At 74.4% G+C, this 57154-nt stretch carries 56 protein-coding genes (1 of these 56 cut by a window edge); 19 read left to right on the top strand and 37 right to left on the bottom strand.

The window, feature by feature from the left end:
• Together ACL02T_RS19120 and ACL02T_RS19115 are read left to right on the top strand one after the other, a co-directional pair.
• Nucleotides 1-1467, top strand: partial view of an ATP-dependent helicase gene (locus tag ACL02T_RS19120; protein ID WP_503129096.1) — the 3' portion only. It extends 3447 nt beyond the left edge of the window; 1467 of the gene's 4914 nt are visible here — the last part of the coding sequence; its start codon lies beyond the left edge, outside the window; the stop codon is at nt 1465-1467.
• A 224-nt stretch (nt 1468-1691) separates the two neighbouring features.
• Nucleotides 1692-2651: an alpha/beta hydrolase gene (locus ACL02T_RS19115; RefSeq protein WP_412832078.1), complete on the top strand. Its 960-nt coding sequence runs from the start codon at nt 1692-1694 to the stop codon at nt 2649-2651.
• A gap of 270 nt (nt 2652-2921) precedes the next feature.
• Here ACL02T_RS19115 and ACL02T_RS19110 read toward each other — a convergent pair whose 3' ends face one another.
• Complete coding sequence (locus ACL02T_RS19110) at nt 2922-3560, bottom strand: nitroreductase family protein (RefSeq protein WP_412832077.1); 639 nt, start codon at nt 3558-3560, stop codon at nt 2922-2924.
• A 25-nt stretch (nt 3561-3585) separates the two neighbouring features.
• Here ACL02T_RS19110 and ACL02T_RS19105 point away from each other — a divergent pair, with 25 nt between their 5' ends.
• The 3 genes from ACL02T_RS19105 to ACL02T_RS19095 are packed head-to-tail and all read left to right on the top strand — an operon-like array spanning nt 3586 to nt 4552.
• On the top strand, nt 3586-4017 hold the full coding sequence (locus ACL02T_RS19105; RefSeq protein WP_412832076.1) for an NAD(P)-binding protein: 432 nt from the start codon (nt 3586-3588) through the stop codon (nt 4015-4017).
• Nucleotides 4018-4025: 8 nt separating this feature from the next.
• Complete coding sequence (locus ACL02T_RS19100; protein WP_412832075.1) at nt 4026-4343, top strand: hypothetical protein; 318 nt, start codon at nt 4026-4028, stop codon at nt 4341-4343.
• Nucleotides 4340-4552 (top strand): hypothetical protein, encoded by a 213-nt coding sequence (locus ACL02T_RS19095; protein ID WP_412832074.1) that lies wholly within the window; start codon nt 4340-4342, stop codon nt 4550-4552. The genes ACL02T_RS19100 and ACL02T_RS19095 overlap by 4 nt, the downstream gene beginning before the upstream one ends.
• On the opposite strand, the gene ACL02T_RS19090 is transcribed toward ACL02T_RS19095, so the two are convergent.
• Nucleotides 4498-5721: a L,D-transpeptidase gene (locus ACL02T_RS19090; RefSeq protein ID WP_412832073.1), complete on the bottom strand. Its 1224-nt coding sequence runs from the start codon at nt 5719-5721 to the stop codon at nt 4498-4500. The two genes, ACL02T_RS19095 and ACL02T_RS19090, sit on opposite strands and share 55 nt — an antisense overlap.
• A 139-nt stretch (nt 5722-5860) precedes the next feature.
• Nucleotides 5861-6310: a hypothetical protein gene (locus tag ACL02T_RS19085; protein WP_412832072.1), complete on the bottom strand. Its 450-nt coding sequence runs from the start codon at nt 6308-6310 to the stop codon at nt 5861-5863.
• Nucleotides 6311-6373: 63 nt separating this feature from the next.
• Here ACL02T_RS19085 and ACL02T_RS19080 point away from each other — a divergent pair, with 63 nt between their 5' ends.
• Nucleotides 6374-7204 (top strand): DNA-formamidopyrimidine glycosylase family protein, encoded by an 831-nt coding sequence (locus ACL02T_RS19080; protein ID WP_412832071.1) that lies wholly within the window; start codon nt 6374-6376, stop codon nt 7202-7204.
• 135 nt (nt 7205-7339) lie between these two features.
• Here ACL02T_RS19080 and ACL02T_RS19075 read toward each other — a convergent pair whose 3' ends face one another.
• The 4 genes from ACL02T_RS19075 to rimO all read right to left on the bottom strand — a co-directional run bounded on the left by ACL02T_RS19075 (nt 7340) and on the right by rimO (nt 11163).
• Nucleotides 7340-8155 carry a PspA/IM30 family protein gene (locus ACL02T_RS19075; RefSeq protein ID WP_412832070.1) on the bottom strand — a complete coding sequence of 272 codons (816 nt, stop codon included), beginning with the start codon at nt 8153-8155 and terminating at the stop codon, nt 7340-7342.
• Nucleotides 8156-8500: 345 nt separating this feature from the next.
• Complete coding sequence (locus ACL02T_RS19070; protein ID WP_412832069.1) at nt 8501-8872, bottom strand: helix-turn-helix domain-containing protein; 372 nt, start codon at nt 8870-8872, stop codon at nt 8501-8503.
• A 154-nt stretch (nt 8873-9026) separates the two neighbouring features.
• Nucleotides 9027-9662, bottom strand: a complete 636-nt coding sequence (pgsA, locus tag ACL02T_RS19065; protein ID WP_412832068.1) for a CDP-diacylglycerol--glycerol-3-phosphate 3-phosphatidyltransferase — start codon at nt 9660-9662, stop codon at nt 9027-9029.
• 25 nt (nt 9663-9687) lie between these two features.
• Nucleotides 9688-11163, bottom strand: a complete 1476-nt coding sequence (gene rimO, locus ACL02T_RS19060) for a 30S ribosomal protein S12 methylthiotransferase RimO (RefSeq protein WP_412832067.1) — start codon at nt 11161-11163, stop codon at nt 9688-9690.
• A 46-nt stretch (nt 11164-11209) separates the two neighbouring features.
• Between rimO and ACL02T_RS19055 the strand changes: the two genes are divergently transcribed.
• Together ACL02T_RS19055 and ACL02T_RS19050 are read left to right on the top strand one after the other, a co-directional pair.
• Complete coding sequence (locus tag ACL02T_RS19055) at nt 11210-11707, top strand: amino-acid N-acetyltransferase (RefSeq protein WP_412832066.1); 498 nt, start codon at nt 11210-11212, stop codon at nt 11705-11707.
• 66 nt (nt 11708-11773) lie between these two features.
• The gene (locus ACL02T_RS19050; protein ID WP_412832065.1) at nt 11774-12604 is read left to right on the top strand and encodes a helix-turn-helix domain-containing protein; all 831 of its coding nucleotides are present in this window, start codon (nt 11774-11776) and stop codon (nt 12602-12604) included.
• Nucleotides 12605-12737: 133 nt separating this feature from the next.
• Here ACL02T_RS19050 and ACL02T_RS19045 read toward each other — a convergent pair whose 3' ends face one another.
• The 6 genes from ACL02T_RS19045 to thyX all read right to left on the bottom strand — a co-directional run bounded on the left by ACL02T_RS19045 (nt 12738) and on the right by thyX (nt 21049).
• Nucleotides 12738-13610, bottom strand: coding sequence for a YceI family protein (locus ACL02T_RS19045; RefSeq protein WP_412832064.1), 873 nt, complete (start codon nt 13608-13610; stop codon nt 12738-12740).
• Nucleotides 13611-13791: 181 nt separating this feature from the next.
• Nucleotides 13792-16359, bottom strand: a complete 2568-nt coding sequence (locus ACL02T_RS19040) for a DNA translocase FtsK 4TM domain-containing protein (protein ID WP_412832063.1) — start codon at nt 16357-16359, stop codon at nt 13792-13794.
• Between the two features lie 302 nt (nt 16360-16661).
• A complete protein-coding gene (locus tag ACL02T_RS19035; protein WP_412832178.1) occupies nt 16662-18335 on the bottom strand; it encodes a ribonuclease J in 1674 nt (557 codons plus the stop codon).
• Between the two features lie 145 nt (nt 18336-18480).
• Entirely contained in the window at nt 18481-19491 is a 1011-nt protein-coding gene (gene dapA, locus ACL02T_RS19030) for a 4-hydroxy-tetrahydrodipicolinate synthase (RefSeq protein ID WP_412832062.1), read from the bottom strand.
• A gap of 18 nt (nt 19492-19509) precedes the next feature.
• Nucleotides 19510-20136: a TIGR03085 family metal-binding protein gene (locus ACL02T_RS19025; protein ID WP_412832061.1), complete on the bottom strand. Its 627-nt coding sequence runs from the start codon at nt 20134-20136 to the stop codon at nt 19510-19512.
• 160 nt (nt 20137-20296) lie between these two features.
• On the bottom strand, nt 20297-21049 hold the full coding sequence (thyX, locus tag ACL02T_RS19020) for an FAD-dependent thymidylate synthase (RefSeq protein WP_412832060.1): 753 nt from the start codon (nt 21047-21049) through the stop codon (nt 20297-20299).
• A 101-nt stretch (nt 21050-21150) separates the two neighbouring features.
• Here thyX and ACL02T_RS19015 point away from each other — a divergent pair, with 101 nt between their 5' ends.
• The gene (locus ACL02T_RS19015; RefSeq protein WP_412832059.1) at nt 21151-21690 is read left to right on the top strand and encodes a toxin-antitoxin system HicB family antitoxin; all 540 of its coding nucleotides are present in this window, start codon (nt 21151-21153) and stop codon (nt 21688-21690) included.
• Nucleotides 21691-21695: 5 nt separating this feature from the next.
• Nucleotides 21696-22601 (top strand): DUF4097 family beta strand repeat-containing protein, encoded by a 906-nt coding sequence (locus ACL02T_RS19010; protein WP_412832058.1) that lies wholly within the window; start codon nt 21696-21698, stop codon nt 22599-22601.
• Between the two features lie 20 nt (nt 22602-22621).
• Here ACL02T_RS19010 and ACL02T_RS19005 read toward each other — a convergent pair whose 3' ends face one another.
• Together ACL02T_RS19005 and ACL02T_RS19000 are read right to left on the bottom strand one after the other, a co-directional pair.
• Nucleotides 22622-23854 carry a winged helix-turn-helix domain-containing protein gene (locus tag ACL02T_RS19005; RefSeq protein ID WP_412832057.1) on the bottom strand — a complete coding sequence of 411 codons (1233 nt, stop codon included), beginning with the start codon at nt 23852-23854 and terminating at the stop codon, nt 22622-22624.
• Nucleotides 23855-23901: 47 nt separating this feature from the next.
• Nucleotides 23902-24861, bottom strand: coding sequence for an EamA family transporter (locus ACL02T_RS19000; protein ID WP_412832056.1), 960 nt, complete (start codon nt 24859-24861; stop codon nt 23902-23904).
• A gap of 88 nt (nt 24862-24949) precedes the next feature.
• Here ACL02T_RS19000 and ACL02T_RS18995 point away from each other — a divergent pair, with 88 nt between their 5' ends.
• Nucleotides 24950-25477, top strand: a complete 528-nt coding sequence (locus ACL02T_RS18995) for a GNAT family N-acetyltransferase (protein ID WP_412832055.1) — start codon at nt 24950-24952, stop codon at nt 25475-25477.
• A gap of 10 nt (nt 25478-25487) precedes the next feature.
• Here ACL02T_RS18995 and dapB read toward each other — a convergent pair whose 3' ends face one another.
• The 9 genes from dapB to ACL02T_RS18950 form a co-directional block, all read right to left on the bottom strand.
• Nucleotides 25488-26231, bottom strand: coding sequence for a 4-hydroxy-tetrahydrodipicolinate reductase (gene dapB, locus ACL02T_RS18990; RefSeq protein WP_412832054.1), 744 nt, complete (start codon nt 26229-26231; stop codon nt 25488-25490).
• Nucleotides 26232-26332: 101 nt separating this feature from the next.
• Nucleotides 26333-26809, bottom strand: a complete 477-nt coding sequence (locus ACL02T_RS18985) for a DUF456 domain-containing protein (RefSeq protein WP_412832053.1) — start codon at nt 26807-26809, stop codon at nt 26333-26335.
• 149 nt (nt 26810-26958) lie between these two features.
• Nucleotides 26959-28254: a M16 family metallopeptidase gene (locus ACL02T_RS18980; RefSeq protein ID WP_412832052.1), complete on the bottom strand. Its 1296-nt coding sequence runs from the start codon at nt 28252-28254 to the stop codon at nt 26959-26961.
• A gap of 77 nt (nt 28255-28331) precedes the next feature.
• A complete protein-coding gene (locus ACL02T_RS18975; protein WP_412832051.1) occupies nt 28332-30590 on the bottom strand; it encodes a polyribonucleotide nucleotidyltransferase in 2259 nt (752 codons plus the stop codon).
• Nucleotides 30591-30798: 208 nt separating this feature from the next.
• Complete coding sequence (gene rpsO, locus ACL02T_RS18970; RefSeq protein WP_345384592.1) at nt 30799-31068, bottom strand: 30S ribosomal protein S15; 270 nt, start codon at nt 31066-31068, stop codon at nt 30799-30801.
• A gap of 269 nt (nt 31069-31337) precedes the next feature.
• Complete coding sequence (locus ACL02T_RS18965; protein ID WP_412832050.1) at nt 31338-31865, bottom strand: XRE family transcriptional regulator; 528 nt, start codon at nt 31863-31865, stop codon at nt 31338-31340.
• Nucleotides 31866-31975: 110 nt separating this feature from the next.
• Nucleotides 31976-32902 carry a bifunctional riboflavin kinase/FAD synthetase gene (locus ACL02T_RS18960; protein ID WP_412832049.1) on the bottom strand — a complete coding sequence of 309 codons (927 nt, stop codon included), beginning with the start codon at nt 32900-32902 and terminating at the stop codon, nt 31976-31978.
• Nucleotides 32903-32929: 27 nt separating this feature from the next.
• Entirely contained in the window at nt 32930-33832 is a 903-nt protein-coding gene (gene truB, locus ACL02T_RS18955; protein WP_412832048.1) for a tRNA pseudouridine(55) synthase TruB, read from the bottom strand.
• An 11-nt stretch (nt 33833-33843) separates the two neighbouring features.
• Complete coding sequence (locus ACL02T_RS18950) at nt 33844-34503, bottom strand: response regulator (RefSeq protein WP_412832047.1); 660 nt, start codon at nt 34501-34503, stop codon at nt 33844-33846.
• A 121-nt stretch (nt 34504-34624) separates the two neighbouring features.
• Here ACL02T_RS18950 and ACL02T_RS18945 point away from each other — a divergent pair, with 121 nt between their 5' ends.
• Entirely contained in the window at nt 34625-36124 is a 1500-nt protein-coding gene (locus tag ACL02T_RS18945; RefSeq protein WP_412832046.1) for a cation:dicarboxylate symporter family transporter, read from the top strand.
• Nucleotides 36125-36137: 13 nt separating this feature from the next.
• Entirely contained in the window at nt 36138-37799 is a 1662-nt protein-coding gene (locus ACL02T_RS18940; RefSeq protein ID WP_412832045.1) for a sensor histidine kinase, read from the top strand.
• Here the strand turns inward: ACL02T_RS18940 and ACL02T_RS18935 are convergent.
• The 10 genes from ACL02T_RS18935 to rimP form a co-directional block, all read right to left on the bottom strand.
• Nucleotides 37705-39060 carry an MATE family efflux transporter gene (locus ACL02T_RS18935; protein WP_412832044.1) on the bottom strand — a complete coding sequence of 452 codons (1356 nt, stop codon included), beginning with the start codon at nt 39058-39060 and terminating at the stop codon, nt 37705-37707. The genes ACL02T_RS18940 and ACL02T_RS18935 overlap by 95 nt on opposite strands.
• Before the next feature lie 146 nt (nt 39061-39206).
• Nucleotides 39207-39443, bottom strand: a complete 237-nt coding sequence (locus tag ACL02T_RS18930; protein ID WP_412832043.1) for a hypothetical protein — start codon at nt 39441-39443, stop codon at nt 39207-39209.
• A 231-nt stretch (nt 39444-39674) separates the two neighbouring features.
• On the bottom strand, nt 39675-40229 hold the full coding sequence (locus tag ACL02T_RS18925) for a class I SAM-dependent methyltransferase (RefSeq protein ID WP_412832177.1): 555 nt from the start codon (nt 40227-40229) through the stop codon (nt 39675-39677).
• 187 nt (nt 40230-40416) lie between these two features.
• On the bottom strand, nt 40417-41421 hold the full coding sequence (locus ACL02T_RS18920) for a DHH family phosphoesterase (RefSeq protein WP_412832176.1): 1005 nt from the start codon (nt 41419-41421) through the stop codon (nt 40417-40419).
• Between the two features lie 70 nt (nt 41422-41491).
• On the bottom strand, nt 41492-41956 hold the full coding sequence (rbfA, locus tag ACL02T_RS18915; protein WP_412832042.1) for a 30S ribosome-binding factor RbfA: 465 nt from the start codon (nt 41954-41956) through the stop codon (nt 41492-41494).
• 83 nt (nt 41957-42039) lie between these two features.
• Nucleotides 42040-42333 carry a DUF503 domain-containing protein gene (locus tag ACL02T_RS18910; RefSeq protein WP_412832041.1) on the bottom strand — a complete coding sequence of 98 codons (294 nt, stop codon included), beginning with the start codon at nt 42331-42333 and terminating at the stop codon, nt 42040-42042.
• A gap of 73 nt (nt 42334-42406) precedes the next feature.
• Nucleotides 42407-45553: a translation initiation factor IF-2 gene (infB, locus tag ACL02T_RS18905; protein ID WP_412832040.1), complete on the bottom strand. Its 3147-nt coding sequence runs from the start codon at nt 45551-45553 to the stop codon at nt 42407-42409.
• A gap of 99 nt (nt 45554-45652) precedes the next feature.
• Nucleotides 45653-45925: a YlxR family protein gene (locus ACL02T_RS18900; RefSeq protein WP_412832175.1), complete on the bottom strand. Its 273-nt coding sequence runs from the start codon at nt 45923-45925 to the stop codon at nt 45653-45655.
• 113 nt (nt 45926-46038) lie between these two features.
• A complete protein-coding gene (gene nusA, locus ACL02T_RS18895) occupies nt 46039-47103 on the bottom strand; it encodes a transcription termination factor NusA (RefSeq protein ID WP_412832039.1) in 1065 nt (354 codons plus the stop codon).
• Nucleotides 47100-47663 (bottom strand): ribosome maturation factor RimP, encoded by a 564-nt coding sequence (gene rimP, locus ACL02T_RS18890; protein WP_412832038.1) that lies wholly within the window; start codon nt 47661-47663, stop codon nt 47100-47102. Before rimP ends, nusA begins: the two co-directional genes overlap by 4 nt.
• A gap of 127 nt (nt 47664-47790) precedes the next feature.
• On the opposite strand from rimP, the gene ACL02T_RS18885 reads away from it, so the two are divergent.
• Together ACL02T_RS18885 and ACL02T_RS18880 are read left to right on the top strand one after the other, a co-directional pair.
• Nucleotides 47791-48303: a hypothetical protein gene (locus ACL02T_RS18885; protein WP_412832037.1), complete on the top strand. Its 513-nt coding sequence runs from the start codon at nt 47791-47793 to the stop codon at nt 48301-48303.
• On the top strand, nt 48300-48749 hold the full coding sequence (locus ACL02T_RS18880) for a ferritin-like domain-containing protein (RefSeq protein WP_412832036.1): 450 nt from the start codon (nt 48300-48302) through the stop codon (nt 48747-48749). The genes ACL02T_RS18885 and ACL02T_RS18880 overlap by 4 nt, the downstream gene beginning before the upstream one ends.
• Nucleotides 48750-48915: 166 nt before the next feature.
• Here the strand turns inward: ACL02T_RS18880 and ACL02T_RS18875 are convergent, their stop codons facing one another.
• The gene (locus ACL02T_RS18875; protein WP_412832035.1) at nt 48916-49932 is read right to left on the bottom strand and encodes an aminotransferase class V-fold PLP-dependent enzyme; all 1017 of its coding nucleotides are present in this window, start codon (nt 49930-49932) and stop codon (nt 48916-48918) included.
• 179 nt (nt 49933-50111) lie between these two features.
• Here ACL02T_RS18875 and ACL02T_RS18870 point away from each other — a divergent pair, with 179 nt between their 5' ends.
• Entirely contained in the window at nt 50112-50522 is a 411-nt protein-coding gene (locus tag ACL02T_RS18870; RefSeq protein ID WP_412832034.1) for a secondary thiamine-phosphate synthase enzyme YjbQ, read from the top strand.
• A 106-nt stretch (nt 50523-50628) separates the two neighbouring features.
• Here ACL02T_RS18870 and ACL02T_RS18865 read toward each other — a convergent pair whose 3' ends face one another.
• Nucleotides 50629-50952: a hypothetical protein gene (locus tag ACL02T_RS18865; protein WP_412832033.1), complete on the bottom strand. Its 324-nt coding sequence runs from the start codon at nt 50950-50952 to the stop codon at nt 50629-50631.
• 81 nt (nt 50953-51033) lie between these two features.
• On the opposite strand from ACL02T_RS18865, the gene ACL02T_RS18860 reads away from it, so the two are divergent.
• Nucleotides 51034-52137, top strand: a complete 1104-nt coding sequence (locus tag ACL02T_RS18860) for a DUF8017 domain-containing protein (protein WP_412832032.1) — start codon at nt 51034-51036, stop codon at nt 52135-52137.
• A gap of 109 nt (nt 52138-52246) precedes the next feature.
• Nucleotides 52247-53929, top strand: a complete 1683-nt coding sequence (locus ACL02T_RS18855) for a serine/threonine-protein kinase (protein ID WP_412832031.1) — start codon at nt 52247-52249, stop codon at nt 53927-53929.
• A 128-nt stretch (nt 53930-54057) separates the two neighbouring features.
• Here ACL02T_RS18855 and ACL02T_RS18850 read toward each other — a convergent pair whose 3' ends face one another.
• Entirely contained in the window at nt 54058-55800 is a 1743-nt protein-coding gene (locus tag ACL02T_RS18850) for a proline--tRNA ligase (RefSeq protein WP_412832030.1), read from the bottom strand.
• A gap of 150 nt (nt 55801-55950) precedes the next feature.
• Here ACL02T_RS18850 and ACL02T_RS18845 point away from each other — a divergent pair.
• The coding region (locus ACL02T_RS18845; RefSeq protein ID WP_412832029.1) for an acyl-CoA dehydrogenase family protein at nt 55951-57154 on the top strand (1204 nt) is incomplete at its 3' end.

Genomic DNA, 57154 nt, shown 5'->3' with positions numbered 1-57154 from the left:
GCCGGGGCACCGCTGCCGGCCAGTGCGCTGGAATCGCTGATCCTTCCCGCGCGGCTGCCCGGCTACACCCCCGCCCTGCTCGACGAGCTCACCGCCGCCGGCGAGGTCACCTGGACCGGGTGCGGGCCGCTGGCCGGCAGCGACGGCTGGCTGGCCGTGGCCCCGGCCGACGTCGCGGACCTGCTGCTCCCCGAGCCCGAGCTCGAGGTCGCGGGCACGCCGCTGCACCGGGCGCTGCTCGCCGCGCTCGGCCTGCCCGAGCTCGGCGAGCCCGCGGTGGGCGGCGGCGCCCTGTTCTTCCGCCAGCTCGCCGACCAGGCCGGCCGCACGCTCGTGGCGCAGGGCGAGGAGGCCCCGACCGACGACGCCGCCGTCACCGCGATCTGGGACCTCGTCTGGGCCGGGCTGCTCACCAACGACACTCTCGGCCCCCTGCGGGCCCGGCTGGGCGGGGGTGGCCGGGGCTCCGGCGGCCGCGGCGGGCCCGCACACCGGACCCGGCGCACCGCCTCCCGCGGGCGGTACGCCCAGCTGCGCGCCGGCCGCCCGCAGATGCCGAGCCGCACGGGGCCGCCCTCGGTCGGCGGCCGGTGGGCGCTCGCGGTGGACCGCGAGCCGGACCCCACGCGCCGGGCGCACGCGCGGGCCGAGGCGTTCCTGGAACGGCACGGCGTGCTGACCCGGGGCGCGCTGGGCACCGAGCGGGTCACCGGCGGGTTCGCCGCGGTCTACAAGGTGCTGCGGGCGATGGAGGACTCCGGGCGGGTGCGGCGCGGGTACGTCGTCGAGGGTCTGGGAGCGGCGCAGTTCGCCGTCCCCGGGGCGATCGACCGGATCCGCGCCTTGTCCAGCCCGGACGGGAGCCCCGCGGCGAGCGGATCGGCGGCGGGCACCGTGGCGGGCCGCCCCCCGCCCGGTGGGGACGGGCGGCCGCGCGGATTCGAGGACTTCTCCGCGAACGGCTCGGAAGGCTTCCCGGAGGAGGGCGGCGGCTCCCACCTCGACGGCCCCGGCTCGCACCTCGACAGTCCTCACCTCGACGGGCGGCACTTCGCCGGTGCGGGCCGCGCACCCCACCATGCGGGCGGCGGCTCCGGCCTGTCGCGGGTGGTGCTGGCGGCGGCCGACCCGGCCCAGCCGTACGGCGCGGCACTGTCGTGGCCGGCGACCGTCGGCGACTCGAAGCACCGCCCCGGGCGGAAGGCGGGGGCGCTGGTCGTGCTGGTGGAGGGGGCGCCGGCGCTGTATGTCGAGCGCGGCGGCAGGTCCCTGCTGTCCTTCACCACGGAGTACGACGAGCTGTCGGCGGCCGCACACGCCCTGGCCGGCGCGGTCCACGAGGGCTGGCTCGGCACGCTCGCGGTGGAGCGAGCCGACGGGGGCGGGGCCCTGGGCTCCGAGCTGGCCGAGGTGCTCACCGAGGCCGGCTTCCGCGTCACCCCGAAGGGCCTGCGCCTCCGGGCCTGAGCGCCGGCTCGGCCGATGCCCGCACCGGGGGTTCGCCGCACCGCACACCTGCCGCAGCACCTGCGTGGGCCACCCAGCGGTGTGCGAGGCGGCCGCCGCGGGCGTACCGGCTCCCGGCGCGGTACCCGCACGAGAGCGATCGTTCAGGCTTCCGGCGGCTGCAGGCGCCCGCATCACGGGCGATGATCGGGTGACCGACTCCGATGCCGTGGGAGGTCCGATCCGTGACGACCGTCGAGTACGACTTCGACCCCGAGCTCGCCGCCGCCATCCCGGTGCTGCCGGTCCTCGACGTCGGCGACCTGCCGGCCGCACGGGCCGTCCTGGCCGGTCTCCGCGCCCAGCTCCCCGCACCGGACGAGACGGGCGTGACGGTGACCGAGGTCCTGGTCCCGGGACCCGAGGGCGCGCCCGACGTGCCGCTGCGGATCTACCGGCCCGACGAGCCCGCGGGCCCGGCCGGCATCCTCGACGTGCACGGCGGCGGCTTCATCATGGGCGACCTCGACGGCAGCCATGCCGGCAACATCGCGATCGCCCGGGACGTCGGCGCCGTGCTGGTCACCGTGGACTACCGGCTCGCGCCGGAGCACCCCTTCCCGGCCGGCCTCGAGGACTGCTACGCGGGGCTCGTCTGGTTCGCCGAGCACGCCGAGGAGTTCGGCGTCGACCCCGACCGGATCGCGATCCACGGGATCAGCGCGGGCGGCGGCCTGTGCGCCGCCCTCGCGATGCTGGCCCGGGACCGCAGCGGCCCGGCGATCGCCTTCCAGTACCTCGGCGTCCCCGAGGTCGACGACCGGCTGGAGACACCGAGCATGCGCGCCTTCACCGACACCCCGATCTGGAACCGGCCGAACGCGGTCGTGAGCTGGGATTCCTACCTCGGCGAGGGCGTCCGCGGCACGGACTCGGTCCCGCCGTACGCGGCACCGGCCCGGGCCACCGACCTGAGCGGCCTGCCGCCCGCCTACGTCTCGGTGATGGCCTTCGACCCGCTGCGCGACGAGGGCATCGCCTACGCGCTGGCCCTGCAGACGGCCGGCGTCCCGGTGGAGCTGCACCTGTTCCCGGGCACCTTCCACGGCTCGTCGCTCATCGAGGACGCCACGATCTCGAAGCGGGAGGCCGCGGAGCGGGTCGCGGTGCTCCGGCAGGCCCTGGAGCTGCCCCGACCCGACTGAGTCCACCCCGGACCGGGGACACCGGTCCGCGGCCGGTAGGGGTGCCGCAGGTGCGCCCGCACCAGCATCGCCATGCGCCGTGCGGGGGTGCCCGCGGCGTCGAGCAGGGGCAGGTTCTCCTCGCACGGCTCGCGCGTGACGGTCAGGCAGACCGCGTAGAGGATCTCCTCCTTCGCCGCGAAGTGGTGGTGAAGGCTGGCCCCGCGGATGCCGACCGCGTCACCGATGGTGGCGCGGGCAGCGGGCGGGTGTACTGCTCGGCGAACGCGCTCACGCGAAGAGTCGGGAGCCGTCGGTGTCAGCGATGACCGGGTCCGCGACCGGTTCGCGGGTCAGTTTCCGCGGGAAGCCCTTGGCCGGGTAGCCGATGGCGACGTGGGCGGCCGTGATGATGCCGTCCGGGATCTCGAGCAGCTTCCGCACCTCGGGCTCGGAGTGGCAGAGCAGGGTGGTGACCGCGGAGGCGACGCCCTGGTCGCGCAGCGCGAGGCAGACGTTCTGCATGACCGGGTAGATCGACGCCCCGCCGACCACGGAGAGCCGGCCGAGCTCGTGGTCTGTGGGGTGCAACCCGTCGAGCTCGGCGCAGACCACCACGATCGCGGGGGCGTCGGCGAGGTTCTCGGCGAAATGGTCGGCGTCGGCGACCGTCTTCGGCACGGCCCCGACCCGGACGTCGCCGATCCCCACCCCGGCCAGGTAGGCCTTCCACGGCGGCAGGTAGAGCTCGGCGAGCGCGCGCTTGCGCTCCGGGTCCCGGACCACGATCCAGCGCAGCGGCTGACGGTTGCCGCCCTGCGGGCCGAACCGGGCGGCGTCGAACGCGCGGTGGAGCACCTCGTCGGGCACCGGGTCCGGGGTGAAGTACCGGCAGGTGCCGGCGGTCCGCATGGCCTCGGTCAGCTCCATTGCTGCCTCCCTCGCCGCCGTTAGGGTGCTGTATCAGCTGACCGGGGACCGGCGCCGGCTCGCCGAGGACATGGGCTTCGCCCCGGTCGAGGTGCGGCGGGCCCCGCCGGACGCGCCCCGCGCGATCGTCATCTGCGCCGGCGTGTCCGGGATGCTCGCGGCGATCCGGCTGGCCGAGGCCGGGATCGAGCACGTCGTGCTGGAGAAGAACGTCGACGTCGGCGGCACCTGGCTCGAGAACTCCTACCCGGGCGCGGGTGTGGACACCCCGAGCCACCTGTACTCGTACTCGTTCGCGCCGCGCGACTGGACCACCCACTTCGGCAAGCGCGACGAGGTGTGGGAGTACCTGCGTGCGGTCGCCGACCGACACGACCTGCGGGAGCGGCGCTCGCCGCAGTGGGCCGCGCCCAACGAGGTCTACTTCTCCCCCGTCGCCGAGGGGCCCGCTACCTGATCGAGCACGTGCCCTTCCACCGGCTCTGGTACCGCACCCGGCTCGCCTGGAACACCAACGACCGGGTCCACCCGGGGCTGCAGAAGGACCCGGAGTGGGAACATCCCGAGCGGTCGGTCAACGCCCTCAAGGACGGCCACCGACGCGTGTTCACCCGCTATCTGGAGGCCGAGCTCGCCGGCCGGCCCGATCTGATCGCCAAGGCGTTGCCGGACTACCCGCCCTTCGGCAAGCGGATGCTGCTGGACAACGGCTGGTTCGCGGCCCTGCGCCGGGACGACGTCACGACGAGGCGCACGAGGCGCACGAGGCGCACGAGGCCATGATCTGGACCCATCCCGGGATGCGGAACTGGTACCGCAACGCCGCCGGCCGGGTCGTCTCCGCGCTGCCCTGGCGGATCGTCGACTACTGGCGGATGACGCGGGAGCCCGACCTGCGGGAGTACCGGATCGACTCCGGCACCGGTGACGGCGCCGACTACAGCGCCGAGCCCGCCTGCCAGTCCGCCCAGCTCAGCTCCCAGTCGCCGTAGGTGTCGTAGACCGGCAGCGGCGCGCCTCCCGAGTGGGAGATCTCGACGACGTCGCCCAGTCCGAAGTGGTCGTAGAACCACTGGGCGTCGGCCGGGGCGAGGTTGACGCAGCCGTGGGAGACGTTGGCGCTGCCCTGCTGCCCGACGGACCACGGTGCCGAGTGCACGAACTCGCCGTCGTTGGAGATCCGCAGGTCGAGGTCGACCTTCTCCTTGTAATAGCCGGGCTGGCCCTCGCACACGCCGTAGGTGCAGGAGTCCATGACGATGGACGGCTGCTTGTCGGAGATGACGTGCGGACCGGTGTGCGAGGGGAAGCCGGGCGCGCCGAGGCTGATGTTCATCGTCTTCACCAACCGACCGTCGTCGAAGATCTGCATCTGCTCGGTGGCGCCGTCGGCCTCGGCGACCCAGGCGTCGTGCACCTCGAGGGTCATGGTCCGGTCGGTGGAGCCGTAGGTGCCGGCACCGAGGTCCACGCCGTAGAGGTCGGCCCGCACGGTCAGCGTGGTGCCCGGCTTCCAGTACTGCTTCGGCCGGTAGTGGACCTCCGTGTCGGAGATCCAGTACCAGCCGCCGGTCTGGGCCGGGCTCGAGGTCACGGTCAGGGCCTTCTCGGCGGCCGCGCGGTCGGTGACCGAATGGTCGAACCGCACCACGACCGGCTGCCCGACGCCGACGGTGGGGACCGCGTCCGGCGCCGGGACGAACGAGGGGTACGCCTCGGCCCGCGGGGCGACGGTCGCGACCGTGCCGTCGGTGTGCCCGGGCAGCCCGTCGCGGTCGACGGTGTCGACGCCGACGGTGTAGGTGGCCGAGTAGGCGAGGTCCCCGGTGGAGGTCCAGGTGTGCCCGTCGGGAGCGAGGGTGCCGTCGACGGCCTTGCCGCTGGTCACGTTCGTGACGTGCACGGCCTGCGCCGTGCCGTCCGTGACGGTCACGGTGATCGGCTCGGTCGGGTTCAGCGGCGCACCCCGGTCCGGCGTGATGTGGACGACGGGGGTGGGCGCGACGTCGACCGTCGGGCGGCCGGCGACGGGCACCAGCCCGGCCGACCCGAGGGCGCCGGCCGCCGCGTCCGGGAGGCTGCCCAGCAGGACGCCGAGGCCGAGCGCGACCACGACGGCGATCCCGAGCGCGGTGGACAGCCACCGCCGCGTTCCCCGCACCCGACCAGTCCTCCGCCCCGTCACCCGCGTCGCCCTCCGCCCTCGACCGCGGCCCATTCTGACCGGGCGCGGGGCGTGGGCCGACGGCGGTACGCGAACGTCCGGATCGGGCGTTTCCGCAGGTGACGAAGCGGACAGATCACGCGCCGACGGCGGCGACGAGCGCGCGGAGCGCCTCCTGCATCGACGCCAGGTCCGGCCCGCACTCCGCGGCCGGGCCGGGCGGGGCGCCGACCGTGATGCACCGGTCCTGGGTGAACCGGTTGACCGCGCCGTCGACGGCGTCGGCCGCCTTCGTCACCGCCTCCGGCGACGCGACCTGCCCGGCCTCGGCGCGCGCGGCCGGCACGACGTTCTGCACCTCGCGGACGAACCGCGCGCAGTTCGGGTAGATCTGCCCGGCCGGCTCGGTGGCGCACTCGTCGACGGCGATCGCCGACAACTTCGTCCGCAACGCGGGGAGGGTCGCGCTCGCCTGACCGTCGCCGCCGGTGCTCACCGCGTGCGTCGTGGGCTCACCGCACCCCGCCAGCACCCCGACCGTCACGGCTGCCGCGGCCGCGAGACGGGCCGCTCGGAACGTGCTCACCGCACCGACCCTAGGCGCCGGCACGGGGCGCGCCGTCGCGCGGGCCGGGGTAGCGTCGCCTGCGTGCCCGAGGGCGACACCGTCCACCTGGCCGGGAAGCGACTGCACGGGGCGCTCGCCGGGCACACGCTGGTGCGCGGTGAGATCCGGCACCCGCGGCTCGCCGGCGCCGATCTGACGGGACTCGGGGTCCTCGGCGTCGCCTCGGTGGGCAAGCACCTGTTCACCCGGTTCGACGACGGGCGGAGCCTGCACAGTCATTTCCGCATGGACGGTGCCTGGCACCTGTACCGGCCGGGGACGCGGTGGCGGCGGCCCGGCTTCGAGGCCCGCGCGGTGCTCGAGGTGCCGGAACGGGTGGCCGTCGGGTTCGCGTTGCACGACCTGGAGCTGCTGCCCACCACCGAGGAGTCGCGGCTGGTCGGGCACCTCGGACCGGACCTGCTCGACCCCGACTGGGGTCCCGTGCACGAGGCCGAGGCCCTGCGCCGGCTCACCGCCCGCACCGAGCACGAGCTGGGCCTGGCACTGTTGGAGCAGCGGACCATGGCCGGGGTCGGGAACCTCTACAAGACCGAGATCTGCTTCCTGCTCGGCCTCTCGCCCTGGACGCTCGTGCGGGACACCCCCGACCTGCCCGGGGTGGTGGCGCTGGCCCGGAAGTTGCTGCTCGCCAACGCCGACCGACCCGAGCAGACCACGACGGGCTCGCTACACGCCGCCGAGGCGCACTGGGTCTTCGAACGCGGCGGCCGGCCGTGCCGCCGTTGCGGCACCCGGATCCGGGTCGCCGAGCAGGGCGACGGCGTCTACGCCCGGGTCGCCTACTGGTGCCCGCGCTGCCAGCCCGGTCCGGCCCCGCGACCGACGCGCACCCGCCGTCCGCGTCGCTGATCGCCGTCGCCGGGTCGGGGTACATCCGCTCGCCCGGATCGACCGGACTGCGCGCCGGAGCCGGCGACGGCCGAGGCCCCGGCACGCGGACGCCGCCCGACCCGAGCGGGTGGGCGGCGTCCGGTGCGTGGGACCTCAGGCGGTGCCGGGCTGCTGCTGGCCCTGCGGGGTGCTCTGCGGGGCCGCCGGGATCTGCTGGGTCGGCTTCTCCTCCGCCCCGGAGATCGGGGTGCCGGCCATCGAGGCGCGGATCTGCTCCAGCCGGTTGGCGCCCGCCATGTCGGTGGTCGCCTGCTGCACCTCGAGCATCCGGCCCTGGACCGAGTTCTGGGCCAGCTCGGCCGAGCCGATCGCGTTGGCGTAGCGGCGCTCGATCTTGTCCCGGACCTCCTCCAGTGACGGGGTGTTGCCCGGCGCGGAGAGCTCGGTCATCTGCCGCAGCGACGCCGCGGCCTGCTCCTGCATCTTCGCCTGCTCGAGCTGGCTGAGCAGCTTCGTGCGCTCGGCGATCTTCTGCTGCAGGACCATCGAGTTGCGCTCCACGGCCTGCTTGGCCTGCGCCGCGGCGCTGATCGACTGGTCGTGCAGCGTCTTGAGGTCCTCGACCGACTGCTCGGCGGTGACCAGCTGGGTGGCCGTGGCCTGCGCGGCCTGCTCGTACTGCTGGGCCTTCTGCTCGTCGCCCTGGGCCCGCGCCTGGTCGGCGAGGACCAGCGCCTGGCGCGCCGACGCCTGCAGCTTCTCGATCTCCCCCAGCTGCCGGTTGAGCTTCATCTCCAGCTGGCGCTGGTTGCCGATCACGGCCGCCGCCTGCTGCGAGAGCGCCTGGTGCTGGCGCTGCGCGTCCTCGATGGCCTGCTGGATCTGCACCTTCGGGTCCGCGTACTCGTCGACCTTCGACGAGAACAGGGCCATCAGGTACTTCCAGGCCTTCGTGAAACCGTTGGCCATCTGCTCCGCCTACCTCCGAGTGCGAACCGGGTACCGCCGACTGTGAGCGGCCCGCGTGTGTCCCCCCGCGACCGCCGAGCGGTGCTCTGCGCCCATCGTGGCATCGCCACGGCCTCGGGTGCCACCGCGTGCGGACGATATCGGGGATCGTCCGGAGGCCGCCCCCGGGGCGACCCGGACCCAGGCTACCGGGCCCGCACGGAGGCGTGCGGAGGAGCGGACGGACCGGGCACCCGCGCACGGGGGCCGTCCACAGCCCCGTCTCAGCAGGCCCGTCTCAGCAGCCCCGTCTCAGCAGGCCCGTCTCAGCAGGCCCGTCTCAGCAGGCCGGGAACCGGACGCGGGTCAGGCCGCGGAGGCGACGGGGGCGCCCGGGCGGCTCCCGCCGAGCGCGCCGGTGCGCACCGGGGCCAGGCGCAGGTCGGTGTGCCGCTGCCCGATCGGGACCAGGGTCTCGGTGCGGCCGACGAACTCCAGCTGCTCGTCGCGCGTCATCTCGCCGATCACCTCGGCGAGCAGGTCCGGCAGCGCGATGTCGAGTGCCTCGCAGATCGCGGCGAGCAGCTCGCTCGAGGGCTCCTTGCGGCCGCGCTCGACCTCGGAGAGGTAGCCGAGGCTGACCCGCGCCGCCCGGGAGACGTCCCGCAGGGTGCGCTTCCGCAGGGTGCGGGCACGCCGGAGGCTGCCACCGATCGCCTCACGCAGCAGCAGAGCCATGCGCCCACCCTCCTCGTCGGACCCGACCGCCCCGTCCGGGGACGGGGTTCCCCCACCGTACCGAGTCCGGGCCGTCCGCGTCGCCGCGGCGCGACGGCCGGCGCGTCCGCCGTGGGCGAACATCCACGCCCCCGGACACGGTCCGGGGCGCGGTTCAGGCGCGGCGCAGTGCGGCCCGGGCCGCGGCGCGCAGCCGCACCGCGCGTAGCACGTAGTCCAGGCCGGTGACCACGGTGAGCACGACCGCCACCGCCATGAAGACCCAGCGGACGACCTCGACCGCCCCCACCGCCACGGGCAGCAGCAGCGGCAACGGCAGCACGTAGAGACCGATCGCGAACGTCTGGACCAGCGTCTTCAGCTTCCCGCCGCGGCTCGCCGGGATCACGCCGTGCCGCAGCACCCAGAAGCGCAGCAGTGTCACCCCGATCTCGCGCCCGAGGATCACCACGGTGACCCACCAGGGCAGGATCGCCAGCACGGACAGCCCGATCAGGGCGGCACCCATCAACGCCTTGTCGGCGATCGGGTCGGCGATCTTGCCGAACGAGGTGACCAGCCCCCGCCTGCGGGCGAGCTCGCCGTCCAGCCGGTCGGTGATCGCGGCGACGGCGAACAGCAGGGCCGCGACGAGCCGCCAGCCGAGGTCCCAGCCGTCGAGGTGCAGCAGGGCGAGCAGGAAGAAGGGGACGAGCACCAGCCGGACGCCGGTGAGCACGTTGGCGATGTTCAGCAGCGGGACCGCGTTCTCCGGCGAGGGCACGTGCTCCTCGGCCGGGACCGCGCTCATCGCGCTCCACCGCCGACCGCGGCGCTCATCCCGCCGTTCCCGCGGTCACGGGTCCGGTCTCCGCCGGGACCACGACCTCACGGGCCTCGACGACCAGGTCGGCGCCCTCGGCGTCGACCACCTCGGCCCGCACGAACGCGCCGACCTCGAGCGGGGAGCCCGCGAGCTCGCCGGCGACGAAGACACACTCGCCGTCGACCTCCGGCGCCTGGTGCGCGGCCCGCCCGGTGGCATCCTCGGTGTCCGATCCGGCGGTCTCCACCAGCACGACGACCTCGGTGCCGATCCGCTCCTCGGCCCGCTGGGCCATGAGCTCGTCGACCAGCGCGGAGATCCGTTCGATCCGGGCGGCGACCTCCGCCGGGTCGAGCTTGCCCTCGTAGCCGGCCGCCTCGGTGCCCTCCTCGTCCGAGTAGCCGAAGACCCCGACGGCGTCGAGCCGGGCGCCCGTCAGGAACGCCTCCAGCTCGGCGAGGTCCTCCTCGGTCTCACCCGGGAACCCGACGATCACGTTGCTGCGGATGCCCGCCTCGGGCGCGACGGCACGGATGCGCCCGCACAGGTCGAGGAAGTCGGTCCGGGAGCCGAAGCGGCGCATCCGCCGGAGCACCGCGTTCGACGCGTGCTGGAAGGACAGGTCGAAGTAGGGCGCGACCCCGTCCGTGGCCGCGACGACCTGCAGCAGGTCGGGGCGGGTCTCGGCCGGCTGCAGGTAGCTCACCCGGACCCGCTCGATCCCGGGGACGGCGGCGAGCCGCGGGAGCAGGTCCACCAGCGCGCGGGTGCCGCCGGGCAGGTCCTTCCCGTAGGACGTCGAGTTCTCGCTGACCAGCACGAGCTCCCGTACCCCGTCCCGGGCGAGCCATGCGGCCTCGGCGAGCACGTCGTCGGGGTGCCGCGAGACGAAGGAGCCGCGGAAGGAGGGGATGGCGCAGAAGGCGCAGCGCCGGTCGCAGCCCGAGGCCAGCTTGAGGCTCGCGACCGGGCCGCTGCTGAGCCGGCGGCGGGCGATGTCGGGCACCCAGGCGTGGCCCGGGATGGCGACGTCGGCACTCGCCGCCGGGCGCTGCACCGGTGAGATCGGCAGCAGGGTGCGCCGGTCGACCGGGACGTGCGCGGCCGGGGCGGAACCGGAGAGCACGTCGCCCAGCCGATCGGCGAGGTCCGGGTAGGCATCGAAGCCGAGCACGGCGTCGGCCTCGGGCAGGCTGTCCGCCAGCTCCTTGCCGTACCGTTCGGCCAGGCAACCGACCGCGACCACCTTGGCCCCACGGGCGCGGGCCACGTCGGACGCCGAGAGCAGCGTGTCGATCGAGTCCTTCTTGGCCTGCTCGACGAAGCCGCACGTGTTCACCACGATCACGTCCGCCTCGTCGGCCTCGGCCAGTTCCCAGCCGCTGCCGGCCAGCCGCCCGGCGAGCTCCTCCGAGTCGACCTCGTTGCGGGCGCAGCCCAGCGTCAGCAGGGCGGCCCGGCGGGGCGCGGCGTCTCGGGAACTCACGAGTCACAGGGTAGACGGCTGCCCGCATGATCTACGCTCCACCGCCATGGCAGCGGTGGCCGTCCGGCGGGCGCGCACCGCCGACGTGCGGACGATCAAGTCCCTCGTGGACAACTACGCGGGCAGGGTGCTGCTGGCGAAGGAGATCGTCACGCTCTACGAGTCGGTGCAGGAGTTCCTGGTCGCGGAGCTCGACGGCGAGGTCGTCGGCTGCGGCGCGCTCCATGTGCTGTGGGAGGACCTCGGCGAGATCCGCACGGTCGCCGTGCACCCGTCGACCGTGGGGCGCGGGGTGGGGCACGCGCTCGTGTCGGCGCTGATCGACGGCGCCCGCGAGCTGGGGCTCGAGCGGCTGTTCGTGCTGACCTTCGAACGGCACTTCTTCGGCCGGCACGGCTTCGCCGAGATCGACGGCACCCCCGTGTCGCAGGAGGTGTTCGCCGCGATGCTGCGCTCCTACGACACCGGTGTCGCGGAGTTCCTCGACCTCGCCCACGTGAAGCCCAACACCCTCGGCAACGTCCGGATGATGCTGAACCTGTAGCGGCAGCGCCCGCCCGCGCCGGTCGCGGAGTGCGAGGGCGTGAGCTGCGGCGATAGCCTCGCAGTCGTGACCGACCCGACCCGTCCCGAGGGCGGCTCGGAGCTGGTGTGGGCACGGCCGGCTCCGGCGTTGCGCCCCCTCGTCGACCTCTACAGCGGCTACCGCATGCCCGCCGGCGAGCCCGGAACGCACATGGGCGTTCCCGGCGGCCACCTCACCTTCCTGCTCTGCCTCGACGGCGTCGTCGACGTCCTGCGCACGCCCGACCCGGACCGCTCGCCGGGCTCCTACCGTGGCATGGTCGGCGGACTGCACGACCGCCCGGCCGTGATCGGCACCGGTCCCGCGCAGACCGGCCTGCAGCTGCGGCTGACCTGGCTCGGCGCCCGGACCCTGCTCGGCACCCCGGCGAGCGCCCTGGCCGGCGACGTCGTCGGGCTCGGCGACCTGCTCGGCCGCCGCGGCGACGTGCTCGTCGAGCGTCTCGCGGGTGCGCCGAGCTGGGCGAGCCGATTCGCCCTGCTCGACGCCGCGCTGACCCGGCTCGCCGCCGACGCCCGGCGCCCCGATCCGCGGCCGGAGGTCGCCCGGGCCTGGGACCGGCTGGCGCAGACCGGTGGCACGCTGCGGATCGAGGAGCTCGCCCAGGAGATCGGCTGGAGCCGCCGCCACCTCGGCCTGCGGTTCCGCGACGAGGTCGGCCTCTCCCCCAAGGCGGCCGCCCGGGTGATCCGGTTCGAGCGGGCCTGCGACCTGCTGCGCCGCCCCACCCGCCCCGCGCTCGCCGACACCGCCGCGGTCTGCGGCTACGCCGACCAGGCCCATCTCGCCCGGGACTTCCGCGAGCTCGCCGGGCTCACCGCGACCGAGTGGCTGGCGGAGCGCCCCGACGGCTGATCCGGCGCCTCGACGGCTGATCGGGCGCCTCCAGGACCGCACGCCGCCTGCGACGCGTGCTGCTCCTCGGTCGACGAGGCCTGGCGCCAGTACGCCTTCCCGGCCGCCGGGCCGAGGCGGTGTCGGCCCGGCGTCAGCCCTGCTGCACCGCCTGCACGTCGAGGGTGATCTCGATCGTGGAGCCGACGACGGGCACACCACGGTTGACCATCTGCTGCCAGTTCAGCGTGAAGTGCTCGCGGTGCAGCTCCGCGGTGGCGACGGCACCGGTCCGCCGGCCGTTCCACTCCTCCGTGCCGAGGAAGGTGACGTCGAGCTGGACGTCGCTGGTCAGACCGTGCAGCGTGAGGTCGCCGTCGACGATCCAGCGGTTACCGGAGCCGCGCCGGAACCGGGTGCTGGAGAAGCGCAGCTGCGGGAACCGCTCGACGTCGAGGAAGTCCGGCGAGCGCAGGTGCGCGTCGCGGGCCTCGACGTTGGTGTCGACGCTGACCGCGTCGATCACCACGTCGACGGCCGAGTCCTCGAACGGCTCGGCGATGCGGATCTGCCCGCGGAAGCGGTTGAACCGGCCGTAGACCCGCGACATGCCGATGTGCCGGGCGATGAACCGCACCGACGAGTGGTCCGGGTCGATGTCGTAGACCCCGGGCGACGGCGGGGTGAGCGACTGGTCGGGCGCCAGCGTGAGCACACCCACCTCGGCGTGCTTGCCCCACTCGACCTCGACGATCGCGCCGTTGCCGCGGTAGCCGCCGGCCTCGGCGCGTACCCGGTACTGCCCGGGGACTAATGCGGCGGTGAAGTAGCCGAAGGGATCGGTGTCGGCGCTGACGACCCGGGCGCTGCCGCTGTCGAGGACCGACACCTGGGCGCCGGCCAGCGGCCGCCCCTCGCCGTCCTGGACCTGCCCGCTCAGCAGGCCCCCGGTGAGCGGGATCGGCACGAGTGCGTTGCGGCCGGTGTCCGTCCGGCGCGCACCCTTCGCACGCTTGCTCCAGAACAATGCAAGACCTTCCGACGAGCGAGACGACCCGCACGGGCCGCCGAACACTCAACCAGAGTCGGTCACGAATCGGTGACGCCCGTCGCGACGTTTGTGGGGCGCCCCACACGTCCGCACGCCGAGCGGCTGCTCAGCGGAGCCGAACGTGCGCGGTCGAGTCACGTCCTCGCTGGTGGAAGGTTCAATCACCGTCCTCAGTGGGGGCCTCGCCGCCCCCGCCGCGCAGCAGCCAGATCACGTTCTCCAGCTCCTCCGGTTTGATGAGCACGTCGCGGGCCTTCGAGCCCTCGGACGGCCCGACGATCCCGCGGGTCTCGAGCAGGTCCATCAGCCGGCCGGCCTTCGCGAACCCGACGCGCAGCTTGCGCTGGAGCATCGACGTCGAGCCGAACTGCGAGGTCACGATGAGCTCGGCGGCCTGGACGAGGACCTCGAGGTCGTCGCCGATGTCGGGGTCGATCTCCTTGGTCCCGCCCTGCTTGGCGCTGGTGACACCCTCGGTGTAGGTCGGCTCGGCCTGCTCCTTGGTGAACCCGACGACCTCGGCGATCTCGTCGTCCGAGATGTAGGCGCCCTGCATGCGGATCGGCTTGGACGCGCCCATCGGCAGGTAGAGCCCGTCGCCCATGCCGATCAGCTTCTCCGCGCCGGGCTGGTCGAGGATGACCCGCGAGTCCGTGAGCGACGACGTGGCGAACGCGAGCCGGGACGGGACGTTCGTCTTGATCAGGCCGGTGACCACGTCGACCGAGGGCCGCTGGGTCGCCAGGACCAGGTGGATCCCGGCCGCGCGGGCCTTCTGCGTGATCCGGACGATCGCGTCCTCGACGTCCCGTGGCGCGGTCATCATCAGGTCCGCGAGCTCGTCGACGATGCAGAGGATGTAGGGGTACGGCCGGTACTCGCGCTCGCTGCCCGGGGGCGCGGTGATCTCGCCGGAGCGGACCTTGCGGTTGAAGTCGTCGATGTGCCGCACCCGGTTGGCCTGCATGTCCTGGTAGCGCTGCTCCATCTCCTCCACGAGCCAGGCCAGCGCCGACGCCGCCTTCTTCGGCTGGGTGATGATGGGCGTGATCAGGTGCGGGATGCCCTCGTACGGCGTGAGCTCGACCATCTTCGGGTCGACGAGGATCATCCGGACCTCCTCGGGCGTCGCCCGGGAGAGCAGCGAGACCAGCATCGAGTTGACGAAGCTGGACTTGCCGGAGCCGGTCGAGCCGGCGACCAGCAGGTGCGGCATCTTCGCCAGGTTCGCGCAGAGGAAGTGGCCCTCGATGTCCTTGCCCAGCCCGATCACCATCGGGTGCTGCTCGGCGCGGGCGGTGCTCGAGCGCAGCACGTCACCGAGACGGACCATCTCGCGGTCGGAGTTGGGCACCTCGATGCCGACCGCGGACTTGCCGGGGATCGGCGCCAGGATGCGGACGTTGTCAGTGGCCACGGCGTAGGCGATGTTCTTCGACAGCTGGGTGATCTTCTCGACCTTCACGGCCGGGCCCAGCTCGATCTCGTAGCGGGTGACCGTGGGGCCGCGGGTGAAGCCGGTGACCTGCGCGTCGACGTTGAACTGGTCGAGCACGCCGGTGATCGACTCGATCATCGCGTCGTTGGCGGCGGAACGGGTCTTCGGTGCCGGTCCGGTCTCGAGCACGTCCGCCGGCGGGAGCCGGTACTCGCCCTCGCCGACCGGCTCGCGGATGGCCATGGACATCTGCTCGCCCTCGGCCGGTACCTGCTCCGCGGGCGGCGTGGCCTTGACGGCGGAGGGGTCCGGCCGCGGCGCCCGGGGCCTGGGCGCGACCGCGACGTACTCCTCCTCCGGCTCCGCCGGTGGCGCGGGTGGTGCCTCGCCCACGGTGTCGTCCTGGAAGGCCTCGGCACTCGACGCCTGCCGGCGGCGCGCGGGCCGGCGCCGCGCCGGCGGTGCCTCGGCCGCGGGCTCCTCCCCGGCGAGCGGTTCCTCGTCCCCCTCGCCCTCCGGGTGGATCTCGGGCCTCCCGAGCAGCCGGCGCACCCGGTTCGGCACCTCCCGCACCGGTGTGGCCGTGAGCACGAGGAGCGCGTAGAAGCTGACGAGCAGCAGGATCGGCACCGCGACCCACACGGTGAGCCCGCTGGCCAGCGGCGTGGCCGCGACGTAGCCGATCGCGCCGCCGCCCGCGGCCCACCGCGCGGGCTCGTCCGGCGAGCCGGAGAACAGGTGCACCAGCCCGAGGACGCCGAGGGCGAGCAGCAGCGAGCCGACCGCGATCCGCGGCCGCGCCTCCGGGTGGGCGGGCGTGGTCATGAGCACGACGCCGACGGCCAGCAGGATCACCGGCAGCAGCGCGCCGCTCACCCCGAACACCGCCCCGACCCCGGCCGAGAAGCCGCGCCCGACGGGCCCGCCGGCCTCCCACCAGATCCCGGCGGCCGAGATCACGGCGAGGACCACGAACAGCACGCCGAGGCCGTCCCGGCGATGGGCCGGGTCGATGTCGCGGGTCCGTCCGGCCGCCCGCCCGGCCGACTTCGTCATCCTGACCACGCCGCGGCCCACCGCGTCGATCCCGCGGTCGATCAGATCCGGGCCCTGCCTGGGCGGGCGGCGGGCCGGGGTGCGGCTCGCGGGCTTGCGGGTGGACGTGCGGGACCGCGAGGACGACGACCGCGAGCGCGACGAGGACGACCGCGACGCCCGACCCGATCCGGCCGCGGCGCGCAGGCCGGCCCCGTCCGCGGCCCGCCCGGCCGTCCCTCGTCCTGCCATGGCGCCCACGGTAGCCGCGGGGACCGACGAATCCGGTGACCGACGCACCCCACCGACCGGACCCGGGCGTGGATCACGCAGGCTCGTCGCGAGGGCCGCGACACGGCCGCCTACGCTCGTCGCGCCCCTCAGGCACGACGACCCACGGCGTCGCGGTGACGCCCGGCCCGAGCCCTGCCGGGGACCGGAGCCCGTTCCGGGAAACGTTCGCCATCCGAGCGTCGGACGCGCTGACCGTCTGGGCGCCCGATGCTTCGAAGTCCGACGTCGCGCGGAGAGGGGTCCGGCCCGGCGGCGCCCTCCTAGACGGCGATCACCGTCGGCACGATCATCGGGCGGCGTCGGTACGTCTCCCCGACCCACTTCCCGACCACCCGCCGCACCGCCTGCGCGATCCGGTGGGTGTCGGTGATGCCGTCGTTCTCGGTGCGCGAGAGCTCGTCCTCCACCATCGGCAGGACGGCGTCGAGCGCCTTCGGGTCGTCGGAGAAGCCGCGGCCCGAGAGCGTCGGACGCGAGATGGCCCGGCCGGTCGTGGCGTCGATCGCGACGGTGATCGAGATGAAGCCGCCCTCGCCGAGCACCAGTCGGTCCGAGAGCACCCCCTCGCCGATGTCGCCGACCAGGTTCCCGTCGACGTACACCCGGCCGACCTCGACGCGCCCGGTGATCGCCGCCCTCCCGTCGACCATGTCGACGACGACGCCGTCCTCGGCGATCACGACGTTCTCCTCGGGCACCCCGGTCGCCACCGCGAGCGCCTTGTTCGCCCGCAGGTGCCGCCACTCCCCGTGCGCCGGCATCACGTTCGACGGCCGCACCGCGTTGTAGAGGAACAGCAGCTCCCCGGCCGGCGAGTGGCCGGACACGTGCACCTTCGCGTTGCCCTGGTGCACGACCTTGGCACCGAGCCGGGTCAGGCCGTTGATCACGGCGAAGACCGCGGTCTCGTTGCCCGGGATCAGCGAGCTCGCCAGGATCACGGTGTCGTCCGGGCGGATCGTGACGCTGCGGTGGTCGCCCCGCGCCATCCGGGACAGCGCGGAGAGCGGCTCGCCCTGCGACCCGGTGGAGATGAGGACGAGCTGCTGGTCCGACAGCCGCATGGCCTCGTCGAGGTCGACGAGCAGGCCGTCCGGGACGTTCAGCAGGTCGAGCTCACCGGCCAGGCCCATGTTGCGGACCATCGAGCGACCGGCGAAGCACACCTTGCGGCCGTGTTCGACCGCGGCGTCGAGCACCTGCTGCACGCGGTGCACGTGGCTGGCGAAACAGGCGACGATGATCCGCGACGGGGCCTTGGCGAAGACGTCGGAGATCACCGGGCCGATCTCGCGCTCCGGGGTGACGAAGCCGGGGACGTCCGCGTTCGTCGAGTCGACGACGAACAGGTCCACGCCCTCGTCGCCCAACCGTGAGAAGCCGGCGAGGTCGGTGAGCCGGTCGTCGAGCGGGAGCTGGTCGAGCTTGATGTCGCCGGTGTGCAGGACGAGGCCTGCGGGCGTGCGGACGGCGACGGCCAGCGCGTCGGGGATCGAGTGGTTGACCGCGAAGTACTCGCAGTCCCACGGCCCGTGGTGCAGCCGGTCACCCTCCTTCACCTCCAGCAGGTGCGGGGTGAGGTGGTGCTCCCTGCACTTGGCCGCGACCAGTGCGAGCGTGAACCGCGAGCCGACGACCAGCAGGTCCGGCTTCTGGCGGAGCAGGAACGGCACCGCGCCGATGTGGTCCTCGTGCCCGTGGGTGAGCACGAGGACGTCGATGTCGTCGAGCCGGTGCTCGATCGCCCGGAAGTCCGGGAGGATCAGGTCGATGCCGGGCGAGTCGTCGGAGGGGAACAGCACCCCGCAGTCGACGACCATGAGCCGGTCGGAGTACTCGAAGACCGTCATGTTCCGGCCGATCTCGCCGATGCCACCGAGGGCGTAGACGCGCAGGCCGCCGTCGGGCAGGGCGGGCGGCGGCCCCGCGGGCAGCTCGGCCGGGTTCGTGTTCTCCGGGGGCTCCGGTGCGCGCTCGGGACCGCGCTCACGGCGTCCCGGACGGCGGCGACGGTCGTGGCGGGAGGAGGGACGACTCACGTTGGTATATGCCTCTTCTTCTTGCTGGTCGGGTGCCGGATCAGCGGTAGGCGACCTCGGCGCCCAGGTCGGTGTCGGTGCGGGTGCCCAGCGCCCCGTGCCCGGGGTGGGCCGGTCGGGCGTGCGGCACCCGGTCGGGGTCGAGCGCGACCCCACCGGCCATCAGGTCCGCCGCGATCAGCGCGACCTGCTCCTCGGTCGCGGGCGGCAGGGGGAGCCGGGGGTCGCCGACGTCGATGCCCCGAAGGCGCAGCGCCACCTTGGAGAACACGGCGCCGCCGACCCGGCCCATGCCACGGAGCAGCGGGATCATCGCGTAGTGCAGGTTGCGGGCGCGGTCGTGCTCGCCGGCCTCGAAGGCGTCGAGCATGACGCGCAGCCGGTCGGCCACGACGTGCCCGATCACCGAGACGAAGCCGACGGCCCCGACGGACAGCCAGGGCAGGTTCACCGGGTCGTCGCCCGAGTAGTAGGCCAGCGTCGTGGTGGCGAGCACCTCGGTGCCGACGCGCAGGTCGTTGCGGGCGTCCTTGACCGCGAGGATCCGCGGGTGCTGGGCGAGCCGCTGCAGCGTCTCCAGCTCGAGCGGGACGACGGAGCGCGGCGGGATGTCGTAGAGCATCACCGGCAGCTCGGTGGCGTCGGCGACGGCGGTGAAGTGCAGGACCAGCCCGTTCTGCGGGGGTCGCGAGTAGTACGGCGTGACCACGAGCAGCCCGTGCGCGCCCGCCTTCTCGGCCTCGCGGGCGAGGCGGACGCTGTGGGCGGTGTCGTAGGTGCCCGCGCCGGCCACGACCGTCGCCCGGTCGCCGACCGCGCTCACCACGGCCCGGACCAGCTCGGACTTCTCCCGGTCCGAGGTCGTCGGCCCCTCGCCGGTGGTGCCGTTGACGATCAGCCCGTCGTTGCCCAGGTCGACGAGATGGGTGGCCAGCTCCTCCGCCTTCGCCAGGTCCAGCTCGCCCTCGGCGTCGAAGGGGGTGACCATCGCGGTCAGCACCTGACCGAACGGGCGACCCGGGGCCAGGGCCTGTGCAGAGGAGGGGGTCATGGGGGTGACGGTACCGCCCTACAGCCCGCGGCCCACGCTCTCGTACGCCTCGACGTCCGTGGCGGTGCCCTCGACCTCCACCCGCGCGGCGGCACGGCCGAAGAGGTGCAGGACGAGCTCGCCGGGGTCGCCGACGAGCGTGACGAGCCCCGGGCCCGTCCGCACGACGTGCGCGGCGCCCTCCGGGCGGCGGAGCACGACGCCGACGGGGCTGCGGCGCAGCAGGAGGCGGCCCGTGCGGGTGGCGAGCGCCCAGAGCTGCTCGTCGCGCTCCTCGTCCGACGTGCGCGGCTCCCAGCCGGGCTCGCCCCGGCGGGCGTCCTCGTGGTGCACGAAGAACTCGGCGCCGTTGGCCACCTCGTCGATCTTGCCGATGCGGTAGGGCGACCACGCCGGCGCGCCCTCGCGCAGCTCGCCGATCATCGACTCCCACGGCGTGTCGGCGTAGCTCGCCATGCCCTTGCGCGCCAGCGGGTGCAGCACGGGCACGACGATCCCCGGCGCGGCCCACGGCTGCCGCTCCCGGACGAGCAGGTGCGCCAGCAGGTCCCGCGTGGTCCAGCCCTCGCAGAGGGTCGGGCGGTCGGGGCCGACCCTCTCCAGGGTGTCGGACAGGGCGGCACGCTCGTCGGTCGCAAGGCTCACGCGATCCACGCTAGCCGCGGCCACCTCTCCGGACCACTCGTCGGGCGGCGCTCCGCTCACCCTCCCCACCGATGGTCGGGCGGCGCTCCGCTCACCCTCCCCACCGATGGTCGGGCGGCGCTCCGCTCACCCTCCCCACCGATGGTCGGGCGGCGCTCCGCTAACCCTCCGTGACGAACGGGCTGCTCGCGATCTCGGTGCCGTCGTCGAGCTTCTGGATGTCGAAGTCGGTGAAGACGTTCGACACCTCGGCCTGCAGCTGTCGCAGGCACTCGATCGCCAGCGCGCGGATCTCCACGTCGGCGTGCTCCGTGGCGCGCATCCCGATGAAGTGCCGCCAGGCCCGGTAGTTGCCGGTGACGACGATCCGGGTCTCCGTGGCGTTGGGCAGGATGGCCCGCGCCGCCTGCCGCGCCTGCTTGCGACGCAGGGTGGCGTTCGGGACGTCCGCGAAGCGCTTCTCCAAGCCCTCGAGCAGCTGCTCGTACGCCTTCACCGACGCGTCCGCCGCGTCGAGGAACATCTGGTGGAGCTCGGGGTCCTCGGCGATGACCTCCGGCTCGACCATCGCGGCGTCGCGCTCGGGCACATAGCGTTGGGAGAGCTGCGAGTACGAGAAGTGCCGGTGCCGGATCAGCTCGTGTGTGAGGCTGCGGGAGACGCCGCTGAGGTAGAAGGTGACCGTGCCGTGCTCGAGCACCGACAGGTGCCCGACCTCGAGGATGTGCCGCAGGTAGCCCGCGTTCGTGGCGGTGCGCGGGTTGGGCTTGTTCCAGGACTGGTAGCACGCCCGACCGGCGAACTCCGCGAGCGCCTGCCCACCGTCCGCGTCCGTCTCCCACGGAACGTCGGCCGGCGGGAGGAACTCGGTCTTGGCGACGAGCTGGACCTTCGGCGGGACGGTCTGCGGCATGGTCGGCAGCGTAACCGGCGGGACCGACGGAATCGGCCCGGCGTCGGCGTGACGCCACCATACCGGTTGCGTGACGTCAGGCATGACGCCATGATGGCGTCATGGACATCGGCCAGTACGTCGCGCAACTGCGGGAGGATCTCGCCTCCGCCGCCGCCGCGGGGGACGAGCAGACCCGGCGCACGGCGGCGCTCCTCGGCGCGGCGATCGGGCCGGCGGCCCGTCTCGCGATCATGAACGCCCTCTCCGACCTGGCCGCCGAAGTCACCGAGGCGCTCGGTGACCGCACCGTCGAGGTCCGCCTCGACGGCCGCGACGTCCGGGTGGCCGTCTCCGGCGCGGCGGACGAGCACGAGCAGGAGCCGCCGCGCTTCGCCCCGCCCGGCCCGGGCGACGCCGGCGACATCAGCCGCATCACGCTCCGGCTCGTCGAGCAGATCAAGGCGCAGGCCGAACAGGCCGCGGCCCAGCAGGGCGTCTCACTGAACTCCTGGGTCTCCCAGGCCGTGCAGGGGGCGCTCGCGGGCAAGCAGCGGCGCTGGGAGCAGCGCGGCCGGGGCTGGCCGCGGCCCGAGGGACGGAGCGGCCGGGAGGACACGGACGGCGGCGACGGGCGCCTCCGGGGATGGGTGCAGGGGTGAGCGCGATGACCGAACCGAACGAGGACCTGGTCCGCCAGCAGGGGTGGGACTGCTCGGAACCGGCGGAGCTCGAGGTCGCGATCGACGTCGGGCGGGTGCGGATCGAGCTGAACGACGACGCCACCGAGGTCCGCGTCGAGGTGCGCCACGACCCGGCCGCCGACAGCCCCTGGGAGCAGGGGATCACCGGGATCCTCAACTGGCTCGGCTCCGCGGGCGGGGATGTCGGCCCGGACCCGGGTGCCGCCGCGGTCCGGGCCGCCGAGCTCAGCTGGAGCGAGACCGCGCGACGGCTCGTGGTGCGCTCGACCCCGGAGCTGCCGCTCCGCGTGGTGCCGCTCGTCGTGACCGTCTGGGCGCCGGCCCGCTCGCGGCTCGCCGTGCGGACGGGCGCCGGGGACGTCACGGTGACCGGCCGCTCCGGCTGGGCCGCGGTCCGCACCGGCTCGGGCAACGCCCGGCTCGACGAGGTCACCGGCGCTCTGGAGGTCACCACCGGCTCGGGTCGCGTGGAGCTCGGGCTCGTCGGTGCGGACGCCAGGCTGCGCACCGGATCGGGTGGGATCGCGGCCGCCGCCCTCGGCGGCCCGACCACCGTCAAGGCCGGGTCCGGCGACGTGTCGTTCGGGGAGGTGCACGCCGACCTCACGCTGAAGTCGGGCTCCGGCGACGTCGAGGTGGCCGACGCCTTCGCCGGTCGTTTCGACCTCACCACGGGCTCCGGATCGATCCGCGTCGGGGTCCACTCGGGCGTCTCGGCCGAGCTCGACCTCACCTCCGGCTCGGGTCGCGCACGCAGCGACCTCGACGTGGGTGCGGTCGCCCCGGCCGAGGCCCCGCCGCTGCGGATCACGGGTCGCACGGGCAGCGGCGACGTCCTCATCACGCGCGCCGCCACCGCTGCGGCCTGAGCGGTCGGACCCACCACCACTCACCCCAGCGCCCCGACCAGTGCGTCCGTGAGATCACCCCGCTCTCCCACGACCACTCCCTCGAGCCCGAGCCACTCCGCCATGTGCCGCAGCTCGGCGGCCAGCTCCGCGGCCACCCGCGGCATGTCCGCACCCGGCTCGGCGAACGCGCCACGGACCCGGAGGGCCCCGGCAGCCCGGTCCGCCTTGAGGTCCACGCGGGCGACCAGCTCGCCGTCGAGCAGGAACGGGAAGACGTAGTAGCCGAACTCGCGCTTCGGCTCGGGCACGTAGATCTCGATGCGGTACCGGAAGCCGAAGATCCGCTCGGTGCGCTCGCGCTCCCAGATCAGCGGGTCGAAGGGGCAGAGCAGCGCACGCCCCTCGATCCGCCGCGGCACCGCCGCGCCCGGCGCCCGGTAGGCCGGCGCGCGCCAGCTCCGCACCGCGACCGGCTCGAGCTCCCCGGCCTCGACCAGCTCGTGGACCGCCCGGCGGCACTCCGCGGGCCCCAGGCGGTAGTAGTCCCGCAGGTCCGGCTCGGTCGCGATCCCGAGCGCCCGGGCGGCCCGCCCGACGAGCCCGCGGGCCGCCTCGCCGTGGTCCATCGGATGGGCGGCGAGCACCTCCGGCGGCAGCACCCGCTCCGGGAGGTCGTAGAGCCGCCGGAAGTTGACCCGGGTACCGGTGGTGAGCGCGCCGAGGCCGAACAGATACTCGCAGATCCGCTTGACGTCGGACCGTTCCCACCACGACACCCCCGGCGGCCGCGGCTTCCCCGCGGCCCCGCCCAGGGCCGTCTCCAGCGTCCCCGCGCCGACCGGGCCGAGCTCCTTGACCGCGTCGAGCACGTCCGCCACCAGCGCCGGTTCGCGGTCGGCGAGCCCCGCGTAGTGCCGCCACCAGCCCGGCCGCTTCGCCCCGGACAGCAGCAGCGGCCAGTCCTCGACCGGCAGCAGGCTCGCCTCGTGCGCCCAGTACTCGACCAGCAGCCGCGGCCGGCGCGCGGTGTGGTGCCAGGCCGCCCCGTCGACCAGGTCGCGCGGATAGGCGCCGAGCCGGCTGAAGACCGGCACGTAGTGCGCGCGCACCGCGACGTTCACCGAGTCGAGCTGCAGCAGCCGGATCCGGCCGAGGACCCGCTGCAGGTGCCGCCGGGTCACCGGGCCCGACGGCCGGGGCCCGGCGAAGCCCTGCGCCGCCAGCGCGGCCCGCCGCGCGACGTCGGCCGAGATCGTCCTCACGAGGGGCATGCTGCCAGGCCGCACCGACAGTTTCCGGGCCTGCGGCGCCGCGGACCTCAGCGCGCGGGCGGCCGGTCGGGCAGCGGCTCGGCGGTGAGCTCGTCCGGCGCCCCCGTGGGGCGGCGCTCGGCCCGCACCACCAGCACCACCGCGACGAGCACGATCACGCCGCCGAAACCCTGCAGGGCGGAGAACCGCTCGTCGACCAGCAGGACCCCCAGCAGGACGGCGATCACCGGGTTGACGTAGGCGTAGGTCGCGACCGTCGACACCGGTAGCCCGCGCAGTGCGATCGCGTAGGCGCTGAACCCGCCCAGCGTGGCGACCGCGGCCGCCGCCCAGACCCACCACGTGGCAGCCGGGAGCGCACCGAGGTCGACCCGGCCGCCGGTCGCCGTCCCGACCCCGACCATGATCAGCCCGCCGGTGATCATCTGCACGGTGGCCAGCCCGAACGGGTTCGGCGGGACCGGCAGCCGGGTCGTCGCGTAGGTGCCCGAGGCCCAGCCCAGTCCGGCCAGGACGACCAGCCAGGGTCCCCACCAGGCGCTCCCGGCGGTGCCGCCCGAGCCCGGTCCGGCCAGCACCAGCACCCCCAGCCCGACGAGGCCGACGAACACCCCCAGCAGCGTCGCCGGACCGGGCCGGTCGCCGAAGACGGTGCGCAGCACGGCGATGTAGAGCGGCACCACGGCCAGCAGCAGCGCCGCCAGCCCGGACGGGATCTGGGTCTGCGCCACGGCGACCAGGCCGTTCCCCCAGGCCGGCAGCAGGAGCCCGGAGAGCATGGTCGTCAGCAGCTGGGCCCGCGTCATCCGGAGCCCGCGCGGACCGCCGACGACGACGACCACGAGGCCGAGCACCACTCCCGCTGCCAGGAACCGGAACCCCCCGGCGAGCAGCGGGGTCACGTCCGTGATGAGCAGCCGGTTGAGCAGGTAGATGGAGCCCCAGAGGAGGTAGACGAGCGAGAGCGCCACCCAGGCCGTCCGGGCGTCGGACGGACGATCGTTCACGTCCTCGCACGCTGCCATGTCGGCGTGCGCCGGGCCAACTCCGCGGCCGGTGTCGGGCATCACGCCGGGACCCGGTACGAATGTCCGTATGGCACACGCCTCGGTCCGCCCCGCCGTCGCCGCCGACGTCGGCGAGATCGTCCGCATCCAGACCGAGACCTGGCGCGTGGCCTACGTGGGGATCGTTCCCGAGGCCGCGCTGGACCGGCTGAACAGCGACGGCGCCCGGCAGGCCTGGCAGGACGCGGTGGCGGCGGGCGATCCGTTCCACGTGTTCGTGGCGATCGAGGGCGACCGGACGGTCGGCTTCTGCGCCGCCGCGCACTACGCGGGGCAGGACGGGCTGACGATCGCCGAGATCAGCGCCCTGCTGGTCGAACCGCGGTGGGGCCGGCGCGGGCACGGCGGCCGGCTGCTCGCCGTGGCCGGGGTCGCCCTGCGCAGGGCCGGCTCGGAGCACGGCCGGGCCTGGGTCCCCGAGGCCGACACGGCCTCGCGCGCCTTCTACACCCGCGCCGGCTGGGCCGCCGACGGTGCCGTGCGGACCCTCGACACCGGCAGCGGCACCGTGCGCGAGGTCCGGTACACGGGCCCGTTGGACCTCGAACTGCGCTGAGCCGGCCCGGTCACAGGCCGAGCAGGGGTTCCAGACCGAACGTCAGGCCCGGTCGCCGGGGCACCGCGCGGATCGCCAGGAGTACGCCCGGCATGAACGACGCGCGGTTCATCGAGTCGTGCCGGATCGTCAGGACCTCCCCGGAGCCGCCGAGGATGACCTCCTGGTGGGCGACCATCCCCGGCATCCGGACGGCGTGCACGTGGATGCCGTCGACCTCGGCCCCGCGGGCGCCGAGCGGGTCGCTGGTGGTGGCGTCGGGCACCGGGCCGAGCCCGGCGGCGGCCCGCGCCTCGCCGATCAGTGACGCGGTGCGCGCGGCGGTGCCGGAGGGCGCGTCGACCTTCCGCTCGTGGTGCAGCTCGACGATCTCGGCCGACTCGAAGAACCGCGCGGCCTGCGCGGCGAAGTGCATGGCCAGCACGGCGCCCACCCCGAAGTTCGGGGCGATCAGCACGCCCTGCGCGGGCTTGTCGGCGAGCCAGCCGCGGACCGTGTCCAGCCGCTCGGCGTCGAACCCCGACACCCCGACCACGGCGTGCTGCCCGCGCTCGAGGACGTGCCGGAGGTTGTCCATGACGACGTCGGGCCGGGTCAGGTCCACCACGACCGCGGCCTCGTCCCCGGCCGAGACCGGGTCGGCCGAGCCGACCTCCGCCACGAGCTCCATGTCGTCGGCGCCGCGCACCGCCGCACACGCCTCGGAGCCCATGCGCCCCTTCGCCCCCAGCACCGCCACCCGGATCGCAGTCACGGCGCGAGCCTAGGCGGCCGGTGTCGGTTCCGGGTTGCCGGCCGCCGCGGCGTCGAGCGGCGGGACGAGCGCGCGGTCCGGGGCCGGAGCGGCTCCTCGGGTCACGCCAGGACGAGGCCCGCCACCCAGGCCGCGGTCATCAGCAGCCCCGCGGCGAGCTCGATGAGGATGCTCCATCCGACGGCCGAGAGCGCGTGTCGCGTCGACGGCCACGCCTTCGCGGAGCTGCGGAGCCGGGCGAGCTCCGCGAGGTAGACGCCCAGCACGAAGCCGAGGAACAGCCCGACGACCGGGATCACGAAGAACCCGACGACCCCCAGCACGCCGCCCGCCAGCAGGCTCCGCCCGGGCACGCCGGCGTCGCGCAGTCGCTTGCCGGGCACCAGGAACTTCGCCAGCGACCCGAGGACCAGCAGCCCACCGGCGACGCCGAGGACCCACCACCCGAGCGCGTCACCGCGCGGGACGGCCCACACCGCCACGCCCACCAGCACCACGATCAGCCCGGGCAGCACCTGGACGACGATCCCCACCAGCCCGACCAGGACCAGCAGCCCCGCGACCAGCGCCGTCACCACGCCGCCGACCCTACCGAGATCACCCCGGCGGGTCGGCACCTCCGGGCCACACGAGTCACGGGAGCACAGCGCGACTCGCCGAAGCCCACAACGCGACTCGCCGAAGCCCACAACGCGACTCGCGGAAGCCCACAGCCCGACTCGCGGGACTACGCCAGGTCGTGGAGAGCGGCGGGGAGGTCGTCGACGGTGGCGTAGGGGCCGACGACGGCGGCCGTGAGATCCTGCGCGAGCAGCTCGGCGGCGAGATCGGCGACGTGGGCGGGCGTGACCGCCTCGATGCGCGCCAGGGTCTCGGAGATGCTGCGCTGCCGGCCGTGGTCGAGCTCGGAGCGGCCCAGACGGTTCATCCGCGACGCGGTGTCCTCCAGCCCGAGCACCGTGCCCCCGCGCAGCGAGCCCTTGGCGCGCACCACCTCGGACTCGGTGAGCCCCTCGGCGGCGACCCCGGCCAGGACGTCACGCACGACCGCGACGACCTCGCCGAGCCGCTCGGGTGCGCACCCCGCGTAGACCGCGAACGTGCCGGCGTCGGCGTAGCAGGACTGCGCGGAGTACACCTGGTAGGCCAGCCCGCGCTGCTCGCGGACCTGCTGGAACAGCCGCGAGGACAGCCCACCGCCGAGGGCGGCGTTGAGCACCGCCAGGACGGGGCGGCGCTCGTCGTGCCGGTCCAGCCCGGGCACGCCGAGCATCAGGTGCGCCTGCTCGGAGTCGTCCCTGCGCAGGGCGAGCGTCCGGCGGGCGGGCAGGCGCCCGCGGCCGGCCGGGCGCGGATCGGCCGGGGCCGCCTCCGCCCCGTCGCCCAGCGCCTTCGCCGCCAGGTCGGCGACGTGCCCGTGATCGAGGTTGCCGACGGCGGCGACGACCATCCGCGGGGTCGTGTACTCCCCGCGCCAGAAGTCGTGCAGCGTCTCCCGGCTCATCCCGCGGATCGACCCCTCGGAGCCGATCACGGGCCGGCCGAGCGGGTGCGCACCGAAGACGGTCTCGTCGAAGAGCTCGCCGAGCAGGTCCTCCGGGTCGTCGTCGCGCATGGCGATCTCCTCGAGGACGACCCCGCGCTCCAGCTCGACATCCGTGTGCGCGAGCTCGGCGTTGGTGACGACGTCGGCGAGGACGTCGAGCGCCAGCGGCAGGTCCTCGTCGAGGACGTGCGCGTAGTAGCAGGTGTGCTCCTTGGCGGTGAACGCGTTCAGCTCGCCGCCGACCGCGTCCATCTCCTCGGCGATCCCCTGCGCGGTGCGCCGCCCGGTGCCCTTGAACAACAGGTGCTCCAGGTAGTGCGCGGCGCCGGCCTGGTCCGGGCGCTCGTCCCGGGAGCCGACGGCGATCCAGATGCCCAGCGCCACGGACCGCACGCCGGGTACCTGCTCGGTGAGCACGCGCACGCCGCCGGGCAGCTCCGCGCGTGCCACCCCGGCCGCCTCGGCCGCACCCGCCACGCCCTCCGGGGAGGCAGGAACGGCACTCCCGTGCGGACCTGCCGCACGGGAGTGCCGTTCCTCCGCCGCGCGAGTGCTCAGCTGGAGACCTCGGCCGGCTCGGTCTCGTCACCCGCCGGCGCGTCGGCCGGGGCGGCGTCGTCACCGGAGCCCGCGGCCTCCTCCTGCACCGGGACGAGGCTGATCTTGCCGCGGTTGTCGATGTCGGTGACCTCGACGCGGATCTTGTCGCCGACCTTGACGACGTCCTCGACCTTGCCGATCCGCTTCCCGTTGCCGAGCTTCGAGATGTGGACCAGGCCGTCCTTGCCCGGGACCAGCGAGACGAAGGCGCCGAAGGCGGCGGTCTTGACGACGGTGCCCAGGAACCGCTCGCCGATCTTCGGCAGCTGCGGGTTGGCGATGGCGTTGATCATGCCGATCGCCTCCTCCGCCGAGGGGCCGTCGGCGGCGCCGACGTAGATCGTGCCGTCGTCCTCGATGGAGATGTCCGCGCCGGTCTTCTCCGTGATCGAGTTGATCATCTTGCCCTTCGGGCCGATGACCTCGCCGATCTTGTCGACGGGCACCTTGATCGCGGTGACCCGCGGCGCGTAGGTGCTCATCTCGTCCGGCCCGTCGATCGCCTCGCCGAGCACCTCGAGGATGGTCAGGCGGGCGTCCTTGGCCTGGTTCAGCGCGGCCGCGAGGACCTCCGACGGGATGCCGTCGAGCTTGGTGTCCAGCTGCAGCGCGGTGACGAACTCGCTCGTGCCGGCGACCTTGAAGTCCATGTCGCCGAACGCGTCCTCCGCGCCCAGGATGTCGGTGAGCGCGACGTACTGGGTCGCGCCCTCGACCGTGTCGGACACCAGACCCATCGCGATGCCCGCGACCGGCGCCTTCAGCGGCACACCGGCGTTGAACAGCGACATCGTCGAGGCGCAGACCGAGCCCATCGACGTGGAGCCGTTGGAGCCGAGCGCCTCGGACACCTGGCGGATGGCGTAGGGGAACTCCTCGCGCGTGGGCAGCACGGGCAGCAGGGCCCGCTCGGCCAGCGCGCCGTGGCCGATCTCGCGGCGCTTGGGCGAGCCCACCCGGCCGGTCTCACCGGTCGAGTACGGCGGGAAGTTGTAGTGGTGCAGGTACCGCTTGTGGGTCTCGGGACCCAGCGAGTCGATCTGCTGCTCCATGCGCAGCATGTTCAGCGTGGTGACGCCCATGATCTGGGTCTCGCCGCGCTCGAACAGCGCCGAGCCGTGCGCCCGCGGGACGACCTCGACCTCCGCCGAGAGCGGCCGGATGTCGGTGAGCCCACGACCGTCGATGCGGACCTTCTCCCGGAGGATCCGCTGGCGCACGAGCTTCTTGTTCAGCGACCGGAAGGCGGCGCCGAGCTCCTTCTCGCGGCCCTCGAACTGCGCCCCGAGGGACTCGAGCACCGCGAGCTTGACCTCGTCGGTCCTCGCCTCGCGCTCCTGCTTCGGGCCGATCGCCAGGGCGGCGGCGAGGTCGACGCTCGCGGCCTTCTCGACGGCCTCGAACGCGTCGGGCTGGTAGGCCGGGTACGTCGGGTAGTCGCGGGTCGGCTTGGCGGCGACCTCGGCCAACTGCTGCTGGGCCACGCACAGGCTGCGGATGAACGGCTTGGCCGCCTCCAGGCCCTGCGCGACGACCTCCTCGGTCGGCGCCGCGGCGCCACCGGCGACGAGCTCGATCGTCTCGGTGGTGGCCTCGGCCTCCACCATCATGATCGCGACGTCGTCGCCCACGATGCGGCCGGCCACGACCATGTCGAACACGGCCCGCTGCAGGTCCTCGTGCTGCGGGAACGCGATCCACTGGCCGTCGATCAGCGCGACGCGGACGCCGCCGATCGGGCCCGAGAACGGCAGACCGGCGAGCTGCGTGGACGCGGAGGCCGCGTTGATCGCGAGCGCGTCGTACGGGTCCTGCGGGTCGAGCGAGAGGACCGTGACGACGATCTGGATCTCGTTGCGCAGGCCGTCGACGAACGACGGGCGCAGCGGCCGGTCGATCAGGCGGCAGGTGAGGATCGCGTCGGTGCCCGGACGACCCTCGCGGCGGAAGAAGGAGCCGGGAATCTTGCCGATGGCGTACATCCGCTCCTCGACGTCCACCGTGAGGGGGAAGAAGTCGAAGTGCTCCTTGGGCTGCTTCGACGCCGTGGTGGCGGACAGCAGCATGGTCTCGTCGTCCAGGTAGGCGACGACGGATCCGGCGGCCTGGCGCGCGAGGCGCCCGGTCTCGAACCGGATGGTGCGGGAGCCGAAGCTCCCGTTGTCGATCACTGCGGTCGTCTCGTGGACGCCGTCGTTCTCGAGGTCTGACATGAAGTGGTGTCTCTCCTTCGTGAAGAGCCTGTGCCACCTCGCCGGATCCTCCGCGGAGCCGGTCTTCGATCGAAGCCCCCGGAGTCTTCCCTCCGGGAACCACTACCGAGGACCGGCGGATCATGGGGCGCGGTGGCGGGAGTGGGTCGTTCTTCAGTTGTGCGCCGGGTCGCCGGGGCGGCTCACACCGCCCCGGCCCCGGACCGGGTCAGCGGCGCAGGCCCAGCCGCTCGATGAGCGAGCGGTAGCGCTGCACGTCGACCGACGCCAGGTACTTCAGCAGGCGGCGGCGGCGGCCGACCATGAGGAGCAGGCCGCGGCGGGAGTGGTGGTCGTGCTTGTGCTGCTTGAGGTGCTCCGTCAGGTCGCTGATGCGCTTGGTGAGCAGCGCGACCTGCGCCTCCGGCGAGCCGGTGTCGCCCTCGTGGACGCCGTACTCGTCGAGGATGGTCTTCTTCTCTGCGGCGGTGAGTGCCACTGCGGTGGTGCTCCTTCGTGTGGTGACGTCCGTGGGGCCCGCACCCGGGCCACGCGCTCACCGTGGTGGGCGACCGCGTCGGGGCGGGAAGCTGGTCGCGGCCGCCACGGACTGCAGCCGGACCCGGCACAGAGGCTACCAGCGCGAGCCCCTCCCCCTCCGGGTACCCGGGGATCGCCGCCGGTCAGGACGGGTGGGGACGGCGCGGCGCGGGCCGGCGGGCCGAGGTGCGCGGCGGGTTCCGGCGGGCTCGGCGGGTCTCGGCGGGCTCAGCGGGCGGCGGCGGCCCGGCGCAGGAGGGCGGCGAGCTCGGGGAAGGTCGCGGCGAGGGTCGACGCCGCGGCGACCAGCTGCGTGGGCCCGGCGACCCGGCGCAGCGCCTCGGCGGCGAGCAGGGCGGGGTCGCGCGGGAGCCCGGGGCGCGGGACCGGCCGGGTCGGGCGCGGGTCGGTGCCGGGACGGACGGCGGGGACCGGCCGGGCGAGCAGCGCGCTCCACTCCGGCGACGCGCCGCGCACCTGCTCCAGCAGCGTCGGCACCGCCTCCGGTGCGACGGGCCCACCGGCGCACCGTTCGTCGAGCAGGAGCAGGCGCGCGAGGACGGCCGGATCACCGATCTTCACGCGCTTCGCGCTGACCAGCTGCGACAGCATCGCCGGGCTCATCCCGAGCGTCGCGGCGACCGTGCCCTGGGTGATCCCCAGGACCCGCATCATCCGGTGCACCCGCTCGGCGAGCGGCGCGCCGTACAACGCCCGCTGTCGCTCACGGTTCTCGGCCAGCCGGTCGATCTCCACGCCCCGATGCTGGCATCCCGGCCGTGCTCCTCGTGGCGGAACGCGGGAAGTCGGCGCTGGGAACCGCGCCGGACCGGCAGGCCCACCCGATCGGGTGCCGGGGCGGGGTCTCAGACCCCCAGCAGCTCCCGCGTCCGCTCGACGTCGGCGTTCATCTGCTCGACGAGGGGGCCGACGCCGTCGAACCGCTCCTGCCCGCGGAGCCGGTGGGCGAACTCGATGCCGACCTCGTGGCCGTAGAAGTCCTCGTCGACGTCGAGCACGTAGGCCTCGACGGTGCGGACCTTGCCGGAGAAGGTCGGGTTGGAGCCGATCGACACCGCCGCGGGCAACCGCCGCTCGCCGAGCAGGAACCAGCCCGCGTAGACGCCGTCGGCGGGCAGGGCGGTGTGCGCGGCGCAGGCGACGTTGGCGGTCGGGAAGCCCAGCACGCGGCCGCGCTTGTCGCCGTGCACGACCACGCCGTCGACCCGGTGGAGCCGCCCGAGCGCGGCGGCGGCGGCCGCCATGTCGCCCGCGTCGATGCACGAGCGGATGTAGGTGGAGGAGAAGGTGACCCCGTCGTCCGTGATCAGGTCCAGCGCCTCGACCTGGAAGCCGAACCGGACGCCCAGCTCGGACAGGGTGGCGATGTCGCCGGCGGCCTTGTAGCCGAAGGTGAAGTTGGTGCCCACCACCACGACGGCGGCGTGCAGGGTGTCGACCAGCACCTCGTGCGCGAACTCGGCCGGCTTCATGTGCGCCAGCTCGTTCGTGAACGGGATGACGCAGAACGCGTCCGCCCCCGCCTCCTCGACCAGGTCGGCCCGGCGTTCGAGGGTGGTCAGCGCCGCCGGGTGCGAGCCGGGGCGGACCAGCTCGGCGGGGTGCGGGTCGAAGGTGACGACGACGCTGCGCAGGCCGCGCTCCCGGCCCCGGGCGACCGCCCGCTCGATCAGCTGCCGGTGCCCGCGGTGCACGCCGTCGAAGACCCCGATGGTCACGACGCTGCGGCCCCACCCCGACGGCACGGCCTCGAGTCCACGCCACCGCTCCACGATCGCCACCCTACGGAACCCGCCTGCTCACGACCCGGCCGGGGCGAGCACCACGACCGGCCTCGCCGCGCCCCCCGCGTCGGCCATGAGCGCCAGCACGCGCCCGTCCGGCGCGAAGACGCCGTAGGTGCCGGTCAGGCCGGCCGCGGGCAGCCGCTTGCCGTGCGAGACGTCCGTCGCGCCGCCGGCGTCGACGTCCCGGCGCGGGAACGCCGTCGCCACCGCTGCGGCGAGGTCGAGCGACAGCCCCGGCGCCGCCTCCAGCTCCGCCAGCGTGCGCGCGTGGGTCAGGTCGAACGGGCCGACGCGGGTGCGCCGCAACGCGGTCAGGTGTCCGCCGACCCCCAGCGCCGCCCCCAGGTCCCGGGCCAACGCCCGCACGTACGTCCCCGACGAGCACTCCACGACCACGTCCAGGTCCGCGCCGCGGCGCTCGCGCAGGGTGAAGTCCGAGACGGTGACCGGCCGCGCCGGGATCTCCACGGTCTCGCCCGCCCGCACCCGCGCGTAGGCCCGCTTCCCGTCGATCTTGATCGCGCTGACCGACGACGGGACCTGCAGGACCTCGCCGGTCAGGTCGGCCATCGCCGCCGCGATCGCCGCATCGGTGACGCCCGACGCCCCGGCGCAGGACACGACCTCGCCCTCGGCGTCGTCCGTGGTCGTCGTGGCGCCGAGGCGGATGGTCGCGGTGTAGCCCTTGGTGTCGAGCGCGAGGTGCCCGAGCAGCTTGGTGCCCCGCTCGACCCCGCACACCAGCACGCCGGTGGCCATCGGGTCGAGGGTGCCGGCGTGGCCGACCTTCCGGGTGCGCAGGATGCGCCGCAGCCGGGAGACGACGTCGTGGGAGGTCATCCCGCCGGGCTTGTCCACGATCACCAGCCCGGGTCCGGGCGCGGACACGGAGCCTGCGGAGTCGTCCCTGGGCACGAGCGGCGACCCTACCTGCCGAGCCGGTACCCGACGCCGCGTGCCGTGACGATCACCTCCGGCCGGCCCAGCTTGGACCGCACCAGCGCCACGTGCGCCTCCAGGGTGCGGCGCGCGGAGGAGTCGGTGGTCCCCCACACCTCGTCGAGCAGCTCGTCGCGCGCGACGACGGCGCCCTCGCGGCGGGCGAGCGCCGCGAGCAGGTCGAACTCCTTGCGCGCCAAGGCGATCTCGGCACCGGCGACGGTGACCGCGCGGCGGGCGAGGTCGATCTCGACGTCCCCGGCCACGACGGCGGGCGCCACCCCGAGGCCGCGGGTGCGGCGCAGCACGGCGTCGATCCGGGCCAGCAGCTCCTCGACGAGGAACGGCTTGACGATGTAGTCGTCCGCGCCGTTGCGCAGCCCGCTGACCCGGGCCTCCACCGCCCCGCGGCCGGTCACGGCGAGGATCGGCACCCGCGAGACCTCCCGGATGCCGCGGCACACCCCGATCCCGTCCCGGTCGGGCAGCCCCATGTCGAGGAGCACGACGTCCGGTTCGGACTCGCGCACCGCCGCGAGCGCCGCGGCCCCGCTGGTCACGTGCCGCACGCGGAAACCCGCGGCGCCGAGGGCCTTCGCCACCGCGCCGCCGAGGACGGTGTCGTCCTCGACCAGAAGTGCTCTCACCCGGATTGCCCCGTCCCGCGGAACCTCAAGCCCGGCCCAATTATGACCGCCTACGCCCTGACTCGGCGCCGGTCGCGTTCCTAGCGTGCTCCCCCGTACCGGACGTCGAGGAGGACGACACGTGACATCAACCGAAGCCGCACCTCGCAGGCGCTTCTTCACCCAGCTCTGGTTCTGGGTCATCGTCGGCATCGTCCTCGGCGTGGTGTTCGGGCTCGTGGCGCCCGACGCCGCCAAGGGCGCCAAGTGGCTCGCCGACGGCTTCATCCAGATGATCAAGGTGATCGTGGCGCCGGTCATCTTCTGCACCGTCGTCGTGGGCATCGCCTCGATCGGCAACCTGGCCCGGGCCGGCGGCCTCGCACTCAAGGCGCTGTTCTACTTCCTGGTCGCGACGGTCGTCGCCCTGACCCTCGGCCTGGTCGCCGCGAACGTCTTCGCGCCGGGTTCCGGCTTCCAGGGCCGGCCGTCGGAGTCCGCGCTGGCCTCCGCCGCGGGACAGATCGACAAGGGCGGCCAGGACACCGGGCTCACCGGCTTCATCCTCGACGACCTGCTCCCGACCAGCTTCCTGGGCCCGTTCGTCGAGAACGAGGTCCTGCGCGTCCTGGTGCTGGCGATCCTCACCGCCTGCTCCGTGTCGCTGCTGGCCGCGCCGCTGCGCACGCGGGTCGTCGGCTCGATCGAGACGATCGCCAAGGTCGTCTTCGGCATCATCACGCTGATCATGTGGGCCGCGCCGGTCGCCGCGTTCGGCGGCATGGCCTACACCGTCGCCCAGTTCGGCGCGTCGTCGCTGACCAACCTCGTCACGCTGATGGGCGTCTTCTGGGGGACCTGCGCGTTCTTCGTCGTGGCGGTGCTCGGGCTCGTGTCCTGGTGGGCCGGGTTCAACATCCTCAAGGTCATCCGGCTGATCAAGGACGAGCTGCTGATCATCGTCGGCACCTCGTCGTCGGAGTCCGTGCTGCCGCGCCTGCTGACCAAGCTGGAGGCGGCGGGCGCGTCGAAGCAGACCGTCGGCCTGGTCATCCCGACCGGCTACTCGTTCAACCTCGACGGCACCTGCATCTACCTCACCCTGGGTGCGCTGTTCATCATCCAGGCGGGCAACGAGTCCCTGCCGATCGCCCTGCAGATCGGCCTCGCCCTGCTCATGGTCCTGACGTCGAAGGGCGCCGCGGGCATCACCGGCGCCGGTCTGGTCACGCTGGCCGCGTCGCTGCAGGCCTTCGGCGGCGAGTTCTTCTCGGCGGAGGCGATCGCCGTCGGCATCGCGCTGATCATCGGCATCGACCGCGTGATGAGCGAGGGCCGCGCGCTGACCAACTGCATCGGCAACGTCGTGGCGACCCTGGTCATCGCCCGCTGGAACGGCGAGCTCGACCGCGAGCGGCTCAAGGCGGTGCTCGACGACCCGTCGCTGGTCGACGAGGCCATGGAGCTGGAGCACGGCTCGCGGGCCGAGGAGGACGAGTCCGCGAAGGAGCTCGCGGCGGTCGGCGCCGGCGGCTACGAGGTCGCCACCGAGCGCACCGGCCGGGTCACCGGCACCGGCACGACCCTGCCGCCCACCGGATTGACCGAGGAGAGCAGCGCGACCCACGAGACCGTCCGGTAGCACAATCGCCGGCGTGTCCCCCCGACCCCGCCGCGGTTCCCGCCTCGTCAGCCGGCTGCTCCTGCTGCAGCTCGTGACGGTGCTGGTGACCGTCGGCGGGGTCGCGGCGCTGGGGGTGTTGGGGGCCCGCGAGCTCGAGTCCGCCGCGGCGGCCCGGCTCACCCTGGCGACCGCGCAGTCCGTGGCGGGCGACCCGGCCGTGGTGGCGGCGGTGGCGGGCGGGGGCGATCCGGTCGTCGTCTCCCGGACCCTGCAGCCCCTGGCCGAGCGGGTGCGGGTCGCGACCGGCACCGCCTTCGTCGTGATCATGACGCCCGACGGCGTGCGGTACAGCCACGCCGAGCCGGACCGCATCGGTGGGGTGTACGTCGGCTCGATCGCCGAGGCCCGCGCCGGTCGCGCCCACACCGAGGACTACCCCGGCACCCTCGGGCCGTCCGTCCGCACCGTGGTCCCGGTGAGGGACCGGGGCCAGGTCGTCGGGTTGGTGTCGGTGGGCGTCCTGGAGACCCGGATCAGCGCGCTGGTGGCGCGCGAGCTGCCGTGGATCCTCACCGTGGCCGCGGCGGCGGTGGCGCTCGGGGCGTTCCTCGCCTGGCTGCTGGCCCGGCGCGTGCGGCGGCAGACCCTCGGCCTGGAGCCCGAGGAGATCGCCGCGGCCTACACCCACCACGACGCCGTCCTGCGGGCCGTCCGCGAGGGCCTGATGGTGCTCGACCGGGACGGCCGGGTCGTGGTGCTCAACGCCGAGGCGCGTCGGTTGCTCGGCTTCACCGCCGACGAGCCGGTGGAGGGACGACGGTTGGTGGAACTGGGCGTGGACCCCGCGCTGCGGGCGGTCACGCGCCTGGCCACCGGCGGCGTCGAGGACGTGCGCGACACCCTCACGCTCGCGGGCGAGCGCGTCCTGCTGCTCTCCCGCACCGCGGCCGGGCCGCGCGCCGGTGACGGCACCCGCGTCGTCACCCTGCGGGACCGCACGGAGCTGTCGGGGGTGCTGCGCGAGCGTGACGCAGCGCGGGACCGGGCGCGGGCGCTCGCCGGGCAGGCCCACGAGTTCGCCAACCGGATGCAGACCGTGCTCACCCTCGTGCAGCTCGGCGACACCGACGACGCGCTGCGGGCCGGCACCGCGGCCGTCTACCGGGCGCGCGGCCCGGTGCTCGACACCGTGCACGACCCGGTGCTGGCCGCGCTGCTCACCGACAAGGCGTGGACCGCGAGCGAGCGCGGGATCGCCTTCACCGTGCACGACGAGACCGAGGACCCCGTCCCGCTCGGCCCGGACGACCTCGTCTCGCTCGTCGGCAACCTCGTCGACAACGCCCTCGACGCCGCGGAGGGCTCCCCGGACCCGTGGGTCGAGGTGCACCTCACCGACGGTGTGCTCGAGGTCGCCGACTCGGGGCCGGGCATCCCGCCCGAGGCCGCCGACGACGTCTTCGAGCACGGGTTCTCCACCAAGGAGGCCCGGCCGGACCGACCGCGCGGGATCGGGCTGGCGCTGGTCGCGCGGATCGTGCGCCGGCTCGGCGGGTCGGTCGAGGTGGTGCCGCGCGCGCCCGGGACGCTCTTCCGGGTCAGCCTGCCTGCGGGTTCTCCGCCGGACCCAGCACCGCGCCCGGCACCGCCCACCGTCCCGACCGCGTCCGCAGGCCCACCGCCACGAACCTGATCAGCATGAACACCGACAGGCCGGTCCAGATCCCGACCAGCCCCCAGCCCGCCACGAGCGAGATCCAGATCAGCGGGAGGAAGCCGCCGAGGGCCGCGAGCAGGGTCGTCGTCCGCAGGAACGCGGCGTCGCCGGCCCCGAGCAGCACGCCGTCGATCGCGAAGACCACGCCCGCCACGGGCTGCAGCGCGACGAAGAACCACCACGCCTGCGGGATCGTGTCCAGGGTGGCCGCGTCGCCGGTGAACAGGCCGGGGAGCACCGGGTAGAGCGCGGCGAACACGCCCGCGAACACCACGCCGAGGATCAGCCCGTACCGGATCACCTGGGCCGCCACGCCCTTCGCGTGCTCGGCCCCGCCCCCGCCCAGCGCGGCGCCGACGAGGGCCTGGGCGGCGATGGCGACGGCGTCGAGGACGAGGGCCTGGAAGTTCCACAGCTGCAGGACGACCTGGTGCGCGGCCACCGCCGACGCCCCGAACCGCGCCGCCACCGCCGTGGCCGACAGGAAGCAGATCTGGAAGCCCGCGGTGCGCAGGATCAGGTCGCGGCCCATCGACAGCTGCGCGCGGATCAGTGCGAGGTGCGGGAGGAGCGACACCTCCGGGTGCGCCTTCTTCTCCCTGCCGAGCGCGACCAGGAACAGCCCCGCGACGACGACCTGCGCCACCACGTTCGCGACGGCGGAACCCTCCAGGCCCCACCCCAGCCCGTGCACCAGCACCGGGCAGAGCACGGCGGACAGGCCGTTGCCGGCGAGGACGTAGCGCAGCGGGCGGGCGGTGTCCTGCACGCCGCGCATCCAGCCGTTCCCGGCGAGCGTGACGAGGATCAGCGGCGCCCCGAACAGCGCGATCCGCAGCCAGCTCACGGCGGCGTCGGCGACCGCGCCGCCGTCGCCGAGCGCGTCCGCGACCGGCCGCGCCACGAGCTGGCCGACGCCGAGCACCAGCAGCCCGACGGCGAGCGCCACCCAGGTGGCCTGCACCCCCTCGACGACCGCCTCGGGCCGCCGGCCCGCCCCGTGCAGCCGGGCCGAGCGCGCGGTGGTGCCGTACGACAGGAAGTTCAGCGCCGTGGTGACCTGCGCGAACAGCACGCCCGCGACGGCCAGCCCGGCGAGCGGGACCGCGCCCAGCCGCCCGACGACGGCGGTGTCGACCAGCACGTAGAGCGGCTCCGCGGCCAGCACGGGCAACGCCTGCGCCGCGAGTCGGAGGACCTGCCGGGCGGGCACCCCCTCGTGATCGGGCGAACTCACCCGGCCATGGTTCCACAGCGCACTCGAACGGCCTCCGGGCAGGCGTTATGGATCCATACTGCTGCCGGGCCGCCCTCTGAACCGCGTCATGGATCCATACTGCGCTCGAGCGGGCCTCGGGAGCCGCGTGAGGGGGCGTGTCGGCTCTACCCTCCCGCGAGGGCGGTGCCCCGCCCTCCTGGCCGTGGGCCCAGCTCCTGGGCCGGCTCGGCCGGGCCGAGGCGCTCACCGTGCCCGACGGCGACGCCGAGCTGGCCCGCTTCCTCGTGTTCGACGCCGTCGGCGCGGCCCTGCGCGCGGCCGCGCCCGTCCTGCTCGTCCTCGACGACCTGCTGTGGGCGGACCCGGACTCGTTGCGCCTGCTCGCGGCGCTCCGGGCGCACGTGGGTGAGGCGCCCGTCCTGGTGCTGGGCACCTACCGGGACACCGAACCGGGCGGGATGGCCGCGGTGGCCGTCGACCGGCGGATCGTGCTGTCCGGGCCGGCCGCCGCCGACCTCGGTGCGGCCCTACGGGCGGCCACCGGCGAACGGGTCGACGACGCGGGGGCCGCGACCGCCCGGACGCCGGTCGGCAGGGCGGTGACCGCGAGCCGGTCCCCTCTGGTACCGCCCTCAGGTGTGGGGGCGGCGGCAGACGTAGGCGTAGGCCGGGGGGAGGTTGCGCCAGATCGTCCGGCTGACCACCACCTCGTCGAACACCTCGTCCAGCAGGCGGCGGAACCGCCGGGCCGTCGTCATCGGCGCGGTGTGGGTGTAGGCGAAGGTCGCGAAGGCCCCGGCCGGACCGATCGCCGTGGCGACCTGCTCGAGGATGGCGCGCTGGGTGGCGACGCCGAACAGCGACCACGGCAGCCCGCTCACCACCGCGTCGACGACGGGCACGGAGCGGGCGGCGAGCAGCCCGGTCAGGTGCTCGGCGTCGCCGTCGACGACCTCCATGTCCGGGCGGGTGCGGCGCAGGAACGCCGCGAGGCGGGGGTCGAGCTCCACGGCCAGGTGGCGGGCGCCGGCCGGCAACCGGCCGGCGATCGCGGCGGACACCGAGCCGGTGCCGGGCCCCAGCTCGACGACGGTGGGTGCGCCGTGCGTGGGGACCACCGAGGCCAGCAGGTCGGCCAGCCTCGGCGAGCTCGGCGCCACGGCGCCGATCTGTCCCGGGCTGCGCACGGCCGCGGCCAGGAAGGCCCGCCGCGGCCCGACGGCGGACGGCGGTGCGGGGCAGGTCGGGATGCTCCCGGCCACGCCACCCGAACGGGTGGACGGGGCGGGGAGGGCGGGCTCAGCGGTCAAGTCGTCCTCCTCGTCGCGCCCGAGGGTACGCACCCGACCCTGTGACGGAGGTGAACGTGAGGGGTCAGATTCGTCCGGATCGTCCACCGGCCGCCACGGCGCCGAGGATCGCGGCCAGGATCTCCTCGCGGCGGCCGTCGCGGGTGAACCCGGCGGCACGCGGGTGTCCGCCGCCGCCGAGCCCGACGGCGATCGCGGCGACGTCGACCGCGCCCCTCGAGCGCAGCGAGACCGTCCAGCGGGCCTCCCCCACCTGCTTGAGCACCGCGGTGACCTCGGCCTCGACGGCGGTCCGGACGTGATCGACCACGCTCTCGACCTCCTCGGGCCGGAAGCGCCGGACGACGTCCAGCGGCACCGTGGCGTGCACCGTGGCCCGGCCCGCCGGCACCCCCGGCTCCAGCTCGGCGCGGGCGAGGATCCCGCCGAGCGCGCCCAGCCAGGCGAAGGGGTGCGAGTCGACGAGCCCGCGCATCAGCGGCTCGACCTCGACCCCCGACTCGACCAGCTCGGCGGCCAGCCGGTGCGGCCCCGGGCCGCCGATCCGGAAGCCGACGGTGTCGGTGGCCAGCCCGGCGTAGAGGCACCGGCCGATCAGGGGGTCGAGCGGGGTGCCGAGCTCGGCGAGGATGCGGCGGACCAGCATCACCGTCGCCTCGGCGCGGGGGTCCAGCACACGGACGGTGCCGAACCCGGGGTTCGAGGCGTGGTGGTCGACGAGGATGGAGCGGCCCGCGGCGTCGATCCGCCCGGCGAGCACGCCCAGGCGGCGCTGGTCGGCGGTGTCGCAGGCGACGACCACCTCCGGCGCCTCCGGCACGGCCGAGGCCGGGACCAGCAGGCCCTCGGTGTCGAGGGCGCGCAGGGACTCGGGTGCGGACTCGTCGCCGTCCTGGACACCGAAGGAGACCCGCACGGAGGTCCCGCGCCGGTGCAGCGCCAGGCCGAGCGCGAGGGCACTGCCCAGGCTGTCGGCGTCGGGTGAGACGTGCCCGAGGAGGACGACCTCCTCGGCCCCGCGGAGCACGGCGGCGGCGTCGGCCACCGCCCGGGCGACCGTGCGCCCGATCGCGGCGTCGGCGTCGTCCCGGTCGTCCGGGCCCAGGGCCGCGAACCGGGGGTGCGCGGTCACCGGGTGCTCACTCGTCCCCGAAGGCTGCGGAGCGGTCCTGCTCGCGCGGCGCCCGGTAGGGGTCGGCCTCGCCGGCGGGCCGGGCGCCGGCCGCCAGCCGGGCCACCTCGGCGTCGGACGCGCGGGTCCGGGCGAGCAGCTCCTCCATCCGGCGGGCCTCGTCCGGGACCTCGTCGGCGACGAAGGACAGGCTCGGGGTGTGCCGCACGCCGGTCTGCCGGCCCACCATCGTGCGCAGCACGCCCTTCGCGCTCTCGAGCGCGGCGGCGGCACCGGCGGTGTCGGGCGCCTCGTCGACCGTGCGGCCGAGCACCGTGTAGTACACGGTCGCCTCGCGCAGGTCACCGGTGACCCGGGTGTCGGTGATGGTCACCATCGCCAGCCGAGGGTCCTTCACCTCGTGCTCCAGCGCCCCGGCGACGATCTGCGAGATCCGCTTCGCCAGCCGACGGGCGCGGGCCTGGTCCACCATGACGCGCTCCTCCCTGCGGCTCCGCCGCCGTGCGCGGGCGGCGGTGCCGGAGCACCACCGAGCGCGCACGGGCGGCGGAGCTGCTAGTCCTCCGGTCCCAGCATCCGGTGCCGGGCCGACAGCAGTTCCAGCTCGGGACGGGCGGCGACGAGCCGCTCGCAGGAGTCGAGCACCTCGGTCACGTGGCCGGGATCCGCGGCCACGCACGACACCCCGATCAGGGCCCGTCGATGCAGATCCAGGTGCCCCGCCTCGGCGACGGACACCGCGAAGCGCCTCCGCAGCTCGGCCACCACGGGCCGGACCGCGGAGCGCTTCTGCTTGAGCGAGTGGACGTCCCCGAGCAGGACGTCCAGCTCCAGTGCTCCCACGTACATGCTCGAAGGACAGCCGTGTCCGAACGCCGGGGACGGCCCGCGACCGCAGGCCGACCCCGGCGCACCGGGGCCGCTAGGCCCGAGGCTTCTCCCGCATCTCGAAGGTCTCGATGACGTCGTCGACCTTGATGTCGCTGTACGTGCCCAGGGTCAGACCGCACTCGAAGCCCTCGCGGACCTCGACCACGTCGTCCTTGAACCGGCGCAGCGAGCTGATCGGCAGGTTCTCCGCGATGACCACCGAGTCCCGCAGCAGCCGCCCGCGGGCGTTGCGGCGGATCTCGCCGTTCATCACGAGGCAACCGGCGATCGTGCCGAACTTGGAGGACTTGAAGACCTCGCGGACCTCCGCCCGGCCGAGCTCGACCTCCTCGTACTCCGGCTTGAGCATGCCCTTCAGGGCCTGCTCGATCTCCTCGATCGCCTGGTAGATCACCGAGTAGTAGCGGATCTCCACGCCCTCGCGGTTGGCCAGCTCCGTGGCCTTGCCCTCGGCACGGACGTTGAAGCCCATGACGATGACGTTGTCCGCGATGGCGAGGTTGATGTCGCCCTCGGTGATGCCACCGACGCCGCGGTGGATCACCCGCAGGTCGACGTCCTCACCCACGTCCAGCTTCATCAGGGCGTCCTCGAGGGCCTCGACGGTACCCGAGTTGTCACCCTTGATGATCAGGTTGAGGGTGCTGGTCTCCTTCAGCGCGGCGTCGAGGTCCTCGAGCGACACGCGCTTGCGACGGCTGGCCAGCTCGGCGTTGCGCTCCCGCGCCCGCCGCCGGTCCGCGATCTGCCGGGCCACCCGGTCCTCGTCGACGACGAGGAACGTGTCGCCCGCACCCGGGACCGAGGTCAGACCGATGACCTGCACCGGGCGCGACGGGAGCGCCTCGGTGACGTCGTCGCCGTGCTCGTCGACCATCCGCCGGACGCGCCCGGAGGCGTCGCCCGCGACGATCGAGTCGCCGACCCGCAGCGTGCCGCGCTGGACCAGGACGGTCGCCACCGGACCACGACCGCGGTCCAGGTGACCCTCGATCGTGACGCCCTGGGCCTCCATGTTCGGGTTGGCCCGCAGGTCCAGCGCCGCGTCCGCGGTCAGCAGGATCGCCTCGAGCAGCTGCTCGATGTTCGTCCCCTGCTTCGCGGAGATGTCGACGAACATCGTCTCGCCGCCGTACTCCTCCGCGACCAGGTTGTACTCGGTCAGCTGCTGACGGATCTTGGCCGGGTTCGCGCCCTCGACGTCGATCTTGTTCACCGCGACCACGATCGGCACGTCGGCCGCCTGGGCGTGGTTGATCGCCTCGACGGTCTGGGGCATGACGCCGTCGTCGGCCGCGACCACGATCACCGCGATGTCCGTGGACTTCGCCCCGCGGGCACGCATGGCGGTGAACGCCTCGTGCCCCGGGGTGTCGATGAAGGTGATCGGCCGCTCGACGCCCTCGAGCTCCGTCTGGACCTGGTAGGCGCCGATGTGCTGGGTGATCCCGCCGGCCTCGCCCTCGCGGACGTTCGCCTTCCGGATCGTGTCCAGCAGCCGCGTCTTACCGTGGTCGACGTGACCCATGATGGTCACGACCGGCGGCCGGACGACCCAGTCCTCCTCGTCGCCCTCGTCGCCGAAGGAGATGTCGAAGCTGTCGAGCAGCTCGCGGTCCTCCTCCTCCGGGCTGACGACCTGGACGGTGTAGTTCATCTCGGTGCCGAGCAGCTCGAGCACCTCGTCCGCCACCGACGCCGTGGCCGTGACCATCTCGCCGAGGTGGAACAACACCTGCACCAGCGAGGCCGGGTTGGCGTTGATCTTCTCCGCGAAGTCGGTCAGCGACGCGCCGCGCGGCAGCCGGATCGTCTCGCCGTTGCCCTTGGGCAGACGGACGCCGCCCACCGAGGGCGCCTGCATGGAGTCGAACTCCTGGCGCTTCTGCCGCTTCGACTTGCGGCCCTTGCGCGCCGGACCGCCGGGACGCCCGAAGGCACCCGCCGTGCCGCCGCGGCCACGACCGCCGCCGCCACCGGGACGACCGCGGAAGCCGCCGCCCGCCGGGGCGCCGCCGCCACCGGGACCGCCGCCGCCACCGGGGCGGAAGCCGCCGCCGCCGGGACGACCACCGGGGCCGCCGGGACGACCGCCGGGACCACCACGACCGCCGGGACCACCACGCCCACCGGGCGCGGGACGCCCACCCGCCGGGCGGGCCGGCATCATGCCGGGGTTCGGGCGCGGGGGCATGTTGCCCGGGCTCGGGCGCGGACCGCCGCGGCCGGCCTCACCGGACCGCTGCGGGGGCCGCGGGCCGCCGGCACCGGGGCCGGGACGCGGGGCGCCGCCCTGCTGCCCACCCTGGCCGCCACCCTGCTGGCCGCCACCCTGCGAGGGCGGCGGACCGGGGCGCGGCGCGGCCGGGCGCGGCGGGGCGCCGGAACCGACGCCGAACGGGTTGTTGCCGACGCGCGGCTGGCGCGGGCCGGGACGCGGGCCGGCGCTGCGCGGGGGCACGGTGCCGGCACCGGAACCGCCCTGGGCGGCCGCGGGACGCGACTGCTCCGGACGCGGGCCGGGACGCGGGCCCTGACGCTCGCCACCCTGACGCTCGCCACCACCCTGCTGGCCACCCTGACGCTCGCCGCCCTGCGGACCGCCCTGAGCGGGCCGCTGCGGCTGGGCCGGGCCGGGGCGCGGACCGGGGCGGGGACCCGACTGACCCGACTGACCCGGCTGGGCCGGGCGGGCGGGCGCCGCCGGGGACGCCGAGGCGGCCGGGGCCTCCGAAGCAGCCGAGGCGGCCGGGCGCTCCATGGGGGTCTCCGGGCGCTCCGCGGGGGTCTCCGGGCGGGAGGCCGGCGCGGGGCCGGGACGCGGACCCGGCCGCGGGCCGGGACCGGGGATGGGCGCGCCGGAGCGCGACGGGCCGGGGGTCGGCGCGGAACCCTGACCGGGACCCTGGGCGGGTTCGGACGGCCGGGCGCCGGGGCGCGGGCCACCGGGGGCCGACGACTGACCGGGGCGGGGGCGGCTGCCACCGCCGGGGACCCCGCGACGGGGTCCGCCACCGTTGCCGGCCATGGAGTCACGCAGCTTGCGCGCGACGGGGGCCTCGACGGTGGAGGACGGGGACTTCACGTACTCCCCGAGGTCTGCAAGCTTGCTGAGAACCTGCTTGCTGGAAATTCCGAGCTCCTTCGCGAGCTCGTGCACGCGGGCCTTGCCTGCCACTGCTCTCCTCTTCTTGCTCAAGAGAGGCCGGGCGGCAGGTTCCGCTCGACCTCGAACCTAGAGTCGATGCACGTTCATGGTGCGATCTTCACGACTGGCTCATGACGGGTCGACCTTGCTTTCCGTGAGTGACGGAACCGGGACTGTCCCGGCTCCCCCCTGTTGCACCCCATCGGGATCCGCCGCCGCAGCGACACGGTTCCCGTCGAGGTACGACCTGACCGCGGCCACCGACAGCGGCCCCGGGACACGCAGTGCCCGCGGGAACGCCGACCGGCGCTCGGCCCGGTCGAGACACCCCGCGACGGGGTGCACCCAGGCACCCCGGCCGGGGCGGCGACCACGCGGATCCGGGACCAGGGCCCCGTCCACCGCGACGACGCGCAACAGACCGGTGGCCAACTCCCGGGTGCGGCACCCGACACAGGTGCGGACGGGCCCCTGCGCCCGATCGCGGGCCGGGGTCGAGTGTAGCGCGTCCCCCCTCAGCCGACCGACTCCGTCCCCGAGGCGCGCGCCACGGAGGGACCGTCCTCCGGCGTCGCGTCGATCTCCGTCCGGCCGGCCTGCGCGCGGGGGTCCGCGTCGCTGCGGATGTCGATCCGCCAGCCGGTCAGACGTGCTGCGAGCCGCGCGTTCTGCCCCTCCTTGCCGATGGCGAGGGAGAGCTGGAAGTCCGGCACGACCACCCGCGCGGTCCGGGTCCGCGCGTCGACCACCGTGACGGACACCACCTTCGAGGGCGAGAGTGCGTTGCCGACGAACGTCGCCGGGTCGTCCGACCAGTCGATGATGTCGATCTTCTCGTCGTGCAGCTCACTCATGACGTTGCGCACCCGCTGGCCCATCGGGCCGATGCAGGCGCCCTTCGGGTTGACCCCGGGGACCGTGGACCGCACCGCGATCTTCGACCGGTGCCCCGCCTCACGGGCGACGGCGACGATCTCCACCGATCCGTCGACGAGCTCGGGGACCTCCAGCGCGAACAGCTTGCGCACGAGGTTGGGATGCGTGCGGCTCAACGTGATCTGCGTGCCGCGCATTCCCCGGCTCACGCCCACGACGTAGCAGCGGATCCGGTCGCCGTGCTCGTAGCCCTCCCCCGGCACCTGCTCGGTCGGCGGCAGTACGCCCTCGATCTGCCCCAGGGAGACCACGACCACCCCGCGGGCGTTGGCGCGGGCGTCGCGCTGGATCACGCCGGAGACGATCTCGCCCTCCTGGGCGGCGAACTCGCCGTAGGTGCGCTCGTGCTCGGCGTCCCGCAGGCGCTGCACGATGACCTGGCGGGCGGTGGTGGCGGCGATCCGGCCGAAGCCCTCCGGCGTGTCGTCCCACTCGGGGCCCGGCTCGCCGTCCTCGCCGGTCTCGTGCGCCATCACCCGGACCAGCCCGGACTTGCGGTCGATGTCGATCCGCGCGTGCGGCTGGTGTCCCTCGGTGTGTTTGTACGCCGTGAGCAGGGCGGTCTCGATGGCCTCGATGACCGTGTCGAACGGGATCTCCTTCTCCCGCTCGATGGCCCGCAGCGCCGCGATGTCGACGTTCATGCCTGCTCCTCGTTCCCCGGTTCCGCGCGGGCGGCCCCGTCGAGCACCTCGACCTCCGCCTTCGGCGGCGCCTTGAACTCCACCTGCACCACGGCGCGGGTCACGTCCGCGTAGCGCAGCTCCTGCGGGCGCGGCCGCTTCGCGCCCGCCTCCACCACGGTGACCGACTCCGGTCCCGCGTGCCCGACACGCACGTCCGTCGACCCGCCGCCGGCCAGTGTCACCCGGGCCAGCCGCAGGTGCGCCCGGCGCCAGTGCAGGGGCCGGGTGAGGGGCCGGTCGATGCCCGGCGAGGTCACCTCGAGCGTGTACGAGCCCGCGATCAGGTGCTCGTGCCGATCCAGCTCCGCGGCCGCCGAGCGGCTCAGCCGGGCGATCGCGTCGAGCCCGACGGCGGTCTCCTCCGCGTCCTCGGGCACGTCGACGACCACCTTCACGGTGTGCTTGCGCCCGGCGGCCCGGACCTCGACGTCCTCGAGCTCGAACCCGGCGTCGGCGACGACGGGCTCCAGCACACCCCGCAGCGTGCCGGTGAGCTGATCGGGGGCGGGGCTCGGCATGGATCTCCTCACGACGGGCAGGGTGGTAACGGCCGTCCAGACTATCGCGGACGGCCGGAGGGACGGCCGGAGCCATCTCCCCACCCGTGCCCTGCCACCGCGCCGGTGGCTGGCAGGATGCCGGGCTGTGCACCCCGGCCCCCCGCTCCCCCCGGCCGCCGTGCGGCTGAGCCGGCGACGGGTGCTGTCGCTGGGGCTGGCGGCCGGTGGGCTGACGCTCGCCGCCCCCGTGCTCGCCGGGTGCGCGGCCGCATCGTCGGACGACGAGCCGGACCCGCTGATCCCGCTCGTCACCCGCGCCCGCTCGGACGCCGACCTGGTCACCGCCGTGATCACGGCCGATCCGTCGCTGACCGCGCGGCTCGACCCGCTCCGCTCGGCCCGCACCGACCACGCCGCCGCGCTGGAGCAGGAGATCGCCCGGGTCGCCGGGACCACCACGGCCGTCCCCGCACCCGCGCCGGCGACCCCGCTGACGGGCGCCGACCTCGACGCCGTGCGCCGGGCCGTCGCCGACGCCGCACGCGAGGCCGCCGGGCTGGTGAGCAGCGTCCCGACGGCGCGCGCCGGGCTGGTCGGCTCGGTCGCGGCCTGCTGCGCGGCCTACACCGCGGTGCTGGGGGCGGCGCGGACCCCATGAGCGTCCCGATCGATGACGAGGCGGTGGACGCGCTGCAGCGCGCCCTGGCCGCCGAGCACGCGGCCCTGTGGTCCGCCACGCTGATCCTCGCGTTCGTGCCCGAGGACCAGGCCGCGGTGGCACGCGAGGACATCGCGGCGCACCGCGCCCTACGCAGCCAGATCGAGCAGACGCTGACGGACGTCGGGGCGCGGCCGGTGTCGGCGCAGCCGGCCTACGACACCCCGGTGCCGGTCACGGACGCGCTGTCCGCCGGGCGGCTCGCCGTCACGGCCGAGGCCGACGCGCTGGCGGCCTGGCGGTCGGTGCTGGAGCACACCACCAACCAGCAGCTGCGGGTCGCGGCGCTCAAGGCGCTCACGGAGGGCACGGTCCGCGCCTCCCGCTGGCGCGCGGCCACCGGCACCGTCCCGACCATCCCCTCCCTCCCCGGCATCGTCCGCTGAGGCCTCCTCCCCCTCGCGAGTCCGCCTGGGCTCCCGCGAGTCGCGCCCTGGGCTCCCGCGAGTCGCGCCCTCCGCTCCCGCGAGTCGCGCCCTCCGCTCCCGCGAGTCGCGCCCTGGGCTCCCGCGAGTCGCGCCCTGGGCTCCCGCGAGTCGCGCTCTGGGGGAATCAGGTGAGGGCGGCGAGGGCGCGGTCGACGTCGTCGTCCGTGCTGTAGAGACCGAAGGAGAGCCGGGCGCCGCCGCCGCGTGCGGTCGCGACGATCCCCGCGGCGGCGAGCCGGCGCGCGGCGTCGGGCACGGACACGTGCACGATCGCCGAGCCCGCGGGCGGGAGCCCGAGGCCCGCGCGGAACCGGTCGGCCAGCCCGGCGCAGTGCGCCCGGACCGCGGCGAGATCGAGTCCGGCGAGCCAGCTCAGGGAGTCCGCGGCGCCGACGTGGCTGTACCAGGCGGGCGAGGTGTCGAGTCCGCGCGCCTCGGCGGCCAGCTTCGGCGGCAGCCCGGTGGTGCTGCCCCACGGATCCTCGGCCGCGTACCAGTTCGCGGCGTGCGGCACGAGGTCGAGGTCCGGGTGCACCGCCATCCAGGCGGCGCCGCGCAGGGCGAAGAGCCACTTGTAGCAGGCGCCCGCGACGGCGTCGGCCCAGCCGAGGTCGAGCGGCATCCAGCCCGCGGCCTGGGTAACGTCCAGAAGCACGCGGGTGCCGGACGCACGGGCGCCGCGCAGGGCGTTGAGGTCGGCGAGCCTGCCGTCGAGGGACTGGGTCACGCTGACCGCGACGACGTCGGCCTCCGGCGCCCGCTCCCCCAGCTCCTCGAGCGGCACCTCGATGACCGTGATGCCGCGGCCCTGCACAGCGAACGGGTAGCTGACGCTGCTGAACTCGCCCCCGGCCACGAGGACCTGCGCGCCGTCGGGGGTCGCGGCGGCGACGAGCCCGACCAGCGCGGACACCGAGCCCCCGACCGCGACCCGGTCGGGGCCGACGCCCACGAGGCGGCCGAAGGCGGCGCGGGCACGGGCCACCACGCCGTCGAAGTCCGTCGCCCGGCCGGTCCCGTATCGCCAGGCGTCGAGGGCACGGTCGACGGCGGCCGCCGTTTCGCGCGGCGGTACCCCCACGCTCGCGGTGTTGAGGTAGCCGTCGGGCACGTCGAAGATCCGTCCGAACGCCTCGCGCACACCCCGACCCTACGGCTGTCCCGTTCCCTCCGTATCGAACAGCGCGACTCGCCGGAGCCCACAACGCGACTCGCCGGAGCCCACAACGCGACTCGCCGGAGCCCACAACGCGACTCGCGGGAGCCCACAGCGCGACTCGCGGGAGCCCGGGTGCTGGGGGTTCTCCTAGGGTCGGGGGCATGCACACCGAGCTGATCGAGGTCAGGACCGGCGGCGAGGAGCGGGTCGTCGACCTGACCTCCCGGATCGCCGACCACCTGCGTTCCGTCGACGCGCGGGAGGGCCTGCTCAACGTGTGGGTGCCGCACGCCACCGCGGGCGTCGCCGTGATCGAGACGGGTGCCGGCAGCGACACCGACCTGCTCACCGCGCTGCGCGACCTCCTCCCCGCCGACGACCGCTGGGCCCACCGCCACGGCAGCCCCGGGCACGGCCGCGACCACGTCCTCCCGGCGATCGTGGCGCCGTCGATGTCGGTCCCGGTGATCGACGGGGAGCTCGCTCTGGGCACCTGGCAGTCGGTGTGCCTGGTGGACACCAACGTGGACAACGCCGTGCGGAGCGTCCGACTCTCCTTCCTCCCCGGCTGAGACGAACCCGGCCCTCGCCCGATCGCGGCGCCCGCCCGTCGGCTCGGCCGTCCGCTCACCGGTGGGACCTCGTGGGCGGGCGGCGTCCGGGGTCCGGGTGTCCCCGTCAGAGCCCACGCACCGTGCGGACGGCGGCGCCGATCCCGGTGGCGGGGCGCAGCTCCCGGAGCCGCCGGACGGCGGCGAGCTCGCCCTCGCACAGGGCGACCCGGCGCAGCTCCTCGACCTCGTCCGCGGTGAGCTCGACGGGCAGGTGCCCGACGGTGAGGCGGCGGATCGGGCCCACCATCAGCAGCGCGGCCGCGGCGACCACGGCGGCCGCGGTCGGAGCGCCCTTCAGCAGCAGGACGAGCGCGGCGAGCAGGGCGACCACCGGGATCGCCCACAGCACCCAGGGCATCCGCCGGCGCAACACGCCCCTCGCGTCCACGTGGGGAAGGAGACCACACCCGACGACCCGTCACCATGATCGAGAGCGGGCGGCGGCTCGGGCCCACGCTAGTCTCCGCGCGTGGACAGACCGAGCGGGTCGGACGAGCCCCGCGAGCGCACGGACGTCCCGGAACCCGGTGCGAGCCCGGAACCCGGGGAGGACGCCGCGACGGGCGCCGACGGCGACGCCACCACGATCGTCCCTGCCGAGCGGGCCGCTCCGCCCAGCGAGACCGGTGCCACGCAGACCGACCTCCCGACGACGAACCGGACCCCGGGCCGCACCGGTTCCCCTCCCGGCATCGCCGCCCCCTACGGTGGTCCCGTCCCCGGCGGCGCCACCCCCGGCACCGGCTTCCCCGCGCCCACACCCCCGAGCGGGTCCGACGCCCCGCACTACCCCGGGCAGCGCTATCCCGCCGTGCCCGGGCGGGCGGGCGAGCCCGAGATCCCCGCCGAGCAGCCCTGGGGAGTGCCGCCCCCGTACGCCGCCCCGGGGCCCTCCTGGGCCCCGCCGCCCGGGCAACCGCGGGAGCAGCGCACCGGCCGCTGGATCGCCGGCCTGTCCACGGTGATCCTGCTGACCCTCGCCGCGATCGGCGGCGGCGCGTGGTTCCTCGTCACCGCCCTGTCCGGACCGAGCGTCCCGGCGGGCTACCAGCCGATCACCACGCCCTACCTGACCTATGCCGTTCCCGGCGACTGGACCCCGCTCGACGGCGTGGCCGCCCGCGGTCTCGGTGTCGCGTTCACCGGCGGCGCCGACGCGCCCGGCTACCTCTGCCGTGGCACTCCCTACAAGCGCGGTACTGCGACCAGCGCGCTCGTCGAGGCGCCGGACGACCCGGCGACGCTCGCCCGGCGCTTCGCCGCCGAGTTCGGCCGGTCCTTCTACACGAGCACCGCGGGCCAGGGTCCGCGCGTCACGCTGAGCGGGCCCCGCACCGTCGAGATCGGGGACGCGACGGGCGCCGTGGTCGAGGCCGTCTCCACCACGCCGCTCGACGACGGCTGCCTCGCCACCCGCGGCCGGACGCTCGTACTGGCCGTACCGGTGCCCGCGGGTGGCACCGCGCTCCTGGTCGCCAACGCCGACACGGTCGGCGGTCCGGCCACCCCACCGCTCGTCCCCCCGTCGACCGTCGAGGACATCCTCGGCACCGCCGCGGTGCCCACCCGGTAACGCCGCCGCGCACCCGCCCGAGATCGCCGGGTGGACGACGGTCCGGACCGGCCGGTCCGGGGCCGCTGCGGATACGGTGACCGCGACCGCGGGGGGTGGAGGGGGCACGGTGCAGGGCACGACGTTCGGCCCCTACACGATCGAGGAACTGCTCGGCCGCGGCGGCATGGGTGAGGTCTACCGCGCCTTCGACACCGAGACCGACCGCGAGGTCGCGCTGAAGGTCCTGCCGCCCGCCCTGGCCGGCGACGCCGAGTACACCGAGCGCTTCCGCCGCGAGTGCCGGGCGGCGGCGCGGCTGCGGGAGCCGCACGTCGTGCCGATCCACCGGTTCGGCGAGATCGAGGGCCGGCTCTACCTCGACATGCGCCTGGTCGAGGGCCCCGACCTCGGGTCCTGGCTGGCCGCGCACGGCCCGCTCTCCCCCGCCGCGGCCGTCGCGGTGGTCTCCCAGATCGCGAGCGCCCTCGACGCCGCGCACGCGGAGGGGATGGTGCACCGGGACGTGAAGCCGTCGAACATCCTGCTCGCCGGGGCCGGCGACGTGGTCGACGCGGGCGCGGTGTTCGCCTACCTGTTCGACTTCGGCATCGCCAGCTCCAGCGCGGCCGGCGAGGGCGGCGAGCAGCTCACCCGCAGCGGGACCGTGCCCGGCTCGGTCGCGTACCTGGCGCCGGAGCGGTTCCACGGCGTACCCGCCGACCCCCGGGTCGACGTCTACGCCCTGGCCTGCGTGCTGCACCAGGCGCTGTCCGGGCGGCAGCCCTTCACCGGTGACCTGCCCACGCTGATGCACGCCCACCTGTCCGTGCCGCCGCCCCCGATCGGACGGCCGGACGTGCCCCCGGCGCTCGAGGAGGTCGTCGCGCGCGGGATGGCCAAGGACCCCGACCAGCGCTTCCCGACGGCCGGGGCGTTGGCCGCCGCGGCACGCACGGCGGTGCGAACCGCGGCCGGCTCGGGGCAGACCGCGCCGCCCGCGCCGATCGGTGAGCCCCGCCCGTCGACGTTCGGCACCGGCGCACCCACCCCCGCCCGGAGCGACCCGCACCAGGTGCCGGCCGGCCCGGGGTCAGGCTGGTCCTCGGCCCCGGACACGAGGGTCGGCCAGGGCCCGTCGCCCCGCACGCGCATCTCACGCGCGGCGATCGCGGCCGTCGTCGCCGGGGTGCTGATCGTCCTCGGCGGCCTGGGCACCGCGACGGTGCTGCTGGTCCGGGGCGACCCGTCCCCGGCCCCCGCCCCGACGGCGGCCCCGGCCCCGGCGACGGCACCGACACCGACACCGACACCGACACCGCAGAGCGTGGCCCCGACCACCGCCCCGGGGTCCGGCGACGCCGCCCTGTTCGCCGACCTCCCGGCCGGGTTCTCCAGGAGCAACTGCACCGCCGAGGCCGGCACCGCGAGCACGATCGGCGCTCTGTCCTACCTCGTGTGCGAGGACGGGCCCGTCGACGGCCCCGACGGCGCCACGTTCACCCGCTACGCCCAGCAGAGCCAGCTCGACGACGGCTTCGACGGCGCCGCACGGGCCGAGAACGTCCCGCTCGTCGAGAACGGCCAGCACTCCGGCTGCAGGACCGGCACCGCCATCGCGACGGGCTACAGCCAGAACGACGAGTTCGCGGGTCGGGTGGGCTGCTACGTCGACACCGCCGGCGGAGCGGCCTACCTGTTCTGGGCGGACTACAAGGCCCTCGCCCTCGGCTACCTGCGCCGCAGCGACGGCGACACGACCGCGCTCTACGACTGGTGGAGCGCCAACGACTTCCGGGCCCCCGGACGTTAGGGGCGTCTGGTGGATCAGCCGACCGGGGAGAGCTCCACCCTCTCCTCGCCGGGCTCTCGGTCGGGCCGGTCGACGCGATGGACGAAGTGGAGGATCCCGGCTCGGACGACGGTGCCGTCCGGACCGGCTCAGCCGCGGACCAGCGCGGCGAGCGCCTCGGCGGCACCTTCGCGCGGGATCTCCGACCGCTCGCCCGTGCGGCGGTCCTTGATCTCGAGCTTCCCCTCGCCCAGCCCCCGCCCCACCACGACGATCGTGGGCACGCCGATCAGCTCGGCGTCGGCGAACTTCACCCCCGGGCTGGCCTTGCGGTCGTCGAGGACCACCTGCAGGCCGGCCGCCTCGAGCTCGGCGGCGACGGCCTCGCCGCCCTCCAGCAGCTCGGCGCTCTTGCCCGCCACGACGACGTGCACGTCGAAGGGGGTCACCTCGCGGGGCCAGATCAGCCCGGACTCGTCGTGGCTCTGCTCGGCGATCACGGCGACCAGCCGTGAGACGCCGATGCCGTAGGAGCCCATGGTGATCCGGACGGGCTTGGAGTCCGGCCCGAGCGCGTCGAGGGCGAAGGCGTCGGCGTACTTGCGGCCGAGCTGGAAGATGTGCCCGATCTCGATGCCGCGCGCGGCCTCCAGCACGCCGGTGCCGTCCGGCGAGGGGTCGCCGGCGCGGACCTCGGCGGCCTCGATGGTGCCGTCCGGCGTGAAGTCCCGGCCGCACACCAGGTCGACGACGTGGTGGTCGGCCTTGTCCGCGCCGGTCACCCACGCCGTGCCGGTCACGATCCGCGGGTCGACCAGGTACTTCACGCCGTTGGTCTGGAGCGCCTCCGGCCCGATGTAGCCCTTGACCAGGAACGGGTTGGCGGCGAAGTCCTTCTCCTCCAGCAGCGCCACCTCGGCCGGCTCCAGCGAGGCCTCCAGCCGCTTCAGGTCGACCTCGCGGTCCCCGGGCACGCCGATCCCCAGCAGCTCCCACTCGGTCGCACCGGGCCGCCTCGTCTTGACCAGCACGTTCTTCAGCGTGTCGGCCGCCGTGAACGTCCGGTCCGTATGGGCGTTCAGGTAGTCGACGAGCGTCTCGATCGTCGGGGTGTCCGGCGTGTGGTGGACGACGGCGGCGGGCTTGTCGTCGACCGGCTGCGCGGGCGGTGCGGGGGTGGTGACGGCCTCGACGTTCGCCGCGAAGCCGCCGGGGCCGCGCACGAAGGTGTCCTCACCGGTCTCCGACTCGGCCAGGAACTCCTCCGACGCCGAGCCGCCCATCGCACCGGAGGTCGCGGCCACGATGACGTACTGCAGGCCGAGCCGCTCGAAGATCCGGATGTAGGCCTCGCGGTGCTTGGCGTAGGACTCCGACAACCCCTCGTCGGACAGGTCGAAGGAGTACGAGTCCTTCATCAGGAACTCGCGGCCACGCAGGATGCCCGCGCGGGGCCGCTCCTCGTCCCGGTACTTGGTCTGGATCTGGTACAGGACGACCGGGTAGTCCTTGTAGGAGGAGAACTCGCCCTTGACCGCGAGGGTGAACAGCTCCTCGTGGGTGGGGCCGAGCAGGTAGTCGCCGCCCTTGCGGTCCTTGAGCCGGAACAGGTTCGGCCCGTACTCGGTCCACCGGTTCGTGGCCTCGTAGGGCTCGCGGGGCAGCAGCGCGGGGAACTGGATCTCCTGGGCGCCCATGGCGTCCATCTCCTCGCGCACGACGTTCTCGATGCGCCGCAGCACCTTCAGCCCGAGCGGCAGCCAGGAGTAGACGCCCGGGGCGACGCGGCGGACGTAACCCGCGCGGACCAGCAGCTTGTGGCTGGGCACCTCCGCGTCGGCCGGGTCCTCGCGGAGGGTGCGGAGGAACAGCGACGACATCCTGGTCAACACGCTGAGCAGGGTACTGAGGGTGTCGTCGGGACCTCATCCCGGTTCCGCCCATCTCAGAGTGAGACCTCCGCGCACCACCCGTCCCGCGTTCTGATGATCCCGTCAGGCCGCGACGACGGCGTCCGGCCCCACCGAGAAGGACGGTGCCCCATGACCGCGACCGCGGAACGCGCTGAGCAGACCGGGCGGAGCGATCGGCCCTCCGCCGAGGAGCTGATCGCCCGCGCCGAGGCCCTCGTCCCGGTTCTGCGCGAGCGCGCGCAACACTGCGAGGAGCTGCGCCGCATCCCCGACGAGACCATGACCGACCTGACCGCGGCAGGCCTGTTCGACCTGGTCGCACCGCGGAGCCTGGGCGGGTACGGCTACGGCATGCGCGAGTTCGGCACGATCACCCGGATCCTCGCGCAGGGCTGCGCCTCCACGGCCTGGGTCTACTCGTTCCTCGTGGTGCACAACGTGTCGCTGGTCCAGGACACCCCGCACCTGCTGCACGGCAAGGCGTTCGCCCCATGCGCGCTGTCCGCGGGCTTCCAGGCCACCCCGTCCGGCACCGCGGTCCCGGTCGAGGGCGGGTGGCGGCTCACCGGGAAGTGGCCCTTCGCCAGCGGCATCATGAACTCCGAGTACTCCCTGCTCATCACGACCGAGGACCGTGGAGCCGGCAGCGAGCCCGCGCTGCTGGGCCTGGTCGTCGACGTCGCGGACGTGACGATCCACGACGTCTGGCACATGTCCGGGATGAAGGGCACCGGTTCCAACACGTTCTCCTGCGAGGATCTCTTCGTCCCCGCAGACCGGCAGTGGACGGTGTTCGGGCAGGAGCCGATCCACCCGCTCGACCACGGCGACGACCGCCCGCTCGAGGGCTTCTCCATGATCCGGATGTTCGACGTGCTGCTGGCGGCCGTCGCGGTCGGCTCCGCCGAGGCCTGCCTGGCCGACTTCACCCAGCGGATCCTGACCCGCACGGTCGGGTTCGGGCTGGGCCCGCAGCGCGAGCACCGCGAGGCCTGGGTGCGTTACGGCGACGCCGTCACCCGGACCCGGGTCGCCCGGTTGGTGTGGGACGAGACCCACCGTGTGGTCACCGAGCTCGCCGACGCCGGTGAGAAGGCGTCGCTGGAGCAGGCATGCCTGCTGCGGATGGCGTCACCGCGCATCTGTCACCTCGCGCGCGAGGCGATCGACACCATGCTCGACGGCGCCGGGTCCAGCGTGAACGAGCTCCGCAGCCCCTTCCAGCGCTACAAGCGGGACGTCGACACCCTCAAGAGCCACTCCTACCTGCACTGGGACGGCGCCGCCGTCACCGCGGGCGCCGCGCTCCTCGGCGTGACCGACGAGCCCGACG

Origin of the sequence: Pseudonocardia oceanicola (assembly GCF_047200735.1) — a bacterium.
Classification (GTDB): Bacteria; Actinomycetota; Actinomycetes; order Mycobacteriales; family Pseudonocardiaceae; genus Pseudonocardia.
Note: the sequence above shows the minus strand (reverse complement) of the source record. Positions and strands in the feature narration are given on the sequence as shown.

Excerpts from the sequence above, each read along its gene's own strand:
- ACL02T_RS19110 (WP_412832077.1), bottom strand. The coding sequence starts at position 3,560 with ATGGAGCTGACCGAGGCCATGCGGACCGCCGGCACCTGCCGGTACTTC.
- ACL02T_RS19095 (WP_412832074.1), top strand. The coding sequence starts at position 4,340 with ATGATCTGGACCCATCCCGGGATGCGGAACTGGTACCGCAACGCCGCC.
- ACL02T_RS19075 (WP_412832070.1), bottom strand. The coding sequence starts at position 8,155 with ATGGCCAACGGTTTCACGAAGGCCTGGAAGTACCTGATGGCCCTGTTC.
- ACL02T_RS19070 (WP_412832069.1), bottom strand. The coding sequence starts at position 8,872 with ATGGCTCTGCTGCTGCGTGAGGCGATCGGTGGCAGCCTCCGGCGTGCC.
- pgsA (WP_412832068.1), bottom strand. The coding sequence starts at position 9,662 with ATGAGCGCGGTCCCGGCCGAGGAGCACGTGCCCTCGCCGGAGAACGCG.
- ACL02T_RS19055 (WP_412832066.1), top strand. The coding sequence starts at position 11,210 with ATGGCAGCGGTGGCCGTCCGGCGGGCGCGCACCGCCGACGTGCGGACG.
- ACL02T_RS19040 (WP_412832063.1), bottom strand. The coding sequence starts at position 16,359 with ATGGCAGGACGAGGGACGGCCGGGCGGGCCGCGGACGGGGCCGGCCTG.
- dapA (WP_412832062.1), bottom strand. The coding sequence starts at position 19,491 with ATGACCCCCTCCTCTGCACAGGCCCTGGCCCCGGGTCGCCCGTTCGGT.
- thyX (WP_412832060.1), bottom strand. The coding sequence starts at position 21,049 with ATGCCGCAGACCGTCCCGCCGAAGGTCCAGCTCGTCGCCAAGACCGAG.
- ACL02T_RS19015 (WP_412832059.1), top strand. The coding sequence starts at position 21,151 with ATGGACATCGGCCAGTACGTCGCGCAACTGCGGGAGGATCTCGCCTCC.
- ACL02T_RS19010 (WP_412832058.1), top strand. The coding sequence starts at position 21,696 with ATGACCGAACCGAACGAGGACCTGGTCCGCCAGCAGGGGTGGGACTGC.
- ACL02T_RS19005 (WP_412832057.1), bottom strand. The coding sequence starts at position 23,854 with ATGCCCCTCGTGAGGACGATCTCGGCCGACGTCGCGCGGCGGGCCGCG.
- ACL02T_RS18995 (WP_412832055.1), top strand. The coding sequence starts at position 24,950 with ATGGCACACGCCTCGGTCCGCCCCGCCGTCGCCGCCGACGTCGGCGAG.
- ACL02T_RS18975 (WP_412832051.1), bottom strand. The coding sequence starts at position 30,590 with ATGTCAGACCTCGAGAACGACGGCGTCCACGAGACGACCGCAGTGATC.
- rbfA (WP_412832042.1), bottom strand. The coding sequence starts at position 41,956 with ATGGTGGACCAGGCCCGCGCCCGTCGGCTGGCGAAGCGGATCTCGCAG.
- ACL02T_RS18910 (WP_412832041.1), bottom strand. The coding sequence starts at position 42,333 with ATGTACGTGGGAGCACTGGAGCTGGACGTCCTGCTCGGGGACGTCCAC.
- nusA (WP_412832039.1), bottom strand. The coding sequence starts at position 47,103 with ATGAACGTCGACATCGCGGCGCTGCGGGCCATCGAGCGGGAGAAGGAG.
- rimP (WP_412832038.1), bottom strand. The coding sequence starts at position 47,663 with ATGCCGAGCCCCGCCCCCGATCAGCTCACCGGCACGCTGCGGGGTGTG.
- ACL02T_RS18880 (WP_412832036.1), top strand. The coding sequence starts at position 48,300 with ATGAGCGTCCCGATCGATGACGAGGCGGTGGACGCGCTGCAGCGCGCC.
- ACL02T_RS18870 (WP_412832034.1), top strand. The coding sequence starts at position 50,112 with ATGCACACCGAGCTGATCGAGGTCAGGACCGGCGGCGAGGAGCGGGTC.